Consider the following 57193-nt stretch of genomic DNA (forward strand, 5'->3'; position numbering starts at 1 on the left):
ATCCGTAAAATCGCTTATATCGAGATAAGGGTAGTACCTCCGAATGTTTTCAACAATATCCGCAGCATCCTGTTGGGTAATAAGATCTTCAAGATAAGCCAGATGAGCCTCACAGATCATTCCCATGGCAACAGCTTCACCGTGAAGAATAGGATTTCCCTGACCAAGACAGAGACTTTCTACGGAATGTCCGATTGTATGCCCGAAATTCAAGGTCTTTCTAATGTTTCTTTCATGGAAATCTTTTTCCACTACATCCTGCTTGATATCCATTGAAGTCTGAATATGAGGAACTACAGCTTCCACATCAAGTTTATGGATCTGAATAAGATTTTGCCAATGTGCTTTGTCGGCAATAAGGCCGTGTTTCAGCATCTCTGCAAAACCGCTCCGTAATTCTTTAAAAGGAAGTGTTTCCAGAAACTTAGGATAAATAAAGATCTGTTCAGGGAAGGCAAAAGTTCCTACCATATTTTTATAATGCATAAGGTCTATCCCTGTTTTTCCTCCGATAGAGGCATCACACATTGATAAAAGGGTAGTGGGGATATTGATGAACTGGACTCCTCTTTTATAGGTAGACGCAACAAAACCACCCATATCCGTAATTACACCGCCGCCAAGATTAATGACAAGCGCTTTTCTGTCTGCCTGCATTTCGGTAAGAATCTCCCATAGCTGGTTGGCCGTCTGGATGTTTTTCATTTCTTCACCAGCCTCAATCTCCAGAATTTCGAAGTTTAAGTCTGTTTCCATGTTGCCTAAGAGAACCGGAAGACAATATTCATGGGTATTTTCATCAACCAAAATAAAGATCTTACTGAAAGATTTTTCGTGCAGGAAACTATTTAATTGAGAAAAATCATCGTTTAATATTGTTATCATTACTGGAGTTTCTTTAAAATTAAAATAAAACTATTCTGCAAAGTTATGATTCTTAATTTTTAACTCGTAACTAAATTACTATCTTTGCAGAAATTTTTAGAATGAGCAGAGATAACAATAATTCAGAAAGACCAAAAAGACCAAGAACTTCAACAAGAAACAATTCTGATGATTCTCGTGCTTCTAGATCTGGAAATTCTTCAGGATCAAAACCTTTTAAGAAGCCTTTTCCAAAAGCTGGTGAAAGAAATACTGACTATAAAGGAAGCAATTCGAAGTTTGAGCCGAAACCTTTTAAGAAAAGCGGAGACAACCCTACGAACAGAGATGAGGATTCCGGGGCAAAAACTGAGAGCAGAGCTTATATTACCAATTCAAGTGAAGGACGTGAGAGAAAAACTTTTGGTAAGTCGGCTCCCAAAAAAGGTGGAAAAAGTTTTGATACCAGGGACAAGTATGAAAGAGGCAGCCTGAAATACGGAAGAAGACCATCCGGTGCAGATGACAAAAATGATGATAAGGCAAGATCTTTTGTACAGAAAAGAAGGTTAAATAAGATTGAAAAAGATGTTCATAAGGACACCATCCGTCTGAACAAGTATATTGCCAATTCCGGGATCTGCAGCAGAAGAGAGGCTGACGAACTCATTACGCAGGGACTTGTAGAAGTAAACGGAGTAGTGGTGAATGAAATGGGTTATCAGGTTCAGAAGACGGATAAAGTAGTTTTCGACGGACAGGGTATTACCCCGGAAAAGCCAGTATATGTACTTTTAAATAAGCCAAAGGGATATATTTCTACAACTAAGGACGACAAAGCCAGAAAAACAGTAATGGATCTGGTTGCTAATGCATCACCATACCGTTTGTTTCCTGTAGGAAGACTGGATCGTTCTACAACCGGGGTTATTCTTTTGACGAATGACGGACATATGACGAAAAAGCTGACGCATCCTTCTTTTGATGCCAAAAAAATCTATCACGTAACACTGGATAAAAAGCTGACCCATGAAGATATGAAACTGATTGTGGAAGGTATCCGCCTTGATGAAGGGGTAGCTGTTGTAGATCAGATTTCTTTTATTGAAGGAAAACCGAAAAATGAGATAGGAATCGAAATTCATATCGGATGGAACCGTGTGATCAGAAGAATTTTCCAAAGACTTGGATATGAAGTGGAAGCTTTGGACAGAGTGATGTTTGCCGGTCTTACGAAAAAGAATATCAAACGTGGTCACTGGAGAATCCTTACAGATCTGGAAGTTAATAATCTTAAAATGCTTTAATAAGTTCTGAGTTATCAATTATCATGCTCGGGTCTATGGATTCCAGATCATAATTGAATGCTCAGCTTGAATCATTTAAGAAAATTATACGTATTAAAAAGGCGCAGAAATAAAATTTCTGCGCCTTTCTTATTGGTTTATTTATATGAAAATCAATTTGTGGAATTCCAAAAAAGCTCTTCATTCATAATTGCTAATTAAATCCTATCCGAGAACTGTGACTCCTTTCTGGATCATCTCATAAATAGCATCTCTGCCATTATCCGGCTTTACATTAACGGCTTTCGTGCCATTAAAATGAAGACATGTGATATATCCGTTTGCAAGCGCATCTGTACACGTAAATTTCACACAATAATCCATTGCAAGACCAACAACTTCAAGCAACTGAATTTCATGATACTTTAAAAAATCATCCAGCCCTGTTTTCATAAAGTGATTGTTGTCCTGAAATCCGCTGTAGCTGTCAATTTCTGTATTCTTTCCCTTTTGAATAATGTGGGTTACTTTATCTCTGTTCAGATCTTTATGAAATTCTGCCCCGAAAGTACCCTGGATACAATGATCCGGCCACATAAACTGTGGAACACCGTTCAGGATAATGCTTTCGCCTACTTTTCTGTTGTTGTTGCTGGCAAAACTTTTATGGTCGGCAGGATGCCAGTCCTGGGTAAGAACGATCTGGTCATATTCATTTTCTTCCATCAGAAGGTTGATATAGGGAATGACCTCATTGGCTTCCGGAACTGCTAATGCGCCGCCTTCACAGAAATCATTCTGTACATCTACGATTATTAACGCTTTTTTCATATTTAGATTTCTCGAATTTTGGATAAAAATACTCAAAAAACTTTCCAAAACTGAATTATCGGACAAATCGGCAATATAATTTTTTAAAAACAGATAGGAGCAAGGTCTCAGAAAACTAAAATTAACCTTTTGTTTATAGGAGATCCCGATTCGGGTTATCTGTCAAATATCAATAGCTTATCTTTGCATCAAATAAGTATTTTATGTCATTTGAGTCGTTAGGTTTATCACACAATATTATTCATTCCGTTAAAAAATTAGGTTATCTGAAACCATTTCCGATTCAGGAGCAGGCTGTTCCTGTCATTCTGCAGGGAAAAGATCTGATGGGAATTGCACAGACAGGTTCCGGAAAAACAGCTTGTTTTGTGATGCCTATTTTAGAAAAATTACAGAATTCAGAAGTAAAAAAAGACCGTAACGTTCAGGTTTTAATATTGGTTCCTACACGCGAACTGGCGATACAGATTGATGAGGTTTTCAGAGCATTCACAGAAAACCTGAAACGTGACATCCGTACTATGGCTGTTTATGGCGGTGTTTCTATCAATCCGCAGATGAAAGGAATGTTTGGCGTAGAAATTCTTATCGCAACACCCGGGCGTTTACTGGATTTAATTGATCATAATGCGTTGAGTATTTCAGGAATACAGCATTTAGTGATTGATGAGGCAGATAAAATGTTTCAGTTAGGTTTTGGTGAAGAAATGAATAAACTTTTCGCGATGATGCCTGTAGTGAAACAAACAACCCTGTTTTCGGCAACTTTAAATGATAAGGTTTCTGAAATGAAAGAGCGTTTATCCATTAATCCAGTGATCATCGAGATCAAAAAAGAAGAAGTGGAAATTGATAATATCGAGCAGTTAGCCTATCACGTTTCTCCTGAAAATAAGGGCCCTTTTTTACGGTACCTGATTAAAGAGAAAAAGGTTGAAAAAGCTCTGATATTTGTTTCATCCACAAGATCTGCAGATAATTTAGTGGAAAAGCTTAAAAAAAATAAGATTAAAGCCGTAGCCATTCACAGTCAGAAATCACAGGGTGCCCGTAGAAATAACTTAGAAGAATTTAAAGTAAATGGTGCCCAGATTTTAGTCGCTACAGACCTGATTGGCCGGGGTATCCATATTGAATCTTTACCTTGTGTGATCAATTATGAACTGCCGCGTTCGCCTCTGGATTACATCCACCGTATCGGTAGAACGGGACGTGCAGGCGAAAAAGGTACTGCCATTAATATTCTGACGGATGACGAACTGCAGCATTTCAGGGTGATTCAAAAAAAGATGGGCAGGAAAGTGACGTTACAGAGAACGGAGGGCGTGGATCTGCATGGTTATTAATAGAATTTAAAATATACAGGCTTCAATTTTAGAATTGAGGCTTTTTATTTATCATTTCTTCAGTGAATAAATACTTTTGAAATTTATTTTTTTATTGGCTTTCTGCTTTTCTTGTAGTAATTTTATCACAACAGAAAACTTATTAAAACATATTCACCAAGATAACTAAAAATGAACGATCTAGAGCAAAAGAAATTTCCCATCGGCCAGTTTCAGCAGTCCGAAAATATCTGTGACACGAAGCTGGATGAACATATTAAGGTCATCAAGAATTTTCCGGCAAGACTGAAAGATCTTATTGAGCATTTCACGGATGAACAATTAGATACCCCTTACAGAGAAGGAGGGTGGACGGTCCGTCAGCTTGTTAACCACATTGCAGACAGCCATATCAACAGTTTTATACGTTTTAAGCTTGCCCTTACAGAAGATAATCCTGTGATCAAACCTTATGATGAAGCCAAATGGGCAGAACTCCAGGATAGTGTTAATATGCCAGTAAAACCTGCAATGAGAATGATTAAAGGAACCCATCAGAGGTGGACCGTCCTGCTTAATACCCTTACCAATAAACAGTTCGAAAGAACATTCCGGCATCCGGAGCAGAATAAAGATTATGACTTAAGACATTATCTTGCTTTTTATGTATGGCACTGTAATCATCATTTTGCCCATATTGAAAATCTGAAGAAAGAAAAAGGGTGGTAAAGAAAAGTCTGAATAATCCCGTTTATTTTGAAGAAATTGTGTACAGGATCTCCCTTCTTACTGAAAATACTCAAAAAAGATGGGGGAGAATGTCCGTTTCCCAGATGCTGAAACACTGTGATTTTGTTCTTCAGATAGCTCTAAGAAAAATTGAACTTCCGGAGCTTAATTTCTTTATTTCCGCAATAGGAATCGTTACCAAAATAGAAATGCAGATCTTTAACAACGGAATTCCCCGAAACATGCCTACTTTTCAAAAACTAATCATTAATTTTGAATGTGATTTTGATGAATCAAAAACCAATCTGCTGAATACACTGAAAGACTTCCGGACAGCATCTGAAAATAAAGACCTTCCGGACCGTCACAGATTATTCGGGAAAATGACTGAAAAAGACTGGGGATTTTTAGAATACAAGCATCTTGATCATCATTTAAAACAATTTAACGTATGAGTTTTTTTGATAAAATATTCGGAGGAAAAGAAAACAGCCCTGAGCATCAATCCTTCTGGAAAAAAATAACATCTGAGGAAGACCTGGCTAAGGCTATTGAAGCATCCCATCACCATAAAATTGCTATTTTCAAACATTCAACACGCTGCTTCATCAGCAAAACAGTATTGAAAAACTTTGAAAAAGAAATAGATAGTTTGGATAATAAGCTGGATTTATATTTCTTAGATTTGCTGGAATACAGATCCATTTCCAATAAAATTGCCAAAGACTTTGGAATCAGGCATGAAAGCCCTCAACTGATCGTAATTGAAGATGGACAAGTCATTAACAGTGCATCGCATGAAGATATATCCGCAAGCCAGGTTTGATAATGAAGAATATTAACACATATCTAGCCAAAGTATTAAATGTTCCTTTAGAAAAAGTGAACATGTGCAGCTTACACTATGAAGTAAAGAAAATACCTAAAAATCAGTTTCTTTTACAGTATGGTGAAATCTGCAGGTATATATTCTTTGTGGAAAAAGGGCTGTTGAAAATGTATTCCATTGACAAGAACGGGAAAGAGCATATTATACAGTTTGCCCCGGAAAGCTGGCTGATTTCCGACCGAAGCAGCCTTTACTTTAACGAAAAATCAATTTACTATATAGAAGCGGTGGAAGATACAGAGGTTCTGTTTCTGCACCCTGACTTTTTCAATAATCTTGTAGAGCAATTTCCTAACAGTATCGAAAGAAGTGACTTTCTTTTACAGAAGCACATCAGAAGCCTGCAGAACAGGATCAATTCTTTATTGGGAGAAACGGCAGAAGAAAGATACATGAAATTCATTAAGATGTATCCCGACCTTCTTTTGAGAGTTCCCCAGTGGATGATCGCTTCTTACCTTGGAATCACGCCTGAAAGCCTGAGCAGGGTAAGAAAAGAGCTGGCACGGAAAAATTTTGTTCCTGACAGATAATCAGATCTTTTTTGCGAGAGTTCCAACCTTCTGAAGACACAGCCTGGTTTCTTCCGTCCATGGAAGACCGATACACAGACGCATGCAGTTTTCAAACTGATCCTGCAGGGTAAACATCCTGCCCGGAGCAATACTGATGTTCTGCTTAATCGCCAGATCATAGAGTTCAGTGGTACGGATACTTTTATCAAATTCCACCCACAGGGAAAGACCTCCTTGCGGGCGGCTTGTTTTTGTACCTTCAGGGAAATAGTCTGCGATGGTCTGCACATAATTCTGATAATTATTCTGAAGAGCTTTCCGCATTTGATGGAGATGTTTTTCATATCTTCCGGACTTGAGGAAATTGGCCACTGCTTCATTAACAATAGAAATAGACGAAGTGGAATGGAGCAGTTTAAGCTTCATTATTTTATCCTTATATCTCCCCGGTGCAATCCATCCTACACGATACCCCGGAGCCAGTGTCTTTGAAATTGAGCTGCAGTACAACACGTTCCCGTCTCTGTCGAACGATTTGCAGCATTTCGGACGGCTCGGTCCAAAATAAAGATCACCATATACATCATCTTCTATCAGGGGAATCCTGTTTTCAGAAAGCATTCTCACAATCTCTTTTTTATTTTCATCCGGCATACAGCTTCCCAGCGGTGAATTAAAATTAGGAATTAACAAACACAGATCTATCTGCGGAATTACTTTTCGCAGGGCTTCTATTTCAATACCAGTTGTCGGGTGGGTCGGAAGCTCAAGCACATTTAAGCCCAGTCCGTGCGCCAGCTGTAAAATACCCGGATAGCAGGGACTTTCAATAGCTATTGTATCTCCGGGTTTGCCTAAAGCCATCAGGCAGAAAGATAGTGCATTCATCCCACCATTTGTAGTAATCAAATCATTTTCACTGAGATTTCCACCCCACTGAAGAGAACGGATCGCAATCATTCTCCGCAATTTTAAATTTCCCTGAAGCTCCTCATATTCCGTTCCTCCTTCTTTTAATTCACGGGTTGCGTTGATGATCTCCTTCTTTAATTTGGCCTGTGGCAGAAGATCTCCTGAAGGAATTCCGATGGAAAAAAATGTAAATCCTTTTTTACCCATATTTTCATAGACCCTGCTGATCAGTTCGTCCGGTTCATCATTATTGGCAATAAGGGAAGGCCGGCTTACCCCAGGAAGAGGAAGCTTCACAGACATCAGTCTGCTGACGAAATAACCTGACTGGGGTTTGGATTCAATTAAAGACTGTGACTCAAGTTCAAGGAAAACACGTTTTGCCGTATTCATGCTTACCTGATGTTCCTGGCACATCATTCTTACCGAAGGCAGTCTGTCTCCTGTCTTCAGTACACCATTTCTGATCTGGGAAGCAATCCCGTCAGCAATTTCTGTATATCTAAATTCTTTGCTCATTTTTAAACTGTGCTCATGCAAATGTACAAAACTGGGACTGTGTTTATTCATTTAGGCGCTTTAATTTTGAATTATCAAAAAAAATAAAAAATGATGACTGATAAAATTTCTAAAGATGAAAATATAAGCGGGTTGATTAACGGCTTTATAGGGGTACTGCTATTCAGTGGCTCTATGCCTGCAACCAAATTGGCTGTAATGGAAATGAGCCCGATTTTTGTAACCATAGCCCGTGCAGCTATTGCAGGAATTCTGGCACTTTCTGTTCTGATGATTTATAAAGAAAAACGCCCTGAAAAGAATCAGATATTTCCCCTTTTGCTGGTTTCTATAGGTTGTGTAGTTGGCTTTCCACTTCTTTCCGCACTGGCACTTCAGTATCTTAGTTCGGCACATTCTATTGTATTCTTAGGAATGCTTCCTTTGGCAACTGCTGTATTCGGAGTTTTCCGTGGCGGAGAAAGGCCGCATCCTATATTTTGGTTTTTTTCTATCATCGGGAGCCTTTTAGTGATAGGCTACGCTGTTTCTCAGGGAATATCTGCTTCACCTGTTGGCGATATCCTTATGCTTCTTGCGGTTATTCTTTGTGGTATGGGATATGCCGAGGGTGCTAAGCTTTCAAAAACATTAGGTGGATGGCAGGTAATTTCCTGGGCACTGGTATTGGCTCTGCCAATCATGATTCCTCTATTCTTCATTTACTTTCCGGATCATATTGAGACGGTAAGCTTCCGGGGGTGGTTCGGGATGGCCTACATTTCTCTTTTCAGTATGTTCATTGGATTTATATTCTGGTACAAAGGTCTGGCGCAGGGAGGTATTGCAACGGTAGGGCAGCTACAGCTGCTGCAGCCTTTTTTCGGACTCGCCCTTGCTGCTTACTTCCTTCATGAGCAGGTGAGCATGGGTATGGTGGGAGTCACCATCGGAGTTATTTTATGTGTTGCAGGAACTAAAAAATTTGCGAAATAATCAAAATAGCATTATGATCCAAGTCATAAAAGGACATTTAGTAATGAATTATCTTTGGATCACATTACAAAATATATCTATTATGAAATTTACCATCGCATTAATGCTATTAGGCCTAACCGTATTGAGCTGCAAAAAGGAAACAAAAGTAGACACTTCTACCACAACAACAGACAGTGTCATAATTGATAGAGTACCGGCAGACACTGTTGTTACTACTACTCCTGTGCCTTCCGATACTTTGCATACTGCAGATCCTGCAGCTACCAAAAAAACAGATACAGCTAAGGTTATCAAAAAATAATTTTATCATTCATAGATTTTAAAACCCGTTTTATTTAAAGCGGGTTTTAATGTCTTTTTTAAGTCAGTTGCCGGTTACAGCTTAGATCGAGAATTCACATATATCCAATATGATGATTTACTCTGTAAGACTTCAATGATATATTTTGTTTTCGCTCATTTATTTAACGTATTTTAACGATTCACAAAACAATAAGGTTCAATATTTGTATTTGGTTTGATTGAATCTGATTTTATAATTTTTTACTAAAAAAAACTAATAGAAACAGCATATAGAGAGCAAAAAATAAATTTTCCAAATATTTTAATAATAAAAATTTATTTTAAACGTAATTTCAATAATAAATTTCACTATTTTTTATTGAAAATATTTTAAAAAAAACTATGAAGACAATAAGCTGCATGAATATAGCCGAAGAAGTGCTGTACTCATATGGAGGAGAAACCAAACAATACAAAAAAGGTGAGATTATATACAGAGAGGGAGACCATTCTCTTTATTACTTACAGATCGTAGAGGGAAAAGTGAAACTGAACAATTATGATGATGAGGGAAAAGAATTTATACATAACATTCTCGGAAAAAATCAGAGCTTTGGGGATTCAATGCTCTTTTTGGATAAATTTTATCCTATGAATGCCATATGTATCAGTCCTATGGAAATTATTAGAGTCCCGCGAGATCAGTTTCTCAAATTAATAAAGACAGATCCAAAGCTTTCTCTGGAAATGAATGCCTGCCTTTCCCACAGGCTTTATTTCAAAGCGATCATGATCCAGAATATGGCCTCTCTGAATCCTATTTCAAGGCTGACAGGGCTTCTTAATTATCTTAAAAGCTATCATGATGACAGCTGTGGAAGCTGCTTTCATGTACAGCTTACAAGACAGCAGATCGCCAACCTGGTAGGTTTACGTGTAGAGACAGTGATCAGAGCCTTAAAAAAAATGGAAAAAGAGGGAAATATTACCATAGAAGACAGGAAAATTATTTATTAGCCAGTGCTTAATATGATTCAGGTCATAAAAAAGTGAATTATTCATATGTAAATTTGAAACAATAAGTTTCAATACAATTCTTAAACAGGTAAGAGCAGTTTAAAGCTTCAGCTTTTCAGATGATTAAAAATTCCGGTCATTGCTCTACAGCATGAAGCACCAGATTGCCGTATGCCATTCATATTGATTTATAAAAATCAGTAGCGATACTGAAAATAGCAGCAATTCAGAGAAATTGATGTTGAAACTTCTCCCGAAAGTATAAAACCACAATTACTCAATATGAATTGTCAGAAAATAGTAAAAACATTAAAGCATAAAGACTTCATTAAAGTTTCTAATAAAGGAAACTGGTTTGAAGATGGGGCGGCTATCTACGCCAAAGAAATAAAGGATAACATTTTTTTATTGTTTGTGATCCTGAAAGACATAGAAATTGAAAATATCCAGGCTCTGATTGCACATTTCGACTGTTTCGGCAGTATAGGACTGAAAGAACCTGAGCAGATTATGTTCTATCTTTCAATCAAAGACAAGGAAGATCTTCATTATTTTGAGAAATATTTAAAAATTTCCGATAACTAATAACCGCTACGAATATGATATTTGAAAACGACACCTTAATACATTCCGGATTATATGATAAAAACAATATGATAGAGAATGAATCTTTGTTTCCAAGTGCGATCAATTCTTACGGAGTTACCGCTTTTCTGATCAAATCTCTGGAAAAGATAAAAAATAATGCAAAATGTGACATTCTGAAAAATGTAATTGACACTTATATTAAGGAATATATTCTGAATATCAGTGAGTATCACGGTAAAAGTACCGTGCCTCCGGAAAACCTGAATACAGAAATAAATATTGAGAATTCATACTTTACGCTCTATGCCAAAACAGCATACTATAAAGTATTAAAAGAAGAGGAATATCTTAATAAACTGCTAAACACCCTGGAAAAAGACAGAGCAGAAAAGGAATAATCCATAAAAGATTTTAGTTTGATTTTAACCTTCACACCACATTAAAAGATAAATTGATATGAAAAATGATACCCAAAACAACAAGAAGTTAGACCAGCTTGAGGCACACAGCACTTCTAATGAAAACGAAAAACTAACTACTAACCAAGGGCTGAAAATCAACAATAATCAGGATTCGTTAAAATCCGGAGACAGAGGTCCTACCTTGCTGGAAGACTTCATTCTGAGAGAAAAAATAACCCATTTCGATCATGAAAGAATTCCGGAAAGAATTGTTCATGCAAGAGGTTCCGGAGCACATGGTGTTTTTAAGCTCAAAAAAAGCCTTAGCGCCTATACCAAAGCGAAATTTTTATCAGAAGTAGGGAAGGAAACTCCTGTTTTTGTAAGATTCTCAACTGTAGCAGGGAGCAAGGGAAGTACCGATCTGGCGAGAGATGTAAGAGGTTTTGCAATAAAATTTTATACAGAAGAAGGGAATTATGACCTGGTAGCGAATAACATGCCTGTCTTTTTCATTCAGGATGCCATTAAATTCCCTGATCTGGTTCATGCCGTGAAACCGGAACCGGATAATGAGATTCCACAGGCCGCTTCTGCCCATGACACATTTTGGGATTTCATTTCGCTGATGCCGGAAAGCATGCATATGATCATGTGGCTCATGAGCGACAGAGCCATCCCCAGAAGTTTAAGAATGATGGAAGGCTTTGGAGTCCATTCTTTCAAGTTTATTAATGACGAAGGAAAAGCTCATTTCGTTAAATTCCATTTTAAACCCAAACTGGGAATACACTCTGTAGCCTGGGACGAAGCTCAGAGAATCTCCGGGGTAGATCCTGATTTCCATAAAAGAGATTTATGGGAGGCCATTGAAAACGGAGCCTATCCGGAATGGGATTTCGGCGTGCAGCTGATCCCGGAAGAGAACGAGCATCAATTTGATTTTGATCTTCTGGACCCTACAAAACTGATTCCTGAAGAAGAAATTCCCGTAGAAATCATCGGAACTTTAACCCTTAATAAAAATCCGGAGAATTTTTTTGCAGAAACAGAACAGGTAGCATTCCATCCGGGACATTTGGTTCCAGGAATAGATTTCAGTAACGATCCTTTGCTTCAGGGAAGATTATTTTCATACACCGATACCCAGTTATCAAGATTAGGATCACCTAATTTTCATGAAATACCGATCAACAGATCCATCAATACAGTCCATAACAACCAGCGTGACGGACATATGAGACAGCAGATTGCCAAAGGAAAAGTAAGCTATGAACCCAATTCCATCGGAGGCGGATGTCCTTTCCAGGCCATGATGTCAGAAGGCGGATTTGCTTCCCATCAGGAAAGAGTTTCGGGTGAGAAGGTCAGAAGAAGAAGCCAGAGCTTTGTAGACCATTATTCACAGGCAAAATTATTCTATAACAGCCAGTCGGTTCCTGAACAGACCCATCTTCAGAATGCCCTTGTTTTTGAACTTTCGAAAGTAACGATACCGGAGATCAGGGAAAGAATGGTAGGACAGCTGAATTTTATTGATCATGATCTTGCCAAAAAAGTAGCCGAAAAATTAGGTGTAAAAGTTAAAAAATTAGAACAGCCTAACCAAAGCATTCCTGCTGATGCTAATATCGCAGACCTTCAGAGTAAAGAAAGAGAGCCTAAGACGAAAATATCCCAGGCACTAAGCATGAAGGATACCGTTAAGGACACTATCAAAAGCAGAAAGATCGGGTTTATTATTGCCAATGGTGCAGATGGAGCCGCTCTTACTGATCTGAAAACTAAACTTGAAAGTAAAGGGGCAAAAGTAGAAATTATCGCACCGAGTTTGGCTCCCGTTATAACTGATAACGGACCATTAACTCCAAAGCACTCTCTTACCAGTACCGCCAGTGTCTGTTTTGATGCGTTATACATCGGTGCCGGAGAAAAATCGGCAGCAGAACTGATGGCTCCCGAAAACAGGCATCTGAGCCTCCGTTTCATCAATGAAGCCTATAAGCATTGTAAGGCCATTTATTTCGGAGCAGGAACAGAAGAACTTTACATGAGCAGCAATATAGCCATGAAAAAACATGAAGATCGCGCTGTAATTATTTCAAAAGACGGCGGAACTGATAAACAGTTTATTACAGCAATAGCCGGACACAGAGTATGGGATCTTGAAATGGAAAGAAATAGGTAGACGAAATACAAACACACCTTCACACACTAAATATTTAAAATTATGGAATTTCAAAAAAGTCTTTTAGAATATATAAGCCAGTCTCTCATGACTGCGGACGAAACAATTTCAATTGCAGAAAGTGTTACATCAGGCTGTCTCCAGCTGGCTTTTTCACAAATGCCGAATGCCTCCCTTTTTTACAAGGGCGGTATGACGGCCTATACACTGCCTCAGAAAGTAAAATTGCTGAATGTAGACAGGCAGGAAGCTGAAGAATGCGACTGCGTATCGGAAAATATCGCACGAACTATGGCTCTTAATGTAGCAAAGCTGTTTGAGTCTGACTGGTCGATTGCGACTACAGGGTATTGTACACCCATCAGAAATTCATCCTATAAGATCTTTGCTTACTTTGCCTTTTCTTACAAAGGTGAAATTATTCTCACCAAAAAACTGGAACTGCATCCTAAAACCCAGGCTCTGAATGCACAGTTATATTATACAGAATTTATCCTGGGATGCTTTAAAAGTGAAATTAACCAACTTCTAATTTTAAAGTAATTTCATATGGGGGAATTAAAAGATAAATCCGTTCTTATTACAGGTGCAGACAGTGGAATTGGTAAGGCCACAGCATTACTTTTTGCAAAGGAAGGAGCCAATATTGCCATTATTTATCATAAGGATGATAATGATGCCCAAAAAACAAAAGAACAGATTGAGCAGATGGGCAGAAAATGCATCATTTTCAGTGGGGATATCAATGATTACGATTTTTGTGAAGATACCACAAAGAAAGTAGTTTCTGCATTTGGAGGCATTGATATCCTCATCAATAATGCAGGCGTACAGTTTCCGGCAGAAAACATAGAAAATCTCGAAGAAAAAAATATCCGGAAAACTTTTGATTCCAATATCATAGGAATGATCCTGCTGACGAAAGTCGTTTTTCCTTACCTGAAAGAGGGAAGCAGCGTAATTAATACTACTTCTGCAGCCGCTTATCAGGGACATCCGGAGCTTCTGGACTATGCCGCAACCAAAGGTGCTATTGTATCTTTCACACGTTCTCTGGCACTTCAGGCAAAACCGAACGGAATCCGCATTAATGCAGTTGCTCCAGGGCCAGTAGCAACACCACTTACTCAAAAAACCTTTGGAGAGGAAAAAGAAGATCCCAACAAACCTCCTTTCGAAAGAAATGCTACTCCGGAAGAAGTTGCAGCCAGCTTTTTATTCCTTGCCGGCAGTGGTGCCGCCCAGATTACGGGACAGGTTCTTCACCCGAACGGAGGTCTGATTGTTAACGGATAAAATCCTGCAGCAATATGAGTTTTGGAACTGTAATTTTGAACCTTAACCATTTAAACTGTCAATTATGCCTAAAAAAAGTTTCTTTTACCGTAATAGTTTAAGTATTGTTTTACTTGCATTAATGCTTTTAAGCCTTACAGGACAGTTTTTCATGGGATGGAAAACACTGAACAAAGACCTTTCAGAAGAAGGCGGCTCAATGCTTAGTCTGGGAGCCTATGTCCGGAGCGGACATTTTATACAGGCTACTTTCGAAAACTGGGAAAGTGAGTTTCTCCAGATGATGCTGTATGTTGTACTCACAGTCTCCTTGAGGCAAAAAGGTTCCAGTGAATCGAAATCCCTGGAAGAAAAAGAAGATGTAGACAGGGAACCGAAAGCCCACGCCAATGCTCCGTGGCCGGTAAAAAAAGGCGGAGTATGGCTGAGTATTTATAAGCATTCTTTATCCTTGGCTTTTGCTGTTTTATTTATTCTCAGCTTCGCGATGCATTTCTATGGAAGTATGAAGGAATTCAATGAAGAGCAGATTGTAAAAAAAGAGCCCACCGTTACTGCATTACAGTATATATCAGAGTCCAGATTCTGGTTTGAATCCTTTCAGAACTGGCAGAGCGAGTTTCTGGCAGTAGCCTCCTTAGTCATCCTGTCTATATGGCTCCGTGAAAAGGGATCACCGGAATCCAAACCGGTAGATATGGCTCATGATGAAACACCTTAACTTAATTTTTTCACTTTGGGTTTGGCTTTCATGATCGAATAATAAGAAGATGTAAAGGCAGACAGGCTTTGGTAACCTACCTTATAAGCAATCTGGCTTAAAGTATACTGTCCCGTATCAATCAGTTCTACGCTCTTTAATATCCTGACAAGCTGCAGGTATTTCTGTAGGGTAATTCCTGTTTCATTCTTAAAATTCCTCTGTAAGCTTCTTACAGACATCTGTGCTTTATCAGCCAGTTCATCAGTGTTAAGACTGTATTTAAAATTTGAATTGATAGAGGTACAGACCGGAATAAGACGGACATCCGATGGAACAGGGATTTCAAGATAGCTGTTCTCTCTGCAGAAATTGGGAAGACTTCTCAAAATGGCCCTAAAAAACAAATCCTGTTCCTCATCTTCTTCGGTCAGCTGATTCCATTTTGAGGCATATAAAAGCATTTCTTTCAAAACAGCAGGAACAGCAAAAACGTGAACATTTTGATAAAAATTGTCACCGAAAACAGTTTTGAACAGAAAAACCATCAGGTTAACCGTTTTTGCTTCCGAACTTATCCTGTGTGCTTTTCCGGAGGGAATCCAGATAACATGATGCTGAGGCACAAGATAGATTTTCTGGTCTATATGAAAATACTGATATCCTTCTTCCACAAAAGTAAGCTGGGAACGCTGGTGGGCATGCTCATGATCATCATGTTTCCAGCCTTCCTCACACCATACATAAGCTTCTTTTTCAATGGTATCTACAAAGCGGCTGCCGGCCTGTTCGGTTAAGCCGCATTTTATGATGTCGTTCTGCATAGAATTTTTGGCAAATTTAATAAAAACGACAGTACTAATTTTGTATTGTAATTATTTATTCTATTAAAAAATGAAAAAACTAAGTACGGTTTTTGTATTAATTCTATTATTAAAAATCACCACGGTCATGGCACAAGACAATAAAGCTAAAATATTGGTCCTCATTCATTCCGATAACGGAGGAACCTATGAACTGGCCAAAGAAATTGCATCCGGTATTGAAAGCAGTAAAAATGCAGTTGCAGTCATCAAGCAGGTTAAAGCATCTTCCAATCCTAAACTGACAAACATTCCTGTAGCCTCAGCAGATGAGCTGCCTTCTTATGATGGAATTGCTTTTGGATCGCCTGTTTACTTTGGGAATATCAGTACAGGAATGAGTGAGTTTTTATCCAAAACTGTTCAGTTATGGACCAGCCATGCGCTGGAAGGAATGCCTGCAACAGTTTTTATGTCTGCCGGAAGCGGAGCAGGAAAGGAACTGGCACTTCAGGCTTTCTGGAACAGTCTTGCGGTTCATGGAATGATCTTAGTTTCCAATGGGATCAGAGGAACGGAAAATATCAACAAGGCGATTCCACAAGGGAATACTGTTTTAGGCATTACAAGCATGGCATCACTGAAAGATGTTGAAAGGCCCACAAAAGATGAACGTGGACTGGCGGAGCTCCAGGGACGAAATTTTGCCAAGACAGCTTTGGCTCTGAAAGGTACATTTTCTAAAAAACAAGCAGCAGCTGTAATTCCGGTAAAATCTCAGGATTTTGATGATCTTTTGAAGCAGAAAAATATTATTCTGCCACAGGTTCCCCAGCCTGCCGGAAATTATAAGCCGTTTGTACGCACCGGAAACCTGGTGTTTATCAATCAGGTCGCTTTGAAAGACGGGAAAATCTTAAATCCCGGCAAATTAGGCGTTGACCTTACCGAACAGCAGGTAAAGGAGGCTGCAAAAGCTACCATGCTTAATGTTATTGCTGTTTTGAAAGAAGCGGTAGGCGGCGATCTCAATAAGGTAAAACAATGTGTACAGCTGACAGGAATTTTCAATACAAAAGACGATTATACAAAACACGCAGACCTGATGAATGTTGCATCGGATCTTACCGTAGAAGTCTTTGGAGAAAAAGGGAAACATGCCAGAGCCACCTTGGGAGCTTCATCTATTCCTGTGAATTCCTCTGTGGAGATACAGGCTGTTTTTGAAGTGGAGTAGAACCGAACGGATATGTTCTGCAAGTCGTTGTGAGCAATCAAAAATGGGAAGAAATAAAAACACTGGTGGTTGAGATACCTCGTCCACCAGTGTTTTTTATGTTGTAATAGAGGATGCTTTATTTATACAGTAGCATTTCCTTCCACACCGTCAGCATTATTGGTTTTAATGCCGGTTAGGGCAGAGGCTACAAAGCTGAACAGGCTGACAAGTTTTCCGGCTTTTGTATCCCAATAGTATGTTTCTTTGGGTTCTACACGGATAATCGATACATCCGGATCGTCCTTACCGTCAAACCATGCTTTGGCCATGGGTGACCATTTTTCTTCAATGGTAGCTTTATCTTTATAAACGGAAGCTTCACCATAAACAGAAAGATATTGTGAATCGCTGTTGTTCATAAAAAACAGCTGTACCCTGCGGTCTTCTTTTATTTCAAAATTTTTATTGCTTGAAGCACTGCTGATAAACCATAAATTACCGCTGTCATCTGTTTCCTGCAGGGTCATGGGACGGGAATTAACCGGAATTGTTTCAAGCTCGGTACAGAACATACATGTCCTTGCATTTTCCGACAGTTCTTTGATTTTTTTAATGGCTTCGAGGTGGGTTAAATTCTGTGTTGACATAATATTATAATTTAGTGATTGGTATTGAGTTCTATATTAAAATTGAATTCCTCAGTGGAGAGAATCAATAATTTTATTCATTAAACATTCAAATACCTGACCAAACAATAGTTTTTTGTGGTAGTAATAATTAAAAAAATTCTTTAAAATCACCAATAAAGATATTTTATTCTGTGTAGCTTTGCATCATGCAGATCAAGCCACCCAAGCATTTATCATCTTATATCCGACATTATATCTTTTTAGAAAATGCGGGAAATGAGTATAAAAAACTGAGGTTGTTTACAGACGGCAGCACCGGGCTGATCCTGTCTGGTAACCAGGATTTTTATACAGGTGCTTTAAAAGGCGGTGTTCCTTCTTCTTTTTTCTATGGACAACTTTCGGCACACAGGGATTTTGCAGTGAAAGGATCATTTTCTATGATCGCAGTGGTTTTTCAGCCTTATTTCTTTAATATTCTTCTTAAAATTTCAGCAAAAGAAGCAAAAGACCAGATTATTTCAGTGGAAGATGTTTTAAAAAGTGAGCTGTTGTCTTTTCAGGAACATCTTCTGGCAGGAAAAAAGCCTGAATTTATCATCACTCAGCTGAATAATTTCTTCACTAGATTCATTTCCGGAAGCAGCAGTACTGACCATGAGCTGGTCACAGCTGTTCAGCAGCTGATGCTTAACAATAAAGGTTCGATAACCTCAAAAGATCTGGAGCTGTTCACCGGATATTCTGAGCGGCACCTTGAAAGGAAATTTGAAGATTACATTGGTTTAACGCCCAAAAAGTACGGAAATATTATCCGGCTTCATCATTTTATCAGCCTCATGAAGAAAAATGCTGACAGGGAAAGTATTGCCGGGCTTTCTTACGATGCAGGCTATACGGACCAGTCGCATCTGATCAAAGATTTTAAAAATAATACCGGGCTCACTCCAAACCAATATCTGAAAACAAAAAATAAACTGGCAATCAATTTTATCGAATTACATTGAAATGTCGGTTTTTTACAATCTTCGGATAAGCCTGACTGGTAGTTTTGCAGTAAAAAAAGATGGACAATCTCAAAATTTCTACCGCCCAGTTCGAAAATAAGAGTGGCGACAAAGCATACAATCTTTCAGTTATAGAGAAATTAGCGGCAGAAGCAGCAGCCAAAGGCTCAAAGGTAATTGCCTTTCATGAATGCTCAATTACCGGGTACACCTTTGCCAGAAACCTTTCAAAAGACCAGCTTCTGGATATTGCAGAGTTGATCCCTGCAGGAAAAAGTATTCAAAGATTACAGCAGATCGCCAGTCAATACAACATAACCATTCTGGCCGGACTTTTCGAAAAAGATGAAAATGATCGTATCTTCAAAGCTTATGTTTGTGTGGATAAAACCGGATTGAAAGCAAAATACAGAAAGCTTCATCCGTTTATTAATCCTCACCTGACACCCGGAAATGAATATTGTGTCTTTGATATTCATGGATGGAAGTGTGGTATTCTTATCTGTTACGATAATAATATCATTGAAAATGTAAGAGCGACAAGACTCTTGGGAGCGGACATCATTTTCATGCCTCACGTTACGATGTGTACCCCTTCTACAAGGCCGGGAGCTGGTTTTGTAGACCCGGAATTATGGAAGAACAGAGAATCCGATCCTACATCACTTCGTCTTGAATTCAACGGGATGAAGGGAAGGGACTGGCTGATGAAGTGGTTACCGGCAAGGGCTTATGATAATGGAATGTACATAGTTTTCTCAAATCCTGTCGGGATGGATGATGATCAGCTTAAAAATGGCTGTTCCATGATCATTGATCCGTTTGGAGATATTATTGCAGAATGCCGTTCGTTCAATGACAGCTTTGAAACTGTTACCATTTCTCCTGAAAAGCTGGATCAGAGTGGAGGAAGCAGGTATATCCAGGCAAGAAGACCGGAACTGTACAGAGATATTATCGGTATGGAGCATCATTCTGAGCAGAAAGTCGTCTGGATGAAGGATAATACTCTTTAGTCTGGCTTATGAGGCTGTAAGTTGGAAGCCGGAAGATATTTTGTCAAGGTTTTAAATTTTGAACGACACTTTTCGAAATTACCTCAGGATAGTTATTAAATAAACAATGTAATGAAATAGAATCATATTTTTAACCTCAATAACTTCCATCTTCCGGTTCCCAACTTCCTCACTTTATCAATCCCTGAAGATCACTCCAGGCTCCGCCATTATGCACATGCTTAAAACCTCTTTCTTTTAGGATGCTTTCAGCTTTTACACTGCGTAAGCCATGAGAACAGACCGTGATATAAGTTTTGTCAGGATCAAGTTCTGTATATCTTTCCCGGATTGTTCCCAAAGAAATATTCACAGAGCCTTCAATATGTTCCATTGTATATTCCTTTTCCGTTCTTACATCCAGGATAACAGCTCCTTTTTTAATGAGTCGATCTAAACCGTCATCTAAAGTCTGGTAGCTGTAAACCCTGTACATAATATAGACTGTAAGAATGATTCCACAAAAAATAAGTACATTTTTCATAATCTGCTGAGAATTTTTTTATCAATATAAAAAGTACCGAAAGGAATAAAGCATGCCAGAATAACTTTCCAGGTAGTTTCCTTAAATTTCCACTGCTGCTCAACCCCCACGCTTAAAGTGTTGAACAGAAAAAGCAGGAATAAAGTTCCGTGCACCGGACCCATCATTTTTACAAGCACAGGATTTCCCAGCCAGTACTTTACAGGGACGGCAACGAATACCAGCATCAGCAGAGATATTCCTTCCAGAATAGCGAGGATTCTCAGGCGTCCGGTTTTTGTTTTCAATAAGTGTATCATAATTATCTGAAATAAGGTCTGTTAACAAGAGGGGAGAACGGCCATGGAATAGCAATAAAAATAACCGCCAAGGCAACCGTAAACCAGATGAGCATGGTTTTAAATTTTTCTCTGTCCGTAGGTTTCCGTTTGGCTAAAGCAGAACCGACGGTGATCAGAACAATAGCCATAATCATAAGCAGGATGTGAATCATCCCGAAGAAAAGCAGGTCTAAGGATTCTTTGGCCTCACTGAAGTTTTTCCAAAAATATTTTACAATTGGACTTTTCGTATAAAGAAGGATCCCGAAAATCAATTGAATATGTGCAATTGTGGCTGTCCAGTGCCTGATCAGATCTTCTTTTTTTGTAAACGCTTTATGATAAAAATAGCCTCTGAAGGCAATCCATACGGCATAAATAAGACTTAATAAAACTACCCACCGGAATAGGGAATGCAGAAATGTAAGAGTCTGGTACATTTTGAATTTTTTAGAACATTCCAAAGGTATGATAAAAACATACTAATTAGTATGTTTTTTGATAAAAAAATTATTGAAGGGATTCAAAATAAGATTTAAGTCCCTTTAAATAAACAAGATATACTGATTTTGAATTTTCCAGCTTACCCATATTTCTGATCCCCCAATAGCCGGACATCACAAAAACAGCTATTTCTCTGGCATCAACATCATTTTTTACGGTTCCTGATGTCTTTCCGTTTTCAATGCATGCTATTATTGCATCTTCCCACTGTTTAGAAAGCGAATTCAATGCTTTCGTGAAATCTACATGCCAGGGAGCCATTTCCTGGGTAAAATTGGAAGCAGGACAGCCATATTCAACCTTTAAAAAGTCATTTTCCATCAAGATATCATGCATCAGCTTATAAATGCTTTCCAACGGATGGTTACTGGTCTCCAGCGGTGTTATGAAAGTACTTCTGAAGTTATTGATCAGAAGCTCATTAATGATAGCCAGACCCATTTCATCTTTTGTTTTAAAATGATAATAGAAGGCACCTTTTGTGACCTGAGTGGTTGCAATAATCTCGTCAACACTGGTAGTTTGGTATCCTTTCATATAGATCAGTTCAAAGGCTTTCTGAAGAATATTCAATCGGGTTGCTTCTGATTTTTTCATTGGAATAGACTGGCTTTATTGCAAAGGAACGGAATTTTTAAAAAACAAACTATCATTATTCTGATATTAAACTAGAATTTAAATAATTTTTATAATACAATAATTCTCCGGAAATTTGCATCATCAATTCAACAAAAGACAACGCAATGAATTATCAAAAAGAAATACAGATCCAAACAAATCCTGCTGTGAAAAGTAAAGGTCTTCCGGCAGCATTGTGGGCTTTAACTATCAGTGCATTTGGAATAGGAACTACAGAATTTGTTATTGTAGGGCTTCTTCCTACTGTAGCAGGAGATCTCGGCATCAGCATTCCGTCGGCAGGACTTCTTGTCAGTTTATATGCCATAGGAGTAGCTATAGGAGCTCCGATCCTGACGGCATTAACGGGGAAAATCCCAAGAAAGGCATTGCTGGTATCCATTATGCTTTTATTCGTGATCGGCAACGGGCTGGCTTCTATTGCGCCAGGCTTTATCACACTGATTATGGCCAGAATTCTGACAGGATTTGCCCATGGGGTTTACTTTTCCATCGGCTCAACTATTGCAGCTTCACTGGTTCCTGAGGAGAAAAGGGCAACAGCTATTTCCATTATGTTTGCAGGGCTTACCCTTGCCATCGTAACCGGAGTGCCTCTCGGGACTTTTATAGGACAGCATTTCGGATGGAGAGCTACTTTTATAGGAGTTTCTATCCTGGGAATCATAGGTTTATCAGCAAGCATGCTGCTGGTTCCGAAGAATCTTAAAAATAACCAGACCGCTTCTTTAAAAAGTTTTCCTAAAATATTTGGAAACAGACGTATGATCTTTGCTTTTTTAATGACAGCAATGGGATATGGCGGTACCTTTGTAGTGTTCACCTATTTATCACCGATCTTGCAGCAGATCACAGGATTTCATGAATCCACGGTTACTTTTATCCTGCTTATCTATGGAATTGCCATTGCCTTAGGAAATCTTTTAGGTGGAAAAATGGCCAATAAAAATCCTTTAAAAGCTCTTCTCTGGATGTTTGCAGCACAGGGACTGGTATTGCTGGCTTTTTATTTTACATCCGGCAGCCAGATCTTAAGCATCATAACCTTATTTCTTTTAGGCGGTTTATCATTTGCAACCGTACCGGGCCTTCAGCTTTTGGTGGTACAGATTGCCGAAAAAGAACTTCCGGGAACAGAAGATGTAGCTTCAGGAATTAATATTGCTGCTTTCAACATAGGAATTGCCATTGGATCTTACACAGGAGGACTTATCGTAACATCATCATTGGGATTGGCCAGCACACCGTGGGTTGGAGCTTTATTTTTACTGGTAACGGTACTGATCACTATTTACAGCATTCGTTTAAGTAAAAATTAAAATAATTTACCTGTCTTACTCTTTCAAAGACTGTCCAGAGTCGGGCAGTCTTTTTAGCATTATTTTATATTTCATGAATTTCAGAATCTGTAAAGACAAAAAATTTCCCGCCTTTAGGAATGTTTTTGGTATCGAGCCCGGTAAACTCACTGAAAGCAGGAAGAAGCAATTGATTAGCCGTCTGTACAAAGCACGGAAGCCTGATCTTTTTTACGGAAGAATCCAGCACAACACCGGGATGAATATGTCCGGTGATCTGAAAATCAGAAAGTGTTTTGTCAAAATCATGAATAAAAGTAAAGCCATCAATTGAAAAAGATTCTGATTTAAAATTTAAGCATAATTTTTTCTCCAGGGTTGCCGACAGACGGTCATGATTTCCCTTGATAAGATAAAAATGAAGATCCGGATACTGATTTCTCCAGCTGCAGAACTCGTCTACATCCGAGTTATCTCCGGCATGAAGCAGATCCCCAACCACCATGAACTTTTCCGGCTGAAAATATTCGATAAGAACAGAAAGTCTTTCCAGATCACTTTTCATGATATGATTGGCCAGCGCAATTCCGTTTTTCCGGAAGTGGGCAGTTTTTCCAACATGGAGATCAGATAAAATAAGTACTTTCTCCCTTTTCCAAAACGCAGCACGCTGATTGGTTAAAGTGAAAACTTCGTTGTTGATGGTAATATTTTTAACTGCGATGTTCATTTTTTTGTAAAATGTAATGATGATTTTTAAGGTTGGAAAATGGAAGCCGGGAAAGGAAATCATATTGCGACATGCAACAAACCATCACCATTATTTGTAACTTTAAACTCTAAAAACCTCTTTTCCTCGCCTGTTCCACCATCCGTTTGATTCTCGAATCCAGACTTTCACTTGAGAGGGTCTGTCTGAGGCTGTCTACTTTGATAGGGAAGCTCAAGGGGGTAAAGGTATGGGAATATTTTAAAATGATTTTTGATTTTTCGATTCTTTTAAAGGCTTCCACGAGACGGGCTTCCTGTAGCTGCATATTAAAAACTTCGGTGTATGCCTGTCTTACAAGAAAATGGTTGGGATCATAGTCTTCCAGCACTTTAAAGATAAGCCCGGCCGAACTTTGTAAAGATTTATTGGAACGCTGCTTCCCTGCATAATTCTGAATCACCATTCCGGAGATCACTGCAATATCCCGGAATTTCCGTCGGGCCATTTCCGCAGAATTGATACTGGCTATCACATCATTCATCAGGTTCTCCCGGGTCAGGATCTTATCTAAATTGTCTTCATGTAAAGGGATTTCTTTATCGCTGAAGAGCTCAAAACCATAATCATTCATTGCCATTGAAAAAGAGATCGGGGCGAGCTTTGAAATGCGGTAAGCGATCAGCGCAGCCATTACCTCATGCACCAGACGGCCTTCAAACGGATACATGAACAGGTGATAGCCTTCACGGTTTTTGATCAGTTCCACGAGAAATTCGTCTTCTCTGGGAATGTGGGAGTTTTTTTCCTGACTGGACAATAATGGATGCAAAAATTTCAGTTCTTTTTCTGAGGCTTTCGGATTTAAGGCATGGGACAGTTTCTCCCTTAAAAAATGGCCTAAGTTGGAGCTCAGGGGCAGCCTTCCGCCCAGATAGCTCGGAGCCATTGCTTTTCCTTTTGCTGCGCGGACATAAACGGTCATGTCTTTGATCATAGCCACTTCAAGAGTTCGTCCCGCCAGAATAAATTTCTCTTCTTTTTTTAATTTTGAGATAAAATATTCCTCCACCATCCCGATATAACCGCCGGAAATAAATTTGACTTTCAGCATGGCATCACTTACTATCACGCCCATATTCATACGGTGAAGCATAGCGATCTTCCGAGAGGTTACCTTGTAGAGACCATCTTCCATAACCACTATTTTATGAAATTCTTCATAGCTTTTCAGAACGCTTCCGCCTATTGTCAGAAAATCCAGTATGCTTTTCCATTCTTCTGCTGTCATTTCCTGAAAAGCAAATACTTTCTTGATCCTGTCAAAAGTCTCTTCAGGGTAAAATCCGTCACCGACGGCCAGAGTCATCAGAAACTGGACCAGCACATCAAAACATAGAACCTGAGGTTCGCGGGGTTCTATCACTTTCTGCTTTACGGCTTCCTTTAATGCCGCTACCTCGATCAGCTCAAGGGAATGGGTAGGGACACAGTAAATTTTAGAGGTCTCAAAAGGGGAGTGCCCGCTCCGTCCGGCACGTTGCAGAAATCTGGCCACTCCTTTGGCTGAGCCAATTTGAATTACGGTATCTACGGGTTTAAAATCGATTCCGAGATCTAAAGATGAAGTGGATACTACGGCTTTAAGTTTTCCGGAACTTAAATTTTCTTCGATCCAGATGCGGAGATGAGCATCAATGGAGCTGTGGTGAATGGCAATCTGGCCTGCAAAATCAGGATAGGCATCCAGTAAAAGCTGATACCACATTTCACTCTGGCTCCGGGTATTGGTGAAAACAATGGTAGATTTTGAATCCAGAATAATGGGAACGATTTTATCGGCCAGTTTAGCACCTAAATGTCCTGCCCATGGAAGAATATCAAGCTCATCCGGAATAACCGGAAGAATATCTATTTTTTTATGTTCTTTGGCCGTAATTTTTGTCTTTTTGATGCTGTACGGAATTAAAACGTCCATGGCTTCATCCAGATTTCCGATTGTTGCGGTGATTCCCCATATTTTTATTTTCGGAACATATTTTCTCAGTTGGGAAATGGCAAGTTCCACCATGACGCCCCGCTTTGAACCCAATAATTCGTGCCATTCATCAACAGCAACGCATTTCATGTCCTGAAAAAAACGGGCATGGTTTTTCTGCCCCAGAAGAAGATGGAGGCTTTCGGGAGTTACTACAAGAATTTCAGGCATATTCCGAACCTGCTGTTGCCGTACTTTCTGTTCTGTATCGCCGTTTCTGACACCAACAGTCCAGTCGAGGCCAATTTCATCCATTGCTTCCTGCATGGCTTTAGCAATATCTTTGGACAAGGAGCGGAGGGGAGTGATCCAGATCATCTTCAGTCCTTTTCTGTACTCTTCGGGACGGTTCATGAAATCCGAAATCAAAGCCAGGAACACAGAAAAAGTTTTCCCGAATCCGGTAGGTGCAACGACCATTCCACTGTATCCGCTTCCGAATTTCTGCCAGGTATCAATCTGAAATTTGAAAGGAGAAATACCCTTACCGGCCATCCATTGCTGGATAACGCTGAATCCGTTACTGTTTTCAAATGCTTTCAAATTATTGGATGAGTTTTTTTATTTCTTCAAGTTCGTCAATTTCATCTACGGTTTTGTCTTTCCGCCATCTTACAATTCTCGGAAATCTCAGGGCAACCCCGCTTTTATGCCTGCTGCTGAAACCTATTCCTTCAAATGCAATTTCAAAGACCAGTTCGGCCTTTACGGTACGTACAGGCCCAAATTTTTCTATGGCATTTTTATTGACAAATTTACTGACTTCCATGATTTCTTTATCGGTGAGGCCGGAATAGGCTTTTGCAATGGTTACCAGGGCATCTCCATTCTTTACAGCAAATGTATAATCCGTGTAATAGGCGCTTCGTCTTCCGCTTCCTTTTTGGGCATAAATCAGAACAGCATCAATAGTGAGCGGGCTTACTTTCCACTTCCACCAGTCACCTTTTTTTCTTCCGGCATGATAAGGGGAATTTTTCTGTTTCAGCATCAGGCCTTCACTGTTGATATCTCTTGATCCTTCCCGTATTGAATTCAGATCCTCCCATTTATCAAAATCTAAGACCTCCGAAAGTTTGATATTTTCAGGGGTTTCATTCAGAAGTAATTCTTCGAGCATAGCCCGTCTTCCGGCCATAGACTTTTCGCGGAGATCTGTTCCTTCGAGTTCCAAAAGGTCATAAACAAAAACTTCGATAGGAATGTCTGCCAGCATTTTTTTGGTTAAAGTTTTCCTGTTTAGTCTTTTCTGTAATTCATTAAAATTTAACACATTGGAATCCTTTACCGCAAGTATTTCTCCATCTAAAACAAAGTTACCTTTCATGGCCTGTACGGTCTCTTTGATTTCCGGAAACTGATCGGTGACAAGCTCTTCACCTCTTGACCAGATAAAGACTTCATCGTTCCTTCTGATGATCTGCCCGCGAATCCCGTCCCATTTATATTCTATCTGCCAGTCTTCCGGATTACCAAGTTCTTCCAGCTCCTTTTCCAGTGGATAGGCAAGACAGAAGGGATAGGGTTTTGAATTATCCGGATTGATATTTTCGGCCAGAATCAGTTCCTGAAATGATACTTCACCGGGAATCCATTTTCCCATCAGGCTGTGCATCAAAGTACTGGATTCCTGGGAAGAAAATTTAGTGAGGGCATTGATAAGCGTTTTATCTGAAACACCGATCCTGAAACTACCGCCCAGTAATTTATTAAAGATTAAACGTTCTGTATAATCCAGTCCGTTCCATGATTTTAATACAAATTCTTTTTTTTCAGCGTCTGATTTATCTTTTAAATGAACAATATCAATCATCCATTGGGACAAGGTACGGTCGATCTTTTCAGCAGGCGGGGGAAGGATAAGAGAAAGTGTTTCTCCCAGGTCTCCTACTGAAGAATAGCTTTCCTGAAACAGCCAAAAGGGCAGCTGTGTGATCTCAAGAGCCCATTCTTTCATATAATTGGTATTGACGTTTCTTTTGGGCCTTTTTCCTGTAAACAGAGCAATAAACCATACTTTATCTTCATCCGGAGCCCGTTCCAGATAATCGATGATGGCATCTATTTTCGCGTTGGTCTTATTGGTAGTTTCCAAAGCATTGATCAGATCTGCAAAATGTTTCATAGCCCGGAATTTTCAATGATTTCTTTTTCAGATTCTTCTTCGTCTTCTCCAAACTGGGTTTGTACAACATCCGATTTGATACCGATTTCATTTAAATATTTTGAAAAAACTTCGGTCTGTCCGTGGGTAACGTGTACGATTTCGGCTTCCGTAGCTTTCACGGCCTGCAAAAGCCCTTTCCAGTCGGCATGATCACTCATGGCAAATCCTGCATCGGCACTCCGCCATCTTCTGGCACCGCGTACCTGCATCCAGCCTGAACAGATTGCTGTGGCGGCATCCGGTATTTTTTTAATGATATTGCTGTCAAGCAATGCCGGGGGAACAATAACAATTTCATGCTGTACTTCTTTTGCATTTTCTCTGAAATCGGCGATTGTATAATCCGGAAGATTAATTCCGACAGATTCAAAGGCTTCATTCAATTTTCCAATGGAATAGTGGACGTATATTTTCCCAAGTCCTTCTACTGCTTTCATAATACGCTGGGCCTTTCCTAAGGAATACCCTATAAATACTGATGTTTTTGAGTTTTCCTGATTTTTAAGAACCCATGTCTGTAGTTTTTTGTTAAGGTCAGGCACTTCAAGCCAGTTATAAATAGGAAGTCCGAAAGTACTTTCCGTGACAAATTCATTGCATTTCACCAATTCGAAAGGAGTGCTCAATCCATCTTCCTGTACCTTGTAATCACCGGAAATAACGGTGACATAACCTTTGTATTCTAATCTGATCTGTGCCGAACCGATAATATGCCCTGCAGGATGCAGCGAAACTTTTACTCCGTTCAGGGTAAGTACTTCACCATATTCAACGCCCTGGCATTCAATATCGATTCCAATTCTCTGGTACAGGATAGGTTTTGTATAATAGTGGCAAAGGTATTTCTTCATTCCCCAGCGGGCATGATCGGCATGTCCATGGGTAATTACCGCCAAATCCACAGGTCTCCAGGGATCAATATAAAATTTTCCCTGCGGACAGTAAATTCCTTTTTTTGTAAATGTTATCAGCTTCAATGGAAAATATTTTGATTTTCTATAAAACGTTCTGAATTTATAGAAGTTTGGTTATGTTTTAGCCTTCAAAAATCTAACCAATCCTGCATTTTGTATGAAAATATTAAAGAGTTTGAAATTAAAACTTTAAATCAATCTTAGCAGGAATTAAAAAAGCAAAAATCTGAATAGCATACCGCCTTCAAATGCATTCATTAATTACATAAACATTAAAGGCAAAAAGTTTTCTGTATTCCTTACGATCATTGACAAAAGTTATTGATCATCTTCCCGCAAGTTTAAACTCTGTTGTTGCTCATGCATTTTTTAAATGATTTAAACAATATGTTCAGTTTGAGATGATCAGTTATATACATCTGTTTTATATAGAGCTTTCCAGCAATAAAACATTGAACCTTTCAGCAATAAATATCCATCTGAAATCCATGACCTTTGTCCTGTAACAATAAAGAAAACAAAATGAGCAAAACAATTTTAATTACAGGTGCAGCAAGCGGTTTCGGGAAAATAGCCGCATTTGATCTGGCTAAAAAAGGCCACAAAGTTATTGCAACAGCACAGGTATATCCTCAGATGAGTGATTTAATCAGGAACGCAGCCGAACAGGGAATTGAACTTACGGTTGATAAACTGGATGTAACGAATTCACAGGACATTAATTATATCATTAAAAAATATGATATTGATGTTCTGATCAGCAATGCAGGTATTATGGAGGGTGGCCCTATAGCTGAGCAGCCACTGGAGCTTATCCGTTCGATGTTCGATGTGAATGTTTTTGGCGGATTACAGCTGGCACAGGGGTTTGTTAAAAAATTTATTGAACAAAAGAAGCCTGGCAAGATTGTATTCACAACTTCAATGGGAGGATTATGGACGGTTCCTTATGTAGCAGCCTATTGTGCCTCAAAGCATGCGATGGAAGCTATTGCTGAAGGGTTAAAAACTGAACTGGCTCCGTTCAATATCAAAATCGCAACCTGTAATCCGGGCGTTTTTGGAACAGGATTTAATGACAGGGGAATAGACTCTATTTTCCGATGGTATGATCCTGAAGTGAACTTTACTCCGGAATCTGCTTTTGACGGGGCAGCCGATTCTCTTGCCCATCAGCTGGATCCGCAGTCTATGGCAGAGGTAATTGTAAATGTAGCATTGGATGACCATTCTAATTTCAGGAATGTGCACCCTAAAGAAACGGAAGATTTTGTAAAACAAATACAGGCCGATGCATGGACTGCAAAAAGTTAAGCAATGAGTATAACATATAGCCAGGCTGCAAAAGCGCTTCAGGCAGCCACAGAAAAAGCAAAATCCATCAATATTCCTGTAAGTATTGCCGTTGTAGATACAGGAGGGCATCTTGTGACCATGGCAAGACTGGACAGTGTTTACGGTGTTATCGATTTTGCTGTTAAGAAGGCGAAAACGGCAGTAATGTTTGGAGTTGACAGTGATGTGATGGGAACAATCATTGCCGGAGCAGGTATTCACGGATATGGCATGCTGAATTCCAATGAAGGGCTTCTTACCATTGCTGGCGGAGTAGTCATCAAAGATGCTGAAGGAAAGATCATAGGTGCGATAGCATCTTCCGGTGGAACTCCTGAACAGGATAAAGAGATTGCCGGGGCAGGTGCTGCTGTTATCGCTTAAATTTCAGATATTTGTATCATGGAGAAAACTTCGGAAATCATATTCGATAAGCTGGTATATTCCTGTGCTTTTGAAATGTACAGGGGACACGAGGAATTCATTCCCGATCATTTTCTGGGCTATCAGCTGTCCGGTGAAACACATGCTTTTCATGACAAAGGCAAAACTGTTATAAAGGAGAATACAGTAGTGCTCGTCAGAAAAAATCAACTGATCCGAACGGTAAAATACCCTTCAAAGAATAAAAAATACCAGTTTCTGTCTATAACTCTTGACCAGGAAACACTCCGTCAGTTTGCAGCAGAACATAAAATAAGTCCCTCCGAAAGATTTTCCGATACTGAAAAGCTTTTTTTTGAGCCTGATGAATTTTTCAGCGGGTATTTTGTTTCACTGCTTCCATATATTGACAAAACAAAAACAGCAACTTCCAGACTGGCGGTTTTGAAGGTCAAAGAGGCAATAGAGCTAGTTCTGCAGAGTAATCCTGATTTTAAAAACCTGCTTTTTGATTTTTCAGAACCGCATAAGATCGATCTTAAGGAGTTTATGAATAAGAATTTCAAATTCAATGTGCCGGTGGAAACATTTGCAAGGCTCACAGGCCGTAGTCTTTCCGGGTTTAAGCGTGATTTCAGCAAAGCTTTCAACATGACGCCTAAACAATGGCTTAAAGAAAAAAGACTGGAAGAAGCATATTACCAGATCCGGCATAAAAACAAAAAGCCGTCTGATATTTATCTCGAACTGGGATTTGAAAATCTGTCCCATTTCTATTATTCTTTTAAACAAAAGTTTGGTCTTACGACCAGCGAGGTTTAATTAAAAAAACACGCTATCTATAAAAAGGGGCAGCTTATCGCTGCTCCTTATTAGTTTTATTTTTCAAAATCATAGAAATTGATTCCAACTTTTTCGTCCTTAATTTTTACAACCCGGGTATTCAGCGGATAGAAAATAAATTCTCCGGCACCGCAGATTTTAGCATCCAGAAGATGTCCGGCCAAAGCAGTATAATCTTCTCTTCCCAATGTAATATGAAGATGAAGAGTAGGTTTTCCTTCTATTTCTGAAACATTTCCGGAGATATTGGTCATTTCCATCTGCTCATGGAATGTCCTGTCTACATAATTCTTATCCGAAGGTTTGAAAAAACGCAGCGTAGCTTCGTCTACCGCCCCGATACCGGTAACTTCTCCGGCCTGAATGTTCTGATCTTTAATGAAATCAGTCAAAGCATCAACTATACTTGATCTGTTTTTTACACTTACTATATAAACCTGATCAACTTTTCTTGCAGACCAGTTTTCTCCTTTAAAGTTTTGCCTATCCATAGTTCTTACAGTAAAATTAATATTTAAATTTCCGATCAAAATTCTGTTTTTATTTTTTAAGATAATTAATAATACCGATCACATCATCTTTCCCAAAACCTTCATCGTGTGCAGATTGATAGGTTTCACTCAAGACTTTCGACAAAGGAAAATCAGCACCTGCATCCTGAGCAAGCAGAATGTCCTTCAGCATAAGATCCAGGGCAAAAGCGGGATCGTACCGGTTATTGATCAGCATGGGTGTTTTTACTTTGGTAGCGCCACTTCCGCTGGCACTTTCATTGATGATTTCCAGCATGGCAGTTCGGTCGATTCCTAATTTGTCTGCAAACAGAACGGTTTCTGCCAATCCCTGGTAGATAGCGGACAGGAAATAATTGATGGAAAGTTTCCCTGCAATTCCTTTTCCGTTTTCCCCTAAATGCTTAACTGCTTTTCCAAGTTTTTCAAGATAAGGCATAGCCCGTAAAAGGTCTTTTTCTTCACCACCCGCCATAATGATCAGTGTTCCTTCTGCAGCAGGAACCGTACTTCCGGCTACCGGTGCATCAATAAAAGCTGCTTCTTTTATTTTGATAGCTCCGCTTAGCTCTGCAGTGGCCTGTGGAGAGATCGTGCTCATATCTATAAAAAGTTTTCCGGTAATGTCCGATTTCAGGATATCTTCGTAAACTGCTTTGGCAGCATGATCATCGGTAAGCATGGTGAATATGATGCTGCTGTTCTTCACCAGATCTGAAATCTGAGTATAAACCGTTGATTTTTCTTTAAAATCTTTAGCTTTTTCAGGTGATCTGTTGTAAACTGAAAGCGGAAATCCTGCCTTTTCAAGATTTTTTGCCATAGGGTGACCCATATTTCCTAACCCGATGAATCCTATTTTCTCTTTCTCCATGCTTTATTTTTTTGCGGTGATTAAACAATGGCATTAAAGCCAAAATATAAAATTATTTACACTTTAAAAATGAATTTTATAATGTAAACCTGCTCTATTTGCAGCAAAAAACCGACCAAAGAAAGGCTATATTTTTATAATATTTTTTGTTGATTAACTTTTAAAACCCGGAAAACTTACGGAAATTTGCAGCAAATAAAAATCAATGAAGATCATAGATGTCGAAAAATGGAACCGGAAAGAGCATTTTGAATTTTTTTCAAAAATGGCAAGCCCGTATTTTGGTTTTACCACTGAGGTTAACTGTACCCAAGCTTATGCCTATGCAAAGGAAAACGGACATTCTTTTTTTGCCACATATCTTCACCGGTCGATGGTTGCCGTAAATGCCGTAGACGAGCTGAAGCTGCGGATTGTAGACAATCAGGTGGTTTTATATGATGCTATTCATGCAGGAACAACGATAGGAAGGGCAGATGGGACTTTTGGCTTTGCGTATATCCCTTTTTCAAATGATTTTAATACATTCAATGATATTATGCAGGCGGAAATAGAAGATGTACAGCGCACATCAGGGATCAGGATGAATAATGGCGAGCTTGGTAAAGATCTCATCAGGCATTCAACAATTCCATGGAATTCTTTCAGCGCGCTGCTTCATCCGACGAGTTTTAACAATTCGGAATCTGTGCCAAAGATCACATTCGGGAAATTCAGTATCCGTGACGGAAAAAAATATCTACCTGTTTCTGTGGAAGCGCATCACGGTCTGGCGGACGGGATTCATCTTGCAAGATATCTGGAGGAGTTTCAGAAACAGCTTGATGGGAGGGTATAAGCCTGATTAATGTTAAGTTCTGTAAAATTATATTTTATAAAAAAAATGAGAAAATCAATACATAATTTTTCTATTTTCTATCTTTAAAATCTTATCCTTTTCCATACTTTTTATCGCTCTTATCACCGTTTCTACACGCAGGCCGGTAAGCGAAGCCAGTTGCTGCCGCGTCATGGGAACCTTAAAGGAATAGGGACTTTTGACTTCATAATAACTTTTAAGATAATCCAAAAGCTGTTTCAGTTTCATCACAGGATTCGGAACGGAAAGATTGTAAAGCATCATGTATTTGTAATACATCCTTTCTGCCAAACATTTATAGACGTTCAGACAAATCTCCGGGTTGCTATTTATCAAATTCATAAAACGTGTTTTTGGAAGCCTGAGAACAGTAGAATCCTCTATTGCTATTGCATTCATAGGGTAGGGACGGTCTACAAACAGTAAGGACTCTCCAAAACTCTGGCCGCCTGAAAATATATTCTGGATAAATTCTTTTCCGTTCTCTGTATAATTATTGAGTTTAACCTGCCCCTGCTCAATCTGATAATAAAATATAGAAAATTCTCCTTCACGGAAAATAATATCTTCCGCTTTATAGTCTTTAGCTTCTGCTCCAAATGAAATAAGTAAATCTTCAATGATCATGATTAAGTAAGTTTTTGATTAAAATTAAGCAACCGTTTAGTATTGATGCTTCAACAACAGGAAAACTGAATTTTCAATACTGTAAAGAACGGCCAATTTTGCTCAGCTTTTCTCCATACAGATACCATATATATACCACAACATTGAAATGTTGTCCTTCATCTGAAATCAATATATTCTCAATATAATAGGGAATAAAATCCTTAATAACATTGATTAAGATCATAAAAAACAAAATTCTTATCTGCTACATTTGTTTAAATATAAAGTACAGGTTAACCTAATTTTAAGCTGGAAAACATAATAATACACTATTTATAAAACGGAGCGTGGTATGTATGTGGTATTTTAATTCTGTAGAATTTTAATCATTTTCTCTTTCTTTGTTCCTTTTAAAATAGTTAAAGAATGAACGTCAGATAGAGGTTTGCAAGCAAAAATACCAATCCGGAAAGTGTATTATAATTATAAATTATAGAATGTATTTGCAACCTTAAACTTCCATAACACCATAAACAGCTGTTACAATAACAGGAAAAGAAGAACAGGTACTGGTGCTTTACATATCAAAGCATCAAAAAATAAGTAGAGATGAGAAAAATATTATGAAAAACGAAAAACCGCAATCTAATTTAGAAGATTTGAACCAAAAGATTTTTATGCAGGACGAAATTATTACTTTAGCTAAAGAAAATTCACCACGCCTGTTGAATAAATTCAGGTTAGTTTACCCTGATTTTTTTGATAAAATAGCTAAAATACACCCCAACCTCAAAAATTCTGAATTGATTTTTTGCATTTATCTAAAACTTAACTTCACTACTAAGGAAATTGCGACTTATACTTTTGTAACTCCCAAAGCCATTCAGAACAGAAAAAACCGGATCCGGAAAAAACTTAATATTCCTTCTGAAATGGATATTTACAAGTGGTTTAATGATCTTTAAAAACAATTTTTTGTATTAGATTATATTTGGATTACTGCTTTGTCCAGATCGTGGTAAAGCAGTATCTTCCAATTCTCATCAGCAGCTTCTTTCTGCCATTTCAGTCTTAATTCCATCGCTTTTCTGCCATCAAAATCACTTTTATAAGCAAGATGGTATTTAAGGTAAGACTCCTGAGGAAGATCATCCGCTCCGTAAAAAACAGTTTCCCCGTTCTCTCTGATCCAGAATACCTGCATAAAAGGGGTATGGCCACCCACCACTTCAAAAGAAATCGCTGTATCTATCTCTCCCTGATCTTCATCCATCCATACAATATTGGGAAGACTAATCAGCTTTTCCAGTGTATTAAAATCAAAAGAAGGATTTCCTTTATTTTCCATCGCGAAAGCCAGCTCCCGTTTTTGAATATAGATCTCTGCATTCGGGAATGCAGAGGCAAATCCATTTTCGGTTTTCTGTATACTGCCGTCAATATGATCTTTATGAAGGTGAGACAGGAGAAGTCTAGTAATCTGTTCCGGTTTTATATTTTCTTTTTCCAGTAATGTGGAAATCACAGTTTTTCCTTCAGCATTTTTCCATCCTATACCGGCATCAAGAAGGATATAATCATTGGCTGTAATAATAAGAAAAGGCTGCACAGACATTTTAATTCCTTTCACTGTATCAAAATTTTCATCTGTCAATAGTGTAAAGTCCTTTGTTTTGCTGGCCGAGAAATTGCCTTCTTTAAGAGGAATAATTTTCATTCTGCAAATTTCCCTAATATTTCTAAAACCTGAAAACCTTTTTTTCAATATGACTTATCGTAAAAAACGATTATGCTACCAGCTGTTCAATCCGTTTTTCAGAGCCTTGATATAATTTTTTTCATCAAAAGAGTAGAGGTCAGGGGCTTTATGGGCGCCACCGCGTCTCTGTTCTTCAAGCTTGGTCAGGATTCCCAAAGTCTTCATTTTCCTGTAAAAATTTCCCCGGTTAAGCTCTTTTCCTAATATAGCTTCATATAATTTCTGAAGTTCAGGCAGTGTGAATTTTTCCGGAAGAAGGTTCCGTCCCACAGGTATTGCCGCAATTTTCTGCCTCAATATGAGGAGAGCTTTTTCAATGATCTCCCGGTGATCCATCGCCAGTTCAATTTCCTGCAGTTTGCTGAGGAAGATCCATTCGCAGGTTTCACTGTACTGATCGGGAATGATGTTAAACATTGACGGGTTATAAAGTGCATAATATCCTACAGAAATAAAGCGTTGCTTCTGAAAAAGAGTTTCATCAAAATCCTCAAAATAAGATTCACTTCTGTTTTTTCTTCCGAACACTCCGAATTCTTCAAGATAAATATCTGCAACCCCGGTTCTTTCTTTAAGGATTCTTTTAACAGCTTCATCCAGATCCTCATCTTTTTTAACATAGCCACCCGGCAGCAGCCATTTTTTTCTGTAATTGGTTTTCAGAAGCAGAACTTTAAGTTCATTATGCTCAAATCCGAAAATAACGGGATCGGCTGAAATATGAGGCAGAAAAACCTCTTTTGCCTCGGCAGATTGCTGTAAAAGCTGTTGTTTAAAATCCATGGAACTAATCTGAAATTGTGTCTTATTACAAATTTGCTGAAAAAAAACGAAATCCTGCCAAAAATCCTTTTATAGAAACTTGAAAAAAATATAAGCCACTACAAAATATTAACAGATAGTTTTCCGTTAGAGATAAGGAACAACACTACATGGCTGACTTTCTGTAAAGCTATTACTGATGAAAAAGACAACTCCCACTTTTACTGCTGACAAATTATTTTAAGATTAAATGCCATAGTTGATTGAAAGAGGCCGTTTCAAATAAACGGCCTCTTTTTTTAAAATTGATTATCTTTGCTCATCGTAAAGAAAACTTCTTATCTGACTGTTTCAACAATTAATTGTCAACAGTCCTTGAATCATTTTCTATCCATCCATTCTATTGTAAATTTGAAATAATTCTTATCATATCATGCAGGCAAACTTATCTTCCGGCATTTCCCGTACTGTGATCTGGCTTATGGCAGTTATTTCGGGGCTTGTGGTAGCCAATAACTATTATAACCAGCCACTATTGGCACTCATCTCCAATGATTTTCATATTTCCGAAAGTGCAGCGGGAAGAATTTCCGTTCTTACCCAGATAGGTTACGCCCTGGGACTTTTACTGCTGGTACCTTTGGGAGATAAATTCTTCCGTAAGAAATTAATTTTATTTGATCTGGTTCTTGTATTTGGAGCCTTGCTTTGGATGACCTTTGCCACTGAATTATGGATGCTGTATGCAGCAAGTCTGCTGATAGGAGCGACTTCTGTAATTCCGCAGCTTTTTGTGCCTATTGCAGCAGAATTATCTTCGGATAAAGAAAAATCTTCCAATATTGGACTCGTGATGTCAGGATTGCTTCTCGGGATTCTTTTGTCACGTTTTATTGGAGGTATTGTAGGTGAAGTCTGGGGATGGAGAGCCATGTTCGGAATCGCAGCAGGATTAATGGTCCTGGTGTGGATTGCCGTATACAAAATGCTTCCGGAAATGCAGCCAAATTTCAAGGGGACGTACAAAGAATTAATGAATTCCGTGGTTCATCTGGCAAAGACACAGCCTATCTTACAGCTCGCTTCATTCCGTGGAGCAATGGCCTTCGGATCTATGTGTGCTTTGTTTACAACATTGGTTTTCCATATGGAAAAACCGCCCTTCAATGCAGGTTCTTCCGTAGTGGGAAGCTTTGGGCTGGCCGGAGCTGTAGGAGCGCTGGCAGCGGCAAAAGTGGGAAAACTTCAGAAATATCTGGATATCAATAGAATTATTTTATACTCACTTTTTATAGTGGTGGGAAGCTGGGCGTTTACCTATTTTGCCGGGGAAACGTACTGGGGCTTGATCGTTGGTGTTATCCTGGTTGACCTTGGCGTACAGTCCAGCCATATTATGAACCAGACCAATTACTTCTTAATCAGATCCAATGCGGTTAACAGATTGAATACGGTTTATATGGTTTCTTATTTCATCGGCGGATCACTCGGAACGTGGCTGGCTTCTATAGCCTGGCAATATGCGCAGTGGGAGGGAGTATGCTTTGTAGGAGCATCTTTTGGACTGCTGGCAATCATTGCTCATGTTCTGTTCTGCAAAAAGGTGAATAAATCCCGAGTTTAGTTTTCGGCCTCAAACTAGTTGTAGTATTGATAACTTTTAAAAACCTACACCAAAAACATTTTCTTCCATTTGCTGACGGAATTACGGCTTAACTTGAAACGGCATGCCAGCTGGCTGTTATTAAGTTTATATTTTTTCTGATAATCCAATATTTTCAGGATATCAGACTTCCGGTAAGAACGGTGTTTTTGGTTGAAATTTTCAGTTTGTTTATCTGTTGTTCCAAAGATTATCGTATTCAATTCAATAATATGCAAAAACGACAGTCTGTCCATATTAAGCAATACTTCACATTCTTTTCGCTTGTGAGGAAATTTCTTGGTCAATATATCGGAATAAATATTTTTATAATTAGGATGATTATTTTTCATAGATGTGTATAGATTTAATAAAGAGGGGAATAGATTATTCTGCCTTTTCTTTGTGTTTTATTAACCATTTATAAAGTGTTGTTTTAGGTATCCCATACTCTTTTATTACCCCTGTTCTGGTCATTTCTCCTGTGTTGATCTGTTCCAGTATAAAGTCAATAATTTCTCTGGTGTAGATGCTTTTACGGAACTGAGGAAGCGTTGTTTTTCCGGTTTTCTGTTTTGTACCCGGCGGCGCATAAATAATAAGGTGTTGTGAATAAATACGAAAAAAATCATACTCTAACAGTTTACTCCACTTCAGCAGAGTTTCCGTATCAAGGCTTTCTTGCTGGTACATTTGTTTAACCTCTTCTTCGGTACATTTTAAAAAGTTACATATCCGCTGCATTTCTATCTTGCTTTCTGCAACGCCTTGTTCAATGATTGGTCCAATGTAAATACTTTTGAAATTCATTTTTGTGTTTTTTTAAAAATGACAGGTTTGACTTTTCTTTCTCATAATAAAGCCGGCCGCAAAAAAATAGTGCAAAAGATTATATAAAAACTTATATTAAAAAGCTGGCCGGCTAAGTTTTATTTTATTTTTGGTTTTTTCCTATGATAAAAGAAGCTCCCATTAATTCTTCCCATCATTTGTGTCTTTATGTTCAGAAAAACGGGAGCTTCAGTTCAATTAATCATTTAAGACGACATTCTTTGTGCTGTCATAAAGACACGTCGGATGTTATTAGCAGGATTAGCATCATTCAGGTTATCTACAGAAACATAAACGATTATTCTGTACCAGATTGCGTCTACAAGTAAATCTATTGTTTCTATCTCCATAGAATCATCAGTACCGGTCATAGCAACTGCAGGAGCTGAACTGCTATTCATATTATCTCCATAGTTAAGATAAATTCCGTTATCTGTTTCTATATAACCTCCCGGAGCAAGTAAAATATTAGCACGACGGTAGCGGTCTACGCTTGATAATGCTGCATACCAAACTTTAATGTTAGAATTAAAAATATTTACCAAACGAGGATTGTAGGAAACCGTTCCACTGCCTGCATTGGAACTGGTATTAAAATTAAGATCCAATTTCACTTTTTGTCCTAAAATAGCATCATAAGTACCACCAACATAGGTACTCAATAATCCTACGTACGTCGCTGGTAATGTATAGGTGAAGAACTGATATTCGCCAGGAGCAAGTACTTTTCCAAGGCCAACTGTTGCACCACAGCTCTGTCCTCCGATTGAAAGGGGAAATGTTGTTGTATTCGGGCTGGATACCGTTGGTGTTCCGGAAATAGTATAGTTTAAAGTACCGGATCCCTGTGCAAAACTGCCCTGCGGAAGTGTTGCTGTAAGTCCGTTTACAGGTCCTATAGTCTGTGCAGCGTATATTCCTGCATTTCCTCCTGTATAAGGAACCGACATTGTACCATTATAAGGAATGCCTGCAGTATAGGTTAGCGGAACCAGATTGGCACTTGTACAGTCCAAACCACCTATTGTACCTGGTTGTAATGAGTGATTATCCAAAGCTCTCCATTGGGTTCCATCCCAATATACATATCCTACAAAGGAAAAAGTAGGAGCTGTTCCTAAGTTATACACTAATAAGCCAATCGCAGGACTTGGTATTGTAGCCGCGTCATTATAGGCTGTTAAAGCGACCCTTGGTGCTAAAAATCCTTTTTTGCTTCCTGATGCAAGCTGGTTTACATTAAGTTCCAGAATAGCAGAGGCGTCGGGAGTTGTTCCGATACCTGTGGATCCTGATGCGGTTACAATAAAGTCATCTTGTAACTGTGCTGCAGTGGGAGTTCCTGTAGTCACATTATTTTTGGCACCATCTATATTGAAAACCCCTTGTGGATTTTGTGTGTTGATTCCTACCTGAGACCAGGCTAAGGAAGATGTTGTTAAGGCTATTGCTAAGTATATATTTTTTTTCATTGTTGTTTAATTTAGAATCGATTGAATAACAGTATGCTCTATTCTGTTATTATTTATTTTTTTATGATTTTGTAACAGATTTTCAAACTTAATGAACACCTGGTTACACTTGAGGAATATTCGGGCTTATTTGCTTATAGGTTTTAGTTCCGTATTCAGCAGCAAATTATATTAAAAAAGGAGGGGGCCGGATGCTGAAGACCCTTATATAGGAATGGGATACCGTATTATTATTAAACTCTGATAAGATATCTTTTGGGAAAACAAAAGAATAAAGGCTAAAAGAGTTTTCGTTAATCAGCAGTTTATAATAATCATTATATGGGGAAGGAATACAGCATTTGCTGTCTGCAGCTAGAATAAAATGATTTTGATTCTTATCTGCCGGAAAACAAATATTTATAGACTGAGTATGTTGGGCAGGTTTGCTTTTCTTTACGTCAGCTGGCTCCTTAAATGTTTTTTTGGCAACCGCTTTTGCTGACGGGACATTGTTTTTCTTTTCTTTATAAATGAAAACATTCTGGGAATTATAGATTACGGTTCCTTCCGAAACATAAAGAACCTTATCCGTTTTTATTTCTTTGGTTTTAATTGGAGAAGAGGACACATCTTTTGTAATGGTATGCAATTGATCTTCATTGAAAACATATCCTCCTTCGGATACAAAAATTACAGCGGATTTATTTTTTTCATTACTTTTGCCAGACTCGATTTTATGATTAAATGAAGGACGCATACCATAAGCATACAAAGTCCCCGACGTGAGAACATGTATTAAAATGCTTTTTGCTATGGTCACAATATTTTTCATCATTTGTATTTCGCTGCAAAATTATATGCATAAGTGTGGATTGAAAAACAAAAGGAGCCAAAGCATCAATGAAAAGTCACTTTTTAATTAAAGATCAATAAATTTAGTTATCAGTAAAAGCAGATAAATTAAAACACTAACAACCAGAATGTTACATAAAGCAAAGATCACTTTTCATTGGCTATTTAGTATAAATAACACAAAAAATGGATAATACAAGACTGAGAGAACAGGAGATCTTAAGACTAAAAGAGGAACTTTCAATAAGATATAATTATCTGATGGGAGCTATTTTATTATTGTTTACATTAATATATCTGTTCATCATAAAAGAAAATATAGTTGGATATTATTGCCTGGTTGGAGCTGTTTTTATGTTCGGTCATCCCTATGTTTTTAATACTTTATTTCCTTCACTTCCTTTAGAAAAAATAGTCCGGGGTTATCTTATTATTGCGCCCGTATATATCTTTTTTATTATCATTTATTTTTGGAAATACTCTATTTTCCAATTTTGCTGGCTGGTTCCCGTACCACTTGGGGCCTATATTTTCCTCGGTAAAAGACAAGGTTCTATTTTTGCGGTGTATACCTTATTCATTGCAGTTGCAGCATTTCTTACCTGTAATATTGGCCCATTCTACTCAGTAATAAAGCCCTACGAAAATATCTTTCGGTATAATGATCTGCTCACATTTGGATTTAATATCACCATTGTGTATTTGCTCATTTACTACAAAGAGAAAATAACGGAACAAGAATTTCTTTCCATTATAGAAAAGAAGAAACGCATTACGCTTCCTATTACACTGGATGAAAAAGAAATATCCGGTGCAAAGTCATTATTCGAAAAAATAGAAAATGAGATCATCACAAACAAGCATTTCACCAATCCAGAGTTTAATATTTCGATGTTATCTACTATTCTGAAAATCAGTAACAACTATATTTCAAAATCAATAAGGATACAGGGATATTCTAATTTTAATACCTATGTTAACTCTCACAGGATTAGTTACGTAAAAGAACTGATTGCAAAAAGTGATCTGGAAAAAGTAACCCTGATGTATATTTATACCGAAGCAGGATTTATCAACCAATCTACCTTTAATAAAACGTTTAAACAATTTGTCGGAATGACTCCAAGCGAGTACATTCAAAAAGAAAGTAGTAAAAGCTAATACCAAATAGGATTTGGCACTAAGTTAAAGTTATAACATATAAAGAAAGAGGCTGTTTCAAAAGATAATAATGCTCTGAGAACCTCCTAAATAAAAAATTGTCAATGGGGGAGTCCGAGAGAGTTACTTTTGAGACAGTCTCTTTTTACATCTTTGATTGTTTTTAGAATCGCGTCTTAAGGAGCTGTAATCTGATCTATTTTTATAAATACTTTCATTGTTAACGGGTTAGTGCTCGTCTGCCCTCCAATTGCTCCTGCCATCATAGTAGCTGTATAGGCTACTTTTGTTGTAGTAGATGTATCTATCCAGGTATAATATCTATATTCGGGTCCATTATTAGATCCCTGATAAATACCTGGGTCTCCCCAATATACTCTTGAAGCGGTTGTGCTGGTGCTCCATGTATTTCCTGTATTAAGATCCCCTCCGAATAAATTGGGAACAGCTGTTAAAGTATTCCCCGCCTGGCCGATATATCCTCCGTATTCAGTTGAGTTGTTCCACATTAAAATTTTATTGGCACCAGAATTATTCCTTATCTGCACATCTGAGAACTGTACCTGTGTTGTGTTATTGGTGGCAGTAGCTGATGCCGTTTGATTGGAATGCTGTAAAAAGACTCTGAAAGTATATAATCCATCAGGCGTTGTTGCTTCAACAGAAAAGCCTTTAGTTCCATTTGAATCGGTTACAAATTTCAGATAATCCATTACCGCAAGGCTTTTAATATCGGCAGTTACTTGATTGCCAACATTTATACTGCTGCAACCGGTAAACCCAGGATTCAATGTGATAAATGGTGTTAAATCAAATGTAATCCCCGTAGGAGAGTTTTGAGAGGCAATAGGTGTTCCCGATACATTAAATGACAATGAACCTGAACCCGATTCAGTTTTACCGTCTGAAATAGTTGCAGTTACAGCAGGATTACCTACCGATGTAAGTATTGTCCCGGTAAATTTACCGCCATTAGAAATAGTATATGGAATTTTAATAACGGTTCCTGCAATGAGAGGTGTACCACCTGTTATCGTCTGCTGAGGATCTAATGTGGCTCCATTACAATTTAATGTGGCTATTGCATTAACTGAAGAAGAATTGTCCATAGCTCGCCATTCTGTACCATTCCAAAAATAAAAGCCCTTAGGTAGGGCCGTTCCGGTATTATACACAAATAAGCTAACTGCATTGGCAGCAGTGCCTAGCTGAACCGTTGTTGTTGTTAAATTTACTCTAGGAACAAGTATTCCTTTGGTAGTGGATATAATATCCAACACCGAAGAAGGATCAGGCACTGTTGTATTAATACCTACTTGAGCACCAAGTGTCAAAGAAGTAAAAACAAAAATTAATGTTTGCAAATGTTTTTTCATGTTTTTATCTGGTTAAAGTTATTAAATCATCTAAATTTCAATATAATCAGTTATATATTATTAAAATTTATTTCAATAAAGTAAATATAATATATTATATTAAAAAAAAATATAAATATTAAATAATTTTTTTTTAACATAAGGTAAATTTATGTAATTGACTGTTATACATGCAATAAGACTTTTTGACTAACCCCTGAAACTATACAAGCCAAATATGCATCAACAATTCACGGACAACCTTGCATTTGGTATTATTGAAAATCAGAAGAGCATTATTCTGTATTCATAATATACTGTAATAAATTTTGTTACAATTAAAAAATGTATTAATTTTGCAGTCTGATAATTCATCAGAAATTAAATAAATAAAGAATGAAAATAGAAATATGGTCGGATGTTATGTGTCCGTTCTGCTACATCGGGAAGAATAATTTTGAACAGGCCCTTGAAAAGCTGTCATTCAAAGACGAGATAGAAGTAGAGTGGAAGAGCTTCCAGTTAGACCCAACCTTAGATGCTGTTCAACCCCAGAATACGATTGAATATTTTAAAGAGAAAAAAGGGTTTCCTGCAGACCAGGCATCTCAAATGATTGGCCAGGTGACCCAAATGGGAAAAGGAGCAGGAATCGATTTTAATTTTGAAAAAGCGCTGATCATCAATACTTTTACAGCCCATAAATTACTTCATCTTGCCAAAAAATACGGTAAGGCGAATGAGATGGAAGAAGCTCTTTTTAAAGCTCACTTTATCGACGGAAAAAATGTAGGAGATATTGAAGTACTTCTTTCCCTCGCAGAAAATTTGAATATGGATAAAGAGGAAGCAAGACAGGCCCTGACATCTGATCAGTTCGATTATGAAATCAGTCAGGATATCCAGGAGGCCAAAAACAATGGTATTTCCAGTGTTCCTTTCTTTGTTCTGAACGGGAAATATGCCGTATCCGGGGCACAACCTGCAGAAGTTTTTGCAGATGCCCTTCAGCAGACCTATAAGGAAACAGTAAGCCCGTTTAAAGACCTTTCAAAAGACGGCGGCGCATCTTGTGATACAGATGGATGCAGTGTTTAATCGTGTAAGTAAGTTTGAGAGTATTACGGTTGAAGGGTAAATGAGGCAAGAGATGCCAGTATTTCCAATTGATTAACTTTAGTGAAGGACAGTAATATTCGTGGAATTTGTGAAAAGATTAGTGACATTAGTGTTTTTTGATAAAAAATAAATTAGCTTTTTCAATATAAAACACCTTACACCGAGGTGTTTTATTATTAAAAGCTTTAAATAAAAAAGAAAGAAGTTAAATTTTATCCCTTCAATGCGTATTTTTGTTTAAATATTTTACGTTCAATGATAAAAATCAATGCCGAAGCTCAATATCCGGTTTCTGAAACCCTGTTTGTCTTTGCTTTGGATTCGGAGGCAGGACAGGCTTTTGAGGGAAAAAATAAATTGGTAACAGGAATAGGAAAAGTAAATGCAGCCATTGAACTTACCAAAGAAATTCACGCTAAAAAACCTAAACTGATTGTCAATCTGGGATCTGCGGGAAGTAAAAGCTTCGGTAAAGGAGAAGTGGTATGCTGTACAAAGTTTATCCAGCGGGATATGGATGTAAGAGGCCTCGGCTTCAGTCTTTATGAAACTCCCTTATCCGGAATTCCGCCTGTTCTGGAATATGGTCTTCAGATGACCGGTCTTGAAAAAGGAATCTGTGGCAGCGGCGACAGTTTTGAGATGAATCATTCCGAAACGGACTATAATATTGTAGATATGGAAGCCTATCCGCTTGCCCTGATCGCCATGAAAGAAAATATCCCTTTTCTCTGCCTGAAATATATTTCTGATGATGCAGGAAGCGATGCAGCAGACGACTGGGCAGTTCAGGTGCATCTGGCTTCTGAGGCTTTTAAAAGAATATTATTCTCATAATATAAGGTCTGGAGAAAACTTGATGACTTTAAAATTCCATTCTGCATTTATATGACAGTTACTTTTTATCAGCCGGTAGATCCTCTTCTTAAAACATATATTGAAGGATATTATTTTGTAGAAAAAGATACTATGGATCAGCCGGTCAGGTACCTTACTTTTCCGGACAACTATTTTATTGTATCAGCCTGCCAGAATGTAGCAATTACCCAGGATAAAGGATGGGTGGAAATCAGCAGATCGTTATCCGAAAATTTAGTGATCGATTTTGTTTCCAGATGCTCTGTTCCTACTGAAATTTTTTACCGGGAGTCCGTTAATGAAATTACAGTTTACTTTAAGCCATTGGGAATCTATCACTTTTTTGATGCAGATGAGAATGAAGCCTTGCAAGACCGCATTCATTTTTCAGATTTTAAAGAAATGATGAATACTGTTTTAAATGAATCCGGCAGGAAAAGACAGATTGAAATGCTGGAAGCGTACTGGCTTTCAAAATTCAAGCAGAAAAATTTAGTATTGCCCTATAATCTATTGGCTGATTTTGAAACCGAGCTCAGCATCGAAGAAATTGCAGTAAAAAATGGCATAACAAGACAATATCTGAACAAGATCTCTAAACGTTACTTAGCCAAACCTGCCTCTGAATTCAGAAAAATACAAAGATTTCGTAAAGTTTTGATTTCAAATAAAAAGGTAAGGAACCTCACAGAGCTTTCCTATGAAAATCTTTTTTACGACCAGTCCCATCTTATTAAAGATTTTAAAGAATTCACTAAAATCAGCCCCAAAAAGTTCTTTGAAAATGTAGATATTGAACAAAATAATATCTGGCTGTTTATCTGAGTTTCCATTTTTACAATTTATAGTATCATCATTGAAATACTTTTACTGAAATATTAAATCTAGTTTCAATGAAAAAAATACTGTCCGGAATTTCTCTTTTCCTTTCTCTGGTTTCTTATGCACAGAAAGATGACACCAGCGCAATACTGTCTGACATTACAGAAAAAATAAAGAGCTACTACATCGATAAGGAAGCTTATAAAAAAGCAGATTCTTTATTTCAAAATGAATCTGAAAAGGGAACTTTTAAAAATTTAAGTAAAAAAGACTTTGCCGCATTTCTCACTCAAAAGTTGAGAACAACTATAAAAGACAAACACTTTTTTGTTAAATACCTCGAAAACTACAGCCCACAAAAAGCTGTAGATGAGAAAGAAAGAGAAAAAGAAAACAATTTTCATAACAGCCTTGAAAATTTTGGATTTGAAAACGTTCAACGCCTGGAAGGTAATATCGGTTATATTAATTTCAAAGGTTTTGCCACCCCTCAATCCAGTGAAAAAACATTGGCCGCAGCCATGAATTTTATTGCCAACACTCATTCATTGATTATTGACCTGCGAGAAAACGGAGGAGGAGATAATGGAATGCTTCTCCTGTTCTGCAGCTATTTTTTTGATAAAAAAACGGATCTTTATACTACATACTTCAGAAATAAAGATGAAACCGTGATAAACAGCACCCAATCTAAAGTTTCCGGGCAAAAATATCTTCATAAAAAAGTCTATATTCTGACCAGCAAAAAAAGTTTTTCAGCAGCAGAAGGTCTTGCTTACTTTTTGCAGGAACATAAGCTGGCCGAAGTAATAGGTGAAAAAACAGAGGGCGCTGCCAATCCGGTAGATCATTTTATCATCAAAAATCAATATTTACTGCTGGTTCCGACCGGACAGATAAAATCCGTCATAAGCCATAAAAACTGGGAACCTGTCGGGGTAATTCCTGATCAGGAAGTAAAAGCTGAAGATGCTTTAAAGACTGCTCACCTTAAAATTTTAAAGAATATTTTAAAAACAGAAACAAAAACAGAATTAAGCATACCCGAAATAAAAAATCTTATCAATAAATTAGAGCAATAAAATGTTTAATATGTCATCTATAATCATTCATAATGCCGGAATACAGGACCTTGAAACCGTCCAAAATATAGGCCGGCAGACTTTTTCAGAAACCTTTGCAGAAAGCAATTCTGAAGAAGCTATGAAAACATATCTTGAAGAAAGCTTCAGTACAGAAAAAATCACATCAGAATTAAACAATCCCGATTCTTATTTCTTTATCGCGTGGGAAGAGGATAATCCCGTTGGCTATCTTAAATTAAATTCCGGACCCGCACAAACTGAGCTGCAGGACGATACTTCCCTGGAAATAGAGCGTATTTATGTCAAAAAAAGCCATCATGGCCAGAAAGTAGGTCAGCTGCTTTATAACCAGGCTCTGGAAACCGCTAAAAACCTGAACAAAAGCTACCTGTGGCTGGGAGTCTGGGAAGAGAACCTTAGAGCCCTGAATTTTTACAGGAAAAATGGTTTTGAGCAGTTCGGAACCCATACTTTCAGATTGGGAAATGATGATCAGACCGACCTGATGATGAAGAAAACCTTAAATTAATCCTGTCAGCTTTGAAAGAACTTTTAGAACAGATCAATGCCTATTATCCACTGTCGGAAGAGACAGTTGGGGCACTGATGAATATCTGTACAGAAGAAAAATTCCGTAAAAACGATCTTCTCCAGGAAGCCGGATCTGCGGCCAGGTATTATTATTTTATAAAATCAGGTCTGGTAGGGTACTACACTGTGGATGAGCAGGGTGACTCCGTGTACAAAATTTTCTTCGAAGAAAAAAGTTTTGTGGCTTCTACGGCAGCCGTTATCAAAGACAAGCCCAGCGACTTCAATATCATCGCTTTGGAAGACTGCTCGGTGATCAGATATCCGGCGAAAGCTTTCAGAGAACTGATCACGAAATACCATGATCTGGCCTTATTTCAAATTCATTACCTGGAAAAAAACTGGGTGGTGAAAAAAGAGCCGCTGGAGATTTCTTTAAAGCATGAAACAGCCAGACAGCGTTATTTACAGCTTCTGGAGAACAAATCGCTCCATGACCGTCTGAAACAGCATCACATTGCTTCCTATCTGGGAATTACACCCACTCAGCTGAGCCGCATAAAAAAAAAATAAACTGACAAAAGCTTCAACATATGTTGAAGCTTTTTTATTTTCTCAGCCGCATCTTTGTCCTATAAACAAGAACAATGGTACATCTAAATAAGCAAAAGAGAAAGGAAGATGAAAAGTCGTCGGCTTCATCGAATCAATGCTAATTGATTCCCTCTTGCTCACTTAAAATATTCATCGTAATAGTAACCTTTTGCGTCAAAAAAATAAGATTACAGATGTTCCCAGTTCATCAATTAAAATTGTATCCTATGAAAAATTTTGCAAGCATCGTATGTGTATTGACGGTATCTGCACAGCTTTCCGCACAGAAAATCATTCATCAAGAAGTTTTCAGTGCCAAAATGAATAAGAACATTAAAACGATCATCATTACTCCGGATGTGCAGCAGGGTGCGACCTACCCATCTATTTATATCCTGCATGGTTACAGCGGAAATCCGGAACGGACGATCAAACAGGATATTCCGGATCTGATTCAAAAAGCACAGGAATATAAGACAATTTACGTACTGCCGGATGGAAATTACAATTCATGGTATGTAGATAGTCCGTTGGTTAAAGATTCACAATATCAGACTTTTATCGGACAGGAACTTGTAGATTTTGTCAATAAAAGCTATCCTGTGAAAAATGATAGAAAATTCCGCGGTATCCTGGGCTGGAGCATGGGAGGTTATGGCGCTGTGAATATTGGAACGACATACAATGACACATTTGGTATTGTGGGAAGTTCTTGCGGAGCTTTGGATTTTAATTCATTCGGGCCAGGCTATAATACCCAATATCAGGTAGATAAAGTATTAGGATCTGCAATATCATTAAATCCCAAATTTCTTACGGACAACAAAGTGAAGACTATGGCTACAGCAGAACAGCAGTATATTTTCGACTGCGGTACGGAAGACACACAAATGATTGAAATGAACAGAAAATTTCATAAAAAACTGACCGACCTTAAAATTCCACATCTTTATATAGAATCTTTAGGTGCTCACGATCCGAAGTACTGGAGCAGATCATTATCTGAACAATTGACCTTATTCAATCGATTTTTTAAGTCATAAAATTGACTTTATATTAACTACATATCTGTCTTTATAATAATTATTTATATAGTTTTATTTAAAGCTGAAGTGAATGAATTCTAAATCTTTAAACCATTAAGATTAATTAAGATGATAAGGATAGTTAAGAAAAATCAAATGATTTTTTTTTAAGCCATACCTTTAAAAGCAAAGCTCACCTTAATAATCTTAAAAACTTATTAAATCTTAATGGTTTAAAAAAATCAATTTAAATAAAAAATCCTTTTAAGACTTGTACTTAAAAGGATTTTTTATTTAAATATTTTCAAAGTTTTTACCCAAATGCTCTTCGATGACAAAGAAAGGGTCTTCTGTAAGCGTGTGCGCTCTCATTTCCAGCAGGCTCACTTTGCTCATCATACGGAGCATAATTCTTCTCTGACATTCGTGTTCTACACCATCAACATTTCTTACCCCGGCTCTGAAAGCGGACCTTCCGTGAGCACATAAATGGTTATTCACCAATATCACATCGCCTGCCTGTGGCGTGAAACCGGAATAGATGAGATCTCTGGCCTCTTCCCAGAACTCCGTCAGATGACTGTGCGCATCATCAGTCTGCTTAATGCTTGGGTTGAACAACTGTTCAGCAGCATCAAACCTCATAAAAGGCAACTCATAATTACCATACAGAACGGCATCCAATGTTTCTTCTTCATCCGCGCCTGTTTCCAGATTGGCATCTTTCGGAATTTTATACATCCGTTCAAAAAGAGGCCTGAATCTTTCTCCAATAGATTCATGGGAACGGATAGAATACAGGGTAGAAGGGACCTGTTCCTCGTTACGGATATACATAAAGCTTAAAAAATCGGCCTGATGTTTCAGGAAGGCGTCTTCGGTATGTACATAAAGATCTGTCGCAGATCCGGATCCGGTCTGAGTTTCCCTCATTTTTTCATCCGGGATGATCGCATGCATTAATCCACCGCCTTTACGCTGGGAATAATATTGTACAGGCTTGGATGGAAGTGCTCCGTGGATCAAAGCACAGGCAAAACCATAGATATTGAATTTGGAATAATCCGCAGACTGCCAGTTAGGAGGCGTATTGCCTATACTTTCCTGATCAATATCCATTAATTCCCTAAACACAAGCGCTCCGTACTGATCTTTAGAAAAGTCGCTGGCAAAATCAGCTGCTATGTGTAGAATTCTTTCGGGTAGAAAATAGGAGGCCAGCTGATGAACATGGGTAATAAAGTCCCTGTTTTCATAGCTGCCATATTTTTTCTGAAGATGCACCGCTGCATCTTGTATCATTCTTCTTTCCTGAGAGGTGATCTCAATGACTCTGGGAAGCAGTTTTACCCCAGTATTACTGTCGTTATTTAAAATTTCTATCGAATTCATTAAAAAAATATTTGGTGTGTGAATATAATTTCTATATTTGTTTTTAATTATTCTAAATAACAATAGCCGATTCAAATTTAGGAATAATTTATCATTCACCAAATAAAAAGTAAAAAAAATGTAAAAATAAAAACTTGATTATCAAGCATATACAATTATGCCTACACAACATCACACAACTTATTGATTTTAAAAATCACCTTACCAATACGTATATGAATAACAATCAAATGCCCGCCGGAGAGATCCTGGGCGTCACCTTACCTCACGTTTCGGGGAATTTTGGAAATATTTTTCATTCTCGCAATTATGATCATTACCGTTCCGCAGTCGAAGAAACTTTAGACCTTGTAGGAACTTTTCTTCACAGAAATGACAAACCTTTCAGCGGAATCGAAGCCAAACAAATGAAAGGCATAGTACAGCAGATAGACCTTAAACAAAAGCTGTCTTCGTATCAGGAGCTACTTGAAGAGGTAGATACTATATATGTAAAGCATGCCACTGCTTTTCATCTTCCGCAGTATGTGGCGCACCTTAACTGTCCTATCGTTATTCCTGCATTGGCAGGAGAAATCCTTGTCAGTGCCATCAATTCTTCCCAAGATACCTACGACCAAAGCGCCGGAGGAACCTTCATGGAAAGAAAACTGATCGACTGGACCGCAGAGCAGTTAGGCTACAATGCAGAAACAAGTGACGGTGTTTTCACAGCAGGCGGATCACAGAGCAACCTGATGGGCCTGGTGATGATGCGTGACTGTTTTTCCCAGAAGAGATACAACCATAATATTAAGCTGGACGGTCTTCCACAGGAAGCAGGAAGATTTAGAATTTTTGTTTCTGATAAATCCCATTTCAGTAATTTAAAGAATGCCTCTATCATGGGATTGGGCGAAAAAAGTATCATTAAAGTTCCTACAGACGAAAGATTCTGCATGGATATCGCTTTACTGAAGAAATACATCAAGAGAGAAGAGCAGATGGGGAATATTCCTATCGGCATTGTGGCTACGGCCGGAACTACGGACTTCGGAAACGTAGACCCACTGGAAGATATTGCGAATGTTGCTGAGCAGTACAATATCTGGATGCATGTAGACGCCGCTTACGGATGTGCTTTATTATTGAGCGAAAAGTACCGTCATCTTCTGAACGGCATTGAAAGAGCGGATTCGGTGACGATCGATTATCATAAATCTTTCTTCCAGCCGATCAGCAGCAGTGCTTTCATCGTTAAAAATAAAAGGGAATTAAGAATCCTGAAACACCATGCAGACTATCTGAATCCTGCCGAAATGGATGAAGAGGAAATTCCTGCACAGATCAACAAATCCATTATCCAGAGTACCCGCAGATTCGATGCTCTGAAACTTTGGTTTACCTTAAGAATGATGGGCAAAGAACAGCTCGCAGAATACACAGATACGGTGATAGACCTTACCAAAGATGTAGCGTCTATGATCACTGAAAATCCGCATTTTGAACTGCTTTCTGATACAGACCTGAGCGTTCTGGTTTTCCGTTATATCAGACCTGATATTGAGGACCTGAATGCTTTGAACCGGCATATCAAAATGAAGCTTTTCTACAGCGGGGAAATTCTGGTGGCAAGTACCAAAGTAGATGGAAATTTTTACCTGAAGTTTACTTTCCTGAACCCGATCACCACAACAGAAGATGTTCACCAAATTTTAAATACAATCAAATCGCATGGAGAAGACTTTGATACAGCAAACTAAGCTTACGGAAAAAACACAGGAAATCACCATCAGAATCCTGCTGAACGGAATGCTTCGTGAGCTTGGAAACGGAAAATTCTATCAGGGAGTTCCGAAATATGATGCCCTTACGGCTCAGGCACTGGAAAACAGTACCTATCCGCTTCATATAAGATTTGAATTAAAGAAAAGCGACATCTTTTTATTCGCTCCGGTTTCTTACCGTTCTGAAAGTACTTTCCATGATTATGGAATGCCTTTATGGATAGTCGATCATAAAAACCAAAAGGTTTTTGAACCGGATGTTGATCAGCTTACTGAATTGGTATACCAAGAACTTTCTGAGCAGTTCAGTGAAAAAGGCCTTGGATTATTTACCAAAAGAATTCACAGCAGCTTAAAAAATCTGGAAATGATCATGGAAGAAGGTTTACAGGATAAAGATGCTCTGACGTATTCTTTCCTGGAATCTGAGCAGCAGCTTCCTGTAGGACACAATCTTCATCCGTTTACAAAAGCAAGAATGGGTTTTTCGAGAGAAGAGCAGCTTCTTTACGGCCCGGAATTCAATAAAGGAATTCAGCTGGAGTATTTTCTGGTGCACAAAAGCTGTGTTCAGGAACAGTCGGTTTTAGAACAGCCTTACAGCGAATTTCTGAAGAGTATGGTTTCATTACCGGAAGATCTTGAAGCGAAATACCTTAACGAAGGTGAAAAACTTTCTGATTTTTATACGGTTCCGTGCCATCCGTGGGAAGCTACTTATCTTTTGTCTATCGAAAAAGGAGCTGAAATGGTCAAGGACCGTACTTTAATCCATATAGGAGCTTTTGGGGAAGAATTCTATTCAACCTCATCCATCAGAAGTGTGTACAGTCCCCATATTCCGTGGATGCCTAAGTTTTCTTTAAATGTTCTTTTAACGGGATCGATAAGGATCAATACGGAGAAAGATCTAAAAAGAGGTTATGCATCAGCTTTATGGAGAAAACATGCAGGAGCAGCATTTGAAAAGGATTTTAACCGGTTTAAACTGCTCTTGGAACCTGTAACATTAGGCGTTTATCATCAGGATAAAAATATTGAAAGCCTTAATCTGTTGATCCGCGAAAATCCGTTCCTGCCGGAAGATAAAATACTTCTTTTAGCAAGATTGTGCCAGGATGAGCCTGCAGACGGACAGAATTTTATTCAAAAATTCTTTACAGATGTTTCTGAGAAACTGGGAACCGGTCTGGAAGAATCGGTTACTATTTGGTTCGCAAAATATATTCACCTGCTGATTACTCCGTTAAACCATTTATACAGCCAATACGGCATGGCTCCTGAAGCACACCAGCAGAATCTTCTGATTCAACTGGATGATCAGTTGTTGCCGAAGACTCTTTTTGTAAGAGATGCACAGGGATATTTATTAAGAGAAAGCTCAAGAGAGCAGTATACAGAACTTTCCAAAGCATATCCTGAGATTGAAGACCTTTTCATCAGGGATGAACGTCTTTTAGACATTATCTCTTACCATGTTCTGGTGAGCAATCTTTCAGCATTGGTGGCTTCATTAGGAAAAACAGGATGGGTGAAAGAAAGAACACTGATCAATATGCTGCACAGCGAATTTGAACAGGTTCATCAGGAAATGCCTTCAGATTTTACCCGTTATGCCCTTGAAAACCGTCATTGGGGCACAAAAACCAATTTTAAGGCCGTTGCCAATGAAATCGATGGTATTACAAGCGCCGCAGCGATTTCTTACGCCAAAGTTCCGAATCTACTTCATTATCATTATTTCTCTGATCAGCTGATTCATCCGAAAGGAAAAGAAGCTTTCTTCAAGCGTTATTTCCAGAAAGATGATGTCACGGTTACCATGAGACCTGTTGATCTTGATGAAGACCTTGAAATGCTTCATGAATGGTTTAACCGTGAACACGCGATCAAAATCTGGCAAATGAACTGGCCGATTGATGAACTGGAAACCTATTACCGTTTAATGCTGCCAGGTGATGAAGCACACAGCTACATCGTCATGAGCAATGGTGAACCTACATGCAATATTGAGGTATACTGGCCGTGCAGAGACATTGTCGGTGATTACTATGATGTACTGCCTACCGATTACGGAACCCATCAATTCATCGCACCCACAGATCCGAAGAAGAAATACGTTTCTCCTTCCACACAGTCTATGGTAGATTATGTATTTGCCCAGCCGCAGGTTGGGAAAATGGTAGGCGAAGGCTCGGTAGATTCTCTGGCTTCTATGATGAACAAGGCTCATGTCGGGTTCAAAGTAGATAAAGTCATTGAAATGCCTCATAAAAAAGCCAACCTTAATTTCTGCTACAGAGAATGGTACTGGGAAAAATTCCCGCAAAACAAAGATGTAGAATTCACCGTAAAAATCACTGAACATGAATAACGATACGATATATAACGTGATCGGAATAGGTATTGGTCCTTTTAATCTGGGACTTGCCGCCTTATCCAATCCGATTTCTGAATTAAAAACCCTTTTCCTTGACCAGAGAGACGGTTTCGATTGGCATCCGGGATTGATGATTGACCACGTAACACTGCAGACACCTTTTCTATGCGACTGTGTATCCATGGCAGATCCAACCAATCCTTTAAGCCTTCTGAATTATCTGAAAGAAACGAACAGATTGTACAAATTCTTTATCAGGGAAGATTTTTTCATTCCGCGTAAAGAATACAACCGTTACTGCCAATGGGTGGTGAGTCAGCTTCCACAGTGCCGTTTTTCAACGCAGGTGGTTGATATCGTGTATGAAGACGGATTGTATCTGATTACAACCATTCACACCAAAACCAAGGAGACAGAAGTGTTCAGAACAGAAAGACTAATCCTTGGAACAGGCACACAGCCTCACATTCCTTCGTTTATTCCGAAAGAGGATTCCCGTATTCTTCATACAAGCTCTTATCTGTACCGTAAGGAAGAACTTTTAGCTCAGGGTAAAAAAATTGCCGTGATCGGTTCAGGACAGAGTGCTGCAGAGGTTTTCTATGATTTATTGCAAAGCCGTGATGAAAATACCCAATTGGGCTGGTATTCACGTCCGGACCGTTTTTTCCCAATGGAATATTCAAAACTGACGTTGGAACTGACTTCTCCTGATTATGTGGATTATTTTTACAGCAGGGATGAAGCAGCAAGAAAATCAATATTAAGCAAACAACAGGCTCAGTTTAAAGGAATCAATTACGACCTCATCAACCAGATTTATGATTTCATTTACGACCTGAATATTGATAACGCTGATCCTAAGCTGACCATCATTCCAAACAGTCAGTTGGATAGAGTAGATAACAGCAATCCGGGTAATTTGACCCTTAAATTCACCCAATTGGAGCAGAATATTCCTTACGAACAGGAAGTTGATTATCTGGTGGTAGGTACAGGATACCGTTATCATGAACCTGATTTCTTAAAAAATATTCAGTCCAGAATTAAAAGAGATTCGACAGGTCTGTTTGCGGTCAACAGGAATTATTCCATAGACCATAACGGCGGCGAGATCTATGTTCTTCATGCAGAAGTACATACCCACAGCTATATTTCTACCGATCTTGGAATGGCGGCCTACCGTAATTCCTATATCATCAATGACATTTTGGGAAGAGAACATTATAAAATCGAAAGGAAAATTGCTTTCCAGGATTTTGATGTAGAGAAACACGCTGCTG

At 38.4% G+C, this 57193-nt stretch carries 60 protein-coding genes (2 of these 60 cut by a window edge); 36 read left to right on the forward strand and 24 right to left on the reverse strand.

Going from position 1 to position 57193, the window contains the following annotated elements; translation table 11 throughout:
- Positions 1 to 885: the 5' portion of a 3-dehydroquinate synthase gene (aroB, locus tag AC4IFE_RS08085; RefSeq protein ID WP_490756200.1), read on the reverse strand. It extends 162 nt beyond the left edge of the window; only the first 885 of its 1047 coding nucleotides appear in the window; it begins with the start codon at positions 883 to 885; the stop codon falls past the left edge of the window.
- Positions 886 to 986: 101 nt separating this feature from the next.
- Between aroB and AC4IFE_RS08090 the strand changes: the two genes are divergently transcribed.
- Positions 987 to 2171 carry a pseudouridine synthase gene (locus AC4IFE_RS08090; protein WP_490756202.1) on the forward strand — a complete coding sequence of 395 codons (1185 nt, stop codon included), beginning with the start codon at positions 987 to 989 and terminating at the stop codon, positions 2169 to 2171.
- A 204-nt stretch (positions 2172 to 2375) separates the two neighbouring features.
- On the opposite strand, the gene pncA is transcribed toward AC4IFE_RS08090, so the two are convergent.
- On the reverse strand, positions 2376 to 2981 hold the full coding sequence (gene pncA / locus AC4IFE_RS08095) for a bifunctional nicotinamidase/pyrazinamidase (protein WP_426048502.1): 606 nt from the start codon (positions 2979 to 2981) through the stop codon (positions 2376 to 2378).
- Positions 2982 to 3184: 203 nt separating this feature from the next.
- On the opposite strand from pncA, the gene AC4IFE_RS08100 reads away from it, so the two are divergent.
- The 5 genes from AC4IFE_RS08100 to AC4IFE_RS08120 all read left to right on the forward strand — a co-directional run bounded on the left by AC4IFE_RS08100 (position 3185) and on the right by AC4IFE_RS08120 (position 6457).
- On the forward strand, positions 3185 to 4327 hold the full coding sequence (locus tag AC4IFE_RS08100) for a DEAD/DEAH box helicase (protein ID WP_490756204.1): 1143 nt from the start codon (positions 3185 to 3187) through the stop codon (positions 4325 to 4327).
- Positions 4328 to 4498: 171 nt separating this feature from the next.
- Entirely contained in the window at positions 4499 to 5035 is a 537-nt protein-coding gene (locus AC4IFE_RS08105; RefSeq protein ID WP_490756206.1) for a YfiT family bacillithiol transferase, read from the forward strand.
- A complete protein-coding gene (locus AC4IFE_RS08110; RefSeq protein ID WP_490756208.1) occupies positions 5029 to 5490 on the forward strand; it encodes a DUF1569 domain-containing protein in 462 nt (153 codons plus the stop codon). The genes AC4IFE_RS08105 and AC4IFE_RS08110 overlap by 7 nt, the downstream gene beginning before the upstream one ends.
- On the forward strand, positions 5487 to 5861 hold the full coding sequence (ytxJ, locus tag AC4IFE_RS08115; RefSeq protein ID WP_490756210.1) for a bacillithiol system redox-active protein YtxJ: 375 nt from the start codon (positions 5487 to 5489) through the stop codon (positions 5859 to 5861). Before AC4IFE_RS08110 ends, ytxJ begins: the two co-directional genes overlap by 4 nt.
- 2 nt (positions 5862 to 5863) lie before the next feature.
- Complete coding sequence (locus AC4IFE_RS08120) at positions 5864 to 6457, forward strand: Crp/Fnr family transcriptional regulator (protein WP_490756212.1); 594 nt, start codon at positions 5864 to 5866, stop codon at positions 6455 to 6457.
- Here the strand turns inward: AC4IFE_RS08120 and AC4IFE_RS08125 are convergent, their stop codons facing one another.
- Complete coding sequence (locus tag AC4IFE_RS08125) at positions 6458 to 7870, reverse strand: aminotransferase-like domain-containing protein (RefSeq protein WP_490756214.1); 1413 nt, start codon at positions 7868 to 7870, stop codon at positions 6458 to 6460.
- A 90-nt stretch (positions 7871 to 7960) separates the two neighbouring features.
- On the opposite strand from AC4IFE_RS08125, the gene AC4IFE_RS08130 reads away from it, so the two are divergent.
- From AC4IFE_RS08130 to AC4IFE_RS08170, 9 genes are all read left to right on the forward strand, one after another.
- Positions 7961 to 8845 carry a DMT family transporter gene (locus AC4IFE_RS08130; protein ID WP_490756216.1) on the forward strand — a complete coding sequence of 295 codons (885 nt, stop codon included), beginning with the start codon at positions 7961 to 7963 and terminating at the stop codon, positions 8843 to 8845.
- Between the two features lie 82 nt (positions 8846 to 8927).
- Positions 8928 to 9149 (forward strand): hypothetical protein, encoded by a 222-nt coding sequence (locus AC4IFE_RS08135; protein ID WP_490756218.1) that lies wholly within the window; start codon positions 8928 to 8930, stop codon positions 9147 to 9149.
- 383 nt (positions 9150 to 9532) lie between these two features.
- Positions 9533 to 10147 (forward strand): Crp/Fnr family transcriptional regulator, encoded by a 615-nt coding sequence (locus tag AC4IFE_RS08140; protein ID WP_490756219.1) that lies wholly within the window; start codon positions 9533 to 9535, stop codon positions 10145 to 10147.
- Between the two features lie 282 nt (positions 10148 to 10429).
- Positions 10430 to 10732 carry a hypothetical protein gene (locus tag AC4IFE_RS08145; RefSeq protein WP_490756221.1) on the forward strand — a complete coding sequence of 101 codons (303 nt, stop codon included), beginning with the start codon at positions 10430 to 10432 and terminating at the stop codon, positions 10730 to 10732.
- A 14-nt stretch (positions 10733 to 10746) separates the two neighbouring features.
- A complete protein-coding gene (locus AC4IFE_RS08150) occupies positions 10747 to 11133 on the forward strand; it encodes a hypothetical protein (protein WP_490756223.1) in 387 nt (128 codons plus the stop codon).
- A 58-nt stretch (positions 11134 to 11191) separates the two neighbouring features.
- The gene (locus tag AC4IFE_RS08155; RefSeq protein WP_490756225.1) at positions 11192 to 13324 is read left to right on the forward strand and encodes a catalase; all 2133 of its coding nucleotides are present in this window, start codon (positions 11192 to 11194) and stop codon (positions 13322 to 13324) included.
- 42 nt (positions 13325 to 13366) lie between these two features.
- Positions 13367 to 13867, forward strand: coding sequence for a CinA family protein (locus AC4IFE_RS08160; protein WP_490756227.1), 501 nt, complete (start codon positions 13367 to 13369; stop codon positions 13865 to 13867).
- A 6-nt stretch (positions 13868 to 13873) separates the two neighbouring features.
- Positions 13874 to 14620 (forward strand): SDR family oxidoreductase, encoded by a 747-nt coding sequence (locus tag AC4IFE_RS08165; protein WP_490756229.1) that lies wholly within the window; start codon positions 13874 to 13876, stop codon positions 14618 to 14620.
- 64 nt (positions 14621 to 14684) lie between these two features.
- A complete protein-coding gene (locus tag AC4IFE_RS08170; protein WP_490756231.1) occupies positions 14685 to 15341 on the forward strand; it encodes a DUF6766 family protein in 657 nt (218 codons plus the stop codon).
- Here the strand turns inward: AC4IFE_RS08170 and AC4IFE_RS08175 are convergent.
- Positions 15338 to 16144: a helix-turn-helix domain-containing protein gene (locus AC4IFE_RS08175; RefSeq protein WP_490756233.1), complete on the reverse strand. Its 807-nt coding sequence runs from the start codon at positions 16142 to 16144 to the stop codon at positions 15338 to 15340. The two genes, AC4IFE_RS08170 and AC4IFE_RS08175, sit on opposite strands and share 4 nt — an antisense overlap.
- Positions 16145 to 16214: 70 nt before the next feature.
- On the opposite strand from AC4IFE_RS08175, the gene AC4IFE_RS08180 reads away from it, so the two are divergent.
- Positions 16215 to 17360 (forward strand): Atu1372/SO_1960 family protein, encoded by a 1146-nt coding sequence (locus tag AC4IFE_RS08180; protein ID WP_490756235.1) that lies wholly within the window; start codon positions 16215 to 16217, stop codon positions 17358 to 17360.
- 122 nt (positions 17361 to 17482) lie between these two features.
- Here AC4IFE_RS08180 and AC4IFE_RS08185 read toward each other — a convergent pair whose 3' ends face one another.
- On the reverse strand, positions 17483 to 17989 hold the full coding sequence (locus AC4IFE_RS08185; protein ID WP_490756237.1) for a pyridoxamine 5'-phosphate oxidase family protein: 507 nt from the start codon (positions 17987 to 17989) through the stop codon (positions 17483 to 17485).
- Positions 17990 to 18177: 188 nt separating this feature from the next.
- On the opposite strand from AC4IFE_RS08185, the gene AC4IFE_RS08190 reads away from it, so the two are divergent.
- Positions 18178 to 18978 carry an AraC family transcriptional regulator gene (locus AC4IFE_RS08190; protein ID WP_490756239.1) on the forward strand — a complete coding sequence of 267 codons (801 nt, stop codon included), beginning with the start codon at positions 18178 to 18180 and terminating at the stop codon, positions 18976 to 18978.
- 59 nt (positions 18979 to 19037) lie between these two features.
- Positions 19038 to 19994, forward strand: coding sequence for a nitrilase family protein (locus AC4IFE_RS08195; RefSeq protein ID WP_490756241.1), 957 nt, complete (start codon positions 19038 to 19040; stop codon positions 19992 to 19994).
- Positions 19995 to 20163: 169 nt separating this feature from the next.
- Here AC4IFE_RS08195 and AC4IFE_RS08200 read toward each other — a convergent pair whose 3' ends face one another.
- The 4 genes from AC4IFE_RS08200 to AC4IFE_RS08215 all read right to left on the reverse strand — a co-directional run bounded on the left by AC4IFE_RS08200 (position 20164) and on the right by AC4IFE_RS08215 (position 21938).
- The gene (locus tag AC4IFE_RS08200; RefSeq protein ID WP_490756242.1) at positions 20164 to 20517 is read right to left on the reverse strand and encodes a rhodanese-like domain-containing protein; all 354 of its coding nucleotides are present in this window, start codon (positions 20515 to 20517) and stop codon (positions 20164 to 20166) included.
- Positions 20514 to 20816 carry a DUF3817 domain-containing protein gene (locus AC4IFE_RS08205; RefSeq protein WP_490756243.1) on the reverse strand — a complete coding sequence of 101 codons (303 nt, stop codon included), beginning with the start codon at positions 20814 to 20816 and terminating at the stop codon, positions 20514 to 20516. Before AC4IFE_RS08205 ends, AC4IFE_RS08200 begins: the two co-directional genes overlap by 4 nt.
- Before the next feature lie 2 nt (positions 20817 to 20818).
- Positions 20819 to 21277 (reverse strand): hypothetical protein, encoded by a 459-nt coding sequence (locus tag AC4IFE_RS08210; protein WP_490756245.1) that lies wholly within the window; start codon positions 21275 to 21277, stop codon positions 20819 to 20821.
- Positions 21278 to 21347: 70 nt separating this feature from the next.
- Positions 21348 to 21938 carry a TetR/AcrR family transcriptional regulator gene (locus AC4IFE_RS08215; RefSeq protein ID WP_490756246.1) on the reverse strand — a complete coding sequence of 197 codons (591 nt, stop codon included), beginning with the start codon at positions 21936 to 21938 and terminating at the stop codon, positions 21348 to 21350.
- A 146-nt stretch (positions 21939 to 22084) separates the two neighbouring features.
- Here AC4IFE_RS08215 and AC4IFE_RS08220 point away from each other — a divergent pair, with 146 nt between their 5' ends.
- On the forward strand, positions 22085 to 23299 hold the full coding sequence (locus AC4IFE_RS08220) for an MFS transporter (RefSeq protein ID WP_490756247.1): 1215 nt from the start codon (positions 22085 to 22087) through the stop codon (positions 23297 to 23299).
- Positions 23300 to 23363: 64 nt separating this feature from the next.
- Here AC4IFE_RS08220 and pdeM read toward each other — a convergent pair whose 3' ends face one another.
- The 4 genes from pdeM to AC4IFE_RS08240 form a co-directional block, all read right to left on the reverse strand.
- The gene (pdeM, locus tag AC4IFE_RS08225; protein WP_490756249.1) at positions 23364 to 24008 is read right to left on the reverse strand and encodes a ligase-associated DNA damage response endonuclease PdeM; all 645 of its coding nucleotides are present in this window, start codon (positions 24006 to 24008) and stop codon (positions 23364 to 23366) included.
- Positions 24009 to 24117: 109 nt separating this feature from the next.
- Positions 24118 to 26568: a ligase-associated DNA damage response DEXH box helicase gene (locus tag AC4IFE_RS08230; protein ID WP_490756251.1), complete on the reverse strand. Its 2451-nt coding sequence runs from the start codon at positions 26566 to 26568 to the stop codon at positions 24118 to 24120.
- Position 26569: 1 nt separating this feature from the next.
- Positions 26570 to 28150, reverse strand: a complete 1581-nt coding sequence (locus tag AC4IFE_RS08235; RefSeq protein WP_490756252.1) for an ATP-dependent DNA ligase — start codon at positions 28148 to 28150, stop codon at positions 26570 to 26572.
- A complete protein-coding gene (locus AC4IFE_RS08240; RefSeq protein WP_490756254.1) occupies positions 28147 to 29169 on the reverse strand; it encodes a ligase-associated DNA damage response exonuclease in 1023 nt (340 codons plus the stop codon). Before AC4IFE_RS08240 ends, AC4IFE_RS08235 begins: the two co-directional genes overlap by 4 nt.
- A gap of 459 nt (positions 29170 to 29628) precedes the next feature.
- Between AC4IFE_RS08240 and AC4IFE_RS08245 the strand changes: the two genes are divergently transcribed.
- Genes AC4IFE_RS08245 through AC4IFE_RS08255 form a run of 3 tightly spaced genes read left to right on the forward strand, consistent with a single transcriptional unit; the run spans position 29629 to position 31647 of the window.
- Complete coding sequence (locus AC4IFE_RS08245) at positions 29629 to 30420, forward strand: SDR family oxidoreductase (protein WP_490756256.1); 792 nt, start codon at positions 29629 to 29631, stop codon at positions 30418 to 30420.
- A gap of 3 nt (positions 30421 to 30423) precedes the next feature.
- Positions 30424 to 30825: a GlcG/HbpS family heme-binding protein gene (locus tag AC4IFE_RS08250; RefSeq protein WP_490756258.1), complete on the forward strand. Its 402-nt coding sequence runs from the start codon at positions 30424 to 30426 to the stop codon at positions 30823 to 30825.
- An 18-nt stretch (positions 30826 to 30843) separates the two neighbouring features.
- Positions 30844 to 31647 carry a helix-turn-helix domain-containing protein gene (locus AC4IFE_RS08255; protein WP_490756260.1) on the forward strand — a complete coding sequence of 268 codons (804 nt, stop codon included), beginning with the start codon at positions 30844 to 30846 and terminating at the stop codon, positions 31645 to 31647.
- 56 nt (positions 31648 to 31703) lie between these two features.
- Here the strand turns inward: AC4IFE_RS08255 and AC4IFE_RS08260 are convergent, their stop codons facing one another.
- Positions 31704 to 32198: a PPC domain-containing DNA-binding protein gene (locus AC4IFE_RS08260; RefSeq protein ID WP_490756261.1), complete on the reverse strand. Its 495-nt coding sequence runs from the start codon at positions 32196 to 32198 to the stop codon at positions 31704 to 31706.
- A 10-nt stretch (positions 32199 to 32208) separates the two neighbouring features.
- Positions 32209 to 33054: an NAD(P)-dependent oxidoreductase gene (locus AC4IFE_RS08265; protein WP_490756263.1), complete on the reverse strand. Its 846-nt coding sequence runs from the start codon at positions 33052 to 33054 to the stop codon at positions 32209 to 32211.
- A gap of 205 nt (positions 33055 to 33259) precedes the next feature.
- Here AC4IFE_RS08265 and AC4IFE_RS08270 point away from each other — a divergent pair, with 205 nt between their 5' ends.
- Positions 33260 to 33892, forward strand: a complete 633-nt coding sequence (locus AC4IFE_RS08270; RefSeq protein ID WP_490756265.1) for a CatA-like O-acetyltransferase — start codon at positions 33260 to 33262, stop codon at positions 33890 to 33892.
- Positions 33893 to 33946: 54 nt separating this feature from the next.
- Here the strand turns inward: AC4IFE_RS08270 and AC4IFE_RS08275 are convergent, their stop codons facing one another.
- Entirely contained in the window at positions 33947 to 34540 is a 594-nt protein-coding gene (locus AC4IFE_RS08275) for a Crp/Fnr family transcriptional regulator (protein ID WP_490756266.1), read from the reverse strand.
- Positions 34541 to 35145: 605 nt separating this feature from the next.
- On the opposite strand from AC4IFE_RS08275, the gene AC4IFE_RS08280 reads away from it, so the two are divergent.
- Positions 35146 to 35487: a helix-turn-helix transcriptional regulator gene (locus AC4IFE_RS08280; protein ID WP_111953414.1), complete on the forward strand. Its 342-nt coding sequence runs from the start codon at positions 35146 to 35148 to the stop codon at positions 35485 to 35487.
- A 20-nt stretch (positions 35488 to 35507) separates the two neighbouring features.
- Here AC4IFE_RS08280 and AC4IFE_RS08285 read toward each other — a convergent pair whose 3' ends face one another.
- Both AC4IFE_RS08285 and AC4IFE_RS08290 read right to left on the reverse strand, forming a co-directional pair.
- On the reverse strand, positions 35508 to 36239 hold the full coding sequence (locus AC4IFE_RS08285; RefSeq protein ID WP_490756268.1) for an MBL fold metallo-hydrolase: 732 nt from the start codon (positions 36237 to 36239) through the stop codon (positions 35508 to 35510).
- Positions 36240 to 36314: 75 nt separating this feature from the next.
- On the reverse strand, positions 36315 to 37064 hold the full coding sequence (locus AC4IFE_RS08290; protein WP_490756269.1) for an NUDIX hydrolase: 750 nt from the start codon (positions 37062 to 37064) through the stop codon (positions 36315 to 36317).
- Positions 37065 to 37476: 412 nt separating this feature from the next.
- Here AC4IFE_RS08290 and AC4IFE_RS08295 point away from each other — a divergent pair, with 412 nt between their 5' ends.
- On the forward strand, positions 37477 to 38667 hold the full coding sequence (locus AC4IFE_RS08295) for an MFS transporter (protein ID WP_490756270.1): 1191 nt from the start codon (positions 37477 to 37479) through the stop codon (positions 38665 to 38667).
- A 44-nt stretch (positions 38668 to 38711) separates the two neighbouring features.
- Here the strand turns inward: AC4IFE_RS08295 and AC4IFE_RS08300 are convergent, their stop codons facing one another.
- The 4 genes from AC4IFE_RS08300 to AC4IFE_RS08315 all read right to left on the reverse strand — a co-directional run bounded on the left by AC4IFE_RS08300 (position 38712) and on the right by AC4IFE_RS08315 (position 41805).
- Entirely contained in the window at positions 38712 to 39038 is a 327-nt protein-coding gene (locus AC4IFE_RS08300; protein WP_490756271.1) for a helix-turn-helix domain-containing protein, read from the reverse strand.
- 34 nt (positions 39039 to 39072) lie between these two features.
- A complete protein-coding gene (locus tag AC4IFE_RS08305) occupies positions 39073 to 39495 on the reverse strand; it encodes a transposase (RefSeq protein ID WP_490756272.1) in 423 nt (140 codons plus the stop codon).
- 227 nt (positions 39496 to 39722) lie between these two features.
- The gene (locus tag AC4IFE_RS08310; protein ID WP_490756273.1) at positions 39723 to 40988 is read right to left on the reverse strand and encodes a phage tail-like protein; all 1266 of its coding nucleotides are present in this window, start codon (positions 40986 to 40988) and stop codon (positions 39723 to 39725) included.
- Positions 40989 to 41154: 166 nt separating this feature from the next.
- Positions 41155 to 41805, reverse strand: coding sequence for a hypothetical protein (locus tag AC4IFE_RS08315; RefSeq protein ID WP_490756275.1), 651 nt, complete (start codon positions 41803 to 41805; stop codon positions 41155 to 41157).
- Positions 41806 to 42008: 203 nt separating this feature from the next.
- Here AC4IFE_RS08315 and AC4IFE_RS08320 point away from each other — a divergent pair, with 203 nt between their 5' ends.
- The gene (locus tag AC4IFE_RS08320) at positions 42009 to 42983 is read left to right on the forward strand and encodes a helix-turn-helix domain-containing protein (protein ID WP_490756277.1); all 975 of its coding nucleotides are present in this window, start codon (positions 42009 to 42011) and stop codon (positions 42981 to 42983) included.
- A 176-nt stretch (positions 42984 to 43159) separates the two neighbouring features.
- Here AC4IFE_RS08320 and AC4IFE_RS08325 read toward each other — a convergent pair whose 3' ends face one another.
- Positions 43160 to 44359, reverse strand: coding sequence for a phage tail-like protein (locus AC4IFE_RS08325; protein ID WP_490756279.1), 1200 nt, complete (start codon positions 44357 to 44359; stop codon positions 43160 to 43162).
- Between the two features lie 375 nt (positions 44360 to 44734).
- On the opposite strand from AC4IFE_RS08325, the gene AC4IFE_RS08330 reads away from it, so the two are divergent.
- The 7 genes from AC4IFE_RS08330 to AC4IFE_RS08360 all read left to right on the forward strand — a co-directional run bounded on the left by AC4IFE_RS08330 (position 44735) and on the right by AC4IFE_RS08360 (position 50390).
- Positions 44735 to 45436: a DsbA family oxidoreductase gene (locus AC4IFE_RS08330; protein WP_490756280.1), complete on the forward strand. Its 702-nt coding sequence runs from the start codon at positions 44735 to 44737 to the stop codon at positions 45434 to 45436.
- A 276-nt stretch (positions 45437 to 45712) separates the two neighbouring features.
- Positions 45713 to 46294: a 5'-methylthioadenosine/S-adenosylhomocysteine nucleosidase family protein gene (locus AC4IFE_RS08335; RefSeq protein ID WP_490756282.1), complete on the forward strand. Its 582-nt coding sequence runs from the start codon at positions 45713 to 45715 to the stop codon at positions 46292 to 46294.
- Positions 46295 to 46345: 51 nt separating this feature from the next.
- On the forward strand, positions 46346 to 47140 hold the full coding sequence (locus tag AC4IFE_RS08340) for a helix-turn-helix domain-containing protein (RefSeq protein ID WP_490756283.1): 795 nt from the start codon (positions 46346 to 46348) through the stop codon (positions 47138 to 47140).
- A 68-nt stretch (positions 47141 to 47208) separates the two neighbouring features.
- Positions 47209 to 48219, forward strand: coding sequence for a S41 family peptidase (locus tag AC4IFE_RS08345; RefSeq protein ID WP_490756285.1), 1011 nt, complete (start codon positions 47209 to 47211; stop codon positions 48217 to 48219).
- A 10-nt stretch (positions 48220 to 48229) separates the two neighbouring features.
- Entirely contained in the window at positions 48230 to 48751 is a 522-nt protein-coding gene (locus AC4IFE_RS08350; RefSeq protein WP_490756287.1) for a GNAT family N-acetyltransferase, read from the forward strand.
- An 11-nt stretch (positions 48752 to 48762) separates the two neighbouring features.
- Complete coding sequence (locus AC4IFE_RS08355) at positions 48763 to 49326, forward strand: Crp/Fnr family transcriptional regulator (protein ID WP_490756288.1); 564 nt, start codon at positions 48763 to 48765, stop codon at positions 49324 to 49326.
- A 248-nt stretch (positions 49327 to 49574) separates the two neighbouring features.
- The gene (locus AC4IFE_RS08360) at positions 49575 to 50390 is read left to right on the forward strand and encodes an alpha/beta hydrolase (protein ID WP_490756290.1); all 816 of its coding nucleotides are present in this window, start codon (positions 49575 to 49577) and stop codon (positions 50388 to 50390) included.
- A 276-nt stretch (positions 50391 to 50666) separates the two neighbouring features.
- Here the strand turns inward: AC4IFE_RS08360 and AC4IFE_RS08365 are convergent, their stop codons facing one another.
- The gene (locus AC4IFE_RS08365; RefSeq protein WP_490756292.1) at positions 50667 to 51764 is read right to left on the reverse strand and encodes a Fe(II)-2OG oxygenase family protein; all 1098 of its coding nucleotides are present in this window, start codon (positions 51762 to 51764) and stop codon (positions 50667 to 50669) included.
- A 215-nt stretch (positions 51765 to 51979) separates the two neighbouring features.
- On the opposite strand from AC4IFE_RS08365, the gene AC4IFE_RS08370 reads away from it, so the two are divergent.
- The 3 genes in view from AC4IFE_RS08370 to AC4IFE_RS08380 are tightly spaced (each overlapping or abutting the next) and all read left to right on the forward strand, a layout consistent with a single transcriptional unit that may run on beyond the window.
- Complete coding sequence (locus AC4IFE_RS08370; protein ID WP_490756294.1) at positions 51980 to 53506, forward strand: pyridoxal phosphate-dependent decarboxylase family protein; 1527 nt, start codon at positions 51980 to 51982, stop codon at positions 53504 to 53506.
- Positions 53478 to 55904, forward strand: coding sequence for a GNAT family N-acetyltransferase (locus AC4IFE_RS08375; protein WP_490756296.1), 2427 nt, complete (start codon positions 53478 to 53480; stop codon positions 55902 to 55904). Before AC4IFE_RS08370 ends, AC4IFE_RS08375 begins: the two co-directional genes overlap by 29 nt.
- On the forward strand, positions 55897 to 57193 hold the 5' portion of the coding sequence (locus tag AC4IFE_RS08380) for a lysine N(6)-hydroxylase/L-ornithine N(5)-oxygenase family protein (protein ID WP_490756298.1). It continues 20 nt past the right edge of the window; only the first 1297 of its 1317 coding nucleotides appear in the window; the start codon lies at positions 55897 to 55899; its stop codon lies off the right edge, out of view. Before AC4IFE_RS08375 ends, AC4IFE_RS08380 begins: the two co-directional genes overlap by 8 nt.

Source organism: Chryseobacterium sp. UF-81 (assembly GCF_058245105.1).

Coding starts and splice junctions, on each gene's coding strand:
- AC4IFE_RS08265 (WP_490756263.1), bottom strand. CDS start 33,054: ATGGAGAAAGAGAAAATAGGATTCATCGGGTTAGGAAATATGGGTCAC.
- AC4IFE_RS08295 (WP_490756270.1), top strand. CDS start 37,477: ATGCAGGCAAACTTATCTTCCGGCATTTCCCGTACTGTGATCTGGCTT.
- pdeM (WP_490756249.1), bottom strand. CDS start 24,008: ATGAACATCGCAGTTAAAAATATTACCATCAACAACGAAGTTTTCACT.
- AC4IFE_RS08210 (WP_490756245.1), bottom strand. CDS start 21,277: ATGTACCAGACTCTTACATTTCTGCATTCCCTATTCCGGTGGGTAGTT.
- AC4IFE_RS08145 (WP_490756221.1), top strand. CDS start 10,430: ATGAATTGTCAGAAAATAGTAAAAACATTAAAGCATAAAGACTTCATT.
- ytxJ (WP_490756210.1), top strand. CDS start 5,487: ATGAGTTTTTTTGATAAAATATTCGGAGGAAAAGAAAACAGCCCTGAG.
- AC4IFE_RS08305 (WP_490756272.1), bottom strand. CDS start 39,495: ATGAATTTCAAAAGTATTTACATTGGACCAATCATTGAACAAGGCGTT.
- AC4IFE_RS08190 (WP_490756239.1), top strand. CDS start 18,178: ATGCAGATCAAGCCACCCAAGCATTTATCATCTTATATCCGACATTAT.
- AC4IFE_RS08120 (WP_490756212.1), top strand. CDS start 5,864: ATGAAGAATATTAACACATATCTAGCCAAAGTATTAAATGTTCCTTTA.
- AC4IFE_RS08100 (WP_490756204.1), top strand. CDS start 3,185: ATGTCATTTGAGTCGTTAGGTTTATCACACAATATTATTCATTCCGTT.
- AC4IFE_RS08220 (WP_490756247.1), top strand. CDS start 22,085: ATGAATTATCAAAAAGAAATACAGATCCAAACAAATCCTGCTGTGAAA.
- AC4IFE_RS08130 (WP_490756216.1), top strand. CDS start 7,961: ATGATGACTGATAAAATTTCTAAAGATGAAAATATAAGCGGGTTGATT.
- AC4IFE_RS08170 (WP_490756231.1), top strand. CDS start 14,685: ATGCCTAAAAAAAGTTTCTTTTACCGTAATAGTTTAAGTATTGTTTTA.
- AC4IFE_RS08360 (WP_490756290.1), top strand. CDS start 49,575: ATGAAAAATTTTGCAAGCATCGTATGTGTATTGACGGTATCTGCACAG.
- AC4IFE_RS08320 (WP_490756277.1), top strand. CDS start 42,009: ATGGATAATACAAGACTGAGAGAACAGGAGATCTTAAGACTAAAAGAG.
- AC4IFE_RS08090 (WP_490756202.1), top strand. CDS start 987: ATGAGCAGAGATAACAATAATTCAGAAAGACCAAAAAGACCAAGAACT.
- AC4IFE_RS08195 (WP_490756241.1), top strand. CDS start 19,038: ATGGACAATCTCAAAATTTCTACCGCCCAGTTCGAAAATAAGAGTGGC.
- AC4IFE_RS08340 (WP_490756283.1), top strand. CDS start 46,346: ATGACAGTTACTTTTTATCAGCCGGTAGATCCTCTTCTTAAAACATAT.
- AC4IFE_RS08135 (WP_490756218.1), top strand. CDS start 8,928: ATGAAATTTACCATCGCATTAATGCTATTAGGCCTAACCGTATTGAGC.
- AC4IFE_RS08290 (WP_490756269.1), bottom strand. CDS start 37,064: ATGGATTTTAAACAACAGCTTTTACAGCAATCTGCCGAGGCAAAAGAG.
- AC4IFE_RS08125 (WP_490756214.1), bottom strand. CDS start 7,870: ATGAGCAAAGAATTTAGATATACAGAAATTGCTGACGGGATTGCTTCC.
- AC4IFE_RS08345 (WP_490756285.1), top strand. CDS start 47,209: ATGAAAAAAATACTGTCCGGAATTTCTCTTTTCCTTTCTCTGGTTTCT.
- AC4IFE_RS08315 (WP_490756275.1), bottom strand. CDS start 41,805: ATGATGAAAAATATTGTGACCATAGCAAAAAGCATTTTAATACATGTT.
- AC4IFE_RS08155 (WP_490756225.1), top strand. CDS start 11,192: ATGAAAAATGATACCCAAAACAACAAGAAGTTAGACCAGCTTGAGGCA.
- AC4IFE_RS08180 (WP_490756235.1), top strand. CDS start 16,215: ATGAAAAAACTAAGTACGGTTTTTGTATTAATTCTATTATTAAAAATC.
- AC4IFE_RS08350 (WP_490756287.1), top strand. CDS start 48,230: ATGTCATCTATAATCATTCATAATGCCGGAATACAGGACCTTGAAACC.
- AC4IFE_RS08160 (WP_490756227.1), top strand. CDS start 13,367: ATGGAATTTCAAAAAAGTCTTTTAGAATATATAAGCCAGTCTCTCATG.
- AC4IFE_RS08370 (WP_490756294.1), top strand. CDS start 51,980: ATGAATAACAATCAAATGCCCGCCGGAGAGATCCTGGGCGTCACCTTA.
- AC4IFE_RS08150 (WP_490756223.1), top strand. CDS start 10,747: ATGATATTTGAAAACGACACCTTAATACATTCCGGATTATATGATAAA.
- AC4IFE_RS08185 (WP_490756237.1), bottom strand. CDS start 17,989: ATGTCAACACAGAATTTAACCCACCTCGAAGCCATTAAAAAAATCAAA.
- AC4IFE_RS08245 (WP_490756256.1), top strand. CDS start 29,629: ATGAGCAAAACAATTTTAATTACAGGTGCAGCAAGCGGTTTCGGGAAA.
- AC4IFE_RS08335 (WP_490756282.1), top strand. CDS start 45,713: ATGATAAAAATCAATGCCGAAGCTCAATATCCGGTTTCTGAAACCCTG.
- AC4IFE_RS08280 (WP_111953414.1), top strand. CDS start 35,146: ATGAAAAACGAAAAACCGCAATCTAATTTAGAAGATTTGAACCAAAAG.
- AC4IFE_RS08325 (WP_490756279.1), bottom strand. CDS start 44,359: ATGAAAAAACATTTGCAAACATTAATTTTTGTTTTTACTTCTTTGACA.
- AC4IFE_RS08300 (WP_490756271.1), bottom strand. CDS start 39,038: ATGAAAAATAATCATCCTAATTATAAAAATATTTATTCCGATATATTG.
- AC4IFE_RS08165 (WP_490756229.1), top strand. CDS start 13,874: ATGGGGGAATTAAAAGATAAATCCGTTCTTATTACAGGTGCAGACAGT.
- AC4IFE_RS08330 (WP_490756280.1), top strand. CDS start 44,735: ATGAAAATAGAAATATGGTCGGATGTTATGTGTCCGTTCTGCTACATC.
- AC4IFE_RS08375 (WP_490756296.1), top strand. CDS start 53,478: ATGGAGAAGACTTTGATACAGCAAACTAAGCTTACGGAAAAAACACAG.
- AC4IFE_RS08275 (WP_490756266.1), bottom strand. CDS start 34,540: ATGATCATTGAAGATTTACTTATTTCATTTGGAGCAGAAGCTAAAGAC.
- AC4IFE_RS08140 (WP_490756219.1), top strand. CDS start 9,533: ATGAAGACAATAAGCTGCATGAATATAGCCGAAGAAGTGCTGTACTCA.
- AC4IFE_RS08255 (WP_490756260.1), top strand. CDS start 30,844: ATGGAGAAAACTTCGGAAATCATATTCGATAAGCTGGTATATTCCTGT.
- AC4IFE_RS08285 (WP_490756268.1), bottom strand. CDS start 36,239: ATGAAAATTATTCCTCTTAAAGAAGGCAATTTCTCGGCCAGCAAAACA.
- AC4IFE_RS08310 (WP_490756273.1), bottom strand. CDS start 40,988: ATGAAAAAAAATATATACTTAGCAATAGCCTTAACAACATCTTCCTTA.
- AC4IFE_RS08235 (WP_490756252.1), bottom strand. CDS start 28,150: ATGAAACATTTTGCAGATCTGATCAATGCTTTGGAAACTACCAATAAG.
- AC4IFE_RS08215 (WP_490756246.1), bottom strand. CDS start 21,938: ATGAAAAAATCAGAAGCAACCCGATTGAATATTCTTCAGAAAGCCTTT.
- AC4IFE_RS08365 (WP_490756292.1), bottom strand. CDS start 51,764: ATGAATTCGATAGAAATTTTAAATAACGACAGTAATACTGGGGTAAAA.
- pncA (WP_426048502.1), bottom strand. CDS start 2,981: ATGAAAAAAGCGTTAATAATCGTAGATGTACAGAATGATTTCTGTGAA.
- AC4IFE_RS08200 (WP_490756242.1), bottom strand. CDS start 20,517: ATGAAAAATGTACTTATTTTTTGTGGAATCATTCTTACAGTCTATATT.
- AC4IFE_RS08175 (WP_490756233.1), bottom strand. CDS start 16,144: ATGCAGAACGACATCATAAAATGCGGCTTAACCGAACAGGCCGGCAGC.
- AC4IFE_RS08205 (WP_490756243.1), bottom strand. CDS start 20,816: ATGATACACTTATTGAAAACAAAAACCGGACGCCTGAGAATCCTCGCT.
- AC4IFE_RS08270 (WP_490756265.1), top strand. CDS start 33,260: ATGAAGATCATAGATGTCGAAAAATGGAACCGGAAAGAGCATTTTGAA.
- AC4IFE_RS08250 (WP_490756258.1), top strand. CDS start 30,424: ATGAGTATAACATATAGCCAGGCTGCAAAAGCGCTTCAGGCAGCCACA.
- AC4IFE_RS08105 (WP_490756206.1), top strand. CDS start 4,499: ATGAACGATCTAGAGCAAAAGAAATTTCCCATCGGCCAGTTTCAGCAG.